This window comes from Mycetocola sp. Y791, from assembly GCF_059445325.1.
Genome location: NZ_JCAIUC010000002.1, coordinates 620810 through 678480, shown reverse-complemented (window position 1 = coordinate 678480; position 57671 = coordinate 620810). Strand labels below are relative to the sequence as shown.

The window sequence follows — 57671 nt, the reverse complement described above, 5'->3', positions numbered from 1 at the left end:
GACACCCGGCGCCGGACCGGCTCGCGCAGTTAAGCTGCGCGCCCATCCCCGTCTGCGCAGCCAAACCTCGCGATAGTCAAAGAAACGCTCACGGTCCCCCGGATACGCTCGATGCACACCGTTTGCAACGACGCCGGGAGGGTTGTTATGTCTGAATTTCACGCACACGTGATCGTTGGCGAGCCCGAGGTCGTTGAAGACCGCAACCTCGCCACCTCCCCGGCCTGGCTTCGCCTCAAGAACGCGGCCATCGGCATCCGCCCGCTTCAAATAAAAGACGGATCCATCCCCGAACCGGATGCCCACGCCCCTGCCCGCGAATTCGTCACGACGATCGTCGGTGCGGTTCGTGAGCTGGCGCCGCTGTTCCCCTGGGATGCCGAGTACCTCGACGCGGTCACCGTCGACCTCGAGCGCTGGGCCGCAGCGGACTTCGGTGTGCCGGACTTCTACGATTCCCTGATGGCGTTCCAGCCGCAGCAGCACCGCGCCGATGGGCGCAGGCACCTCGTGCTGTTCCCGATGTACACGCAGAACGGGTCGGCCGACCGGCTGATCGAGGCCGTGCTCGTCGAGGTGGTCTGGCCGGAGTTCGTCGCAGAACTCGAAGCGGGCGACTACTCCAACAGTCTGTTCGTGCCGATTCGGTTTCTCGATTTCACGCCGGGCTACGACACCAACTCGGCCGTCCTGTTTCCCGAGACCGTTGCGATGCGCGCGATCCCGACGTTCACCTGGGGCGCGATCTTCGCCGACCGGGAGGCCGCGCGCTTTCGCCGCGTGGTGAAGGCCGCCGCCGAAATCACCAGGCTCGAACTGCCCGCGGACGCACAGGCACTGCTCGAAAGCCAGGAGCTCACCGAAGAGACCTTCGTGATGTGGGATCTCATCCACGACCGCACCCACATGCGCGGTGACCTGCCGTTCGACCCGTTCATGATCAAGCAGCGGATGCCATTCTTCCTGTATTCGCTCGAGGAACTGCGCTGCGATCTCACGGCGTTCCGCGAATCGGTGAAACTCGAGCGCACCCTGTCGGCGCAGAGCCCGGCGGAGCTCACCGAGGCGGAGACCGAGATCCTCGCCCACGCGAAGCTCGTGCAGTACGCGGTGATCTTCGACCGGATCTTCCGGTTCGCGCTCTCCGGCAGCCGGGTGCGCAATTACGACGGGCTCGGCGGCCAGCTGCTCTTCGCGTGGCTGCACCAGCACCACGTGCTGCACTGGACCGACACCGCGCTCACCATCGACTGGCCCGAGGTGCCCGACGTCGTCGTCGCGCTCGGCACCGCGATCGACGAGCTCTACTGGCGCTCGATCGACCGGCCCAAGGTTGCCCACTGGCTCGCCGCATACGAGCTCGTCTCGAGCACGGTCGAACCACACCCGGCATCCGCGTGGGCTCGTGGGTTGCCCGACGACGTGCTCACAGGGCTACCGAAGGGCTACACCGACCTGGTGAGAGACGACGAGTTCCCGCTCAGCATGTTCTATGAGGCGCTCTCGAAGAAGATGGGCGACGTGATCGGGTCCACGGCGGGGATCACGGGTCGTGGCTGAGCGGGGAGCGACGGGCGCCGGGGCGGCGGGCGCCGGGGCGGCCGGGGCCGGGGCGGCCGGCGCCGGGGCGGCCGGACGTGGCGTCGCCGGTCGCACTGTCTCTGGCCGCCGGGTGCTCGTTGCCGGTGCGACCAGCGCGGCGGGCGTCGCCGTCTGCCGCGACCTCGCGGCCGCGGGCGCGCGGGTGATCGCCGTCGGCTCGAACCAGGGCCGGCTCGACAGCCTCATCGACCAGGTTCCGGATGCCGTCGGCCACGTCGCCGACCTCACCCGCTTCGATGAGGTGGCGCGGTTGGGCGAACGCATCCACAACGACTCTGCCCTGACCGGGCCGATTGATGGGCTCATCCACCTCGTCGGCGGCTGGCGGGGTGGCGGCGGACTCTCCGGACAGAGCGATGAGGACTGGGACTTCCTGCACTCCCGCATCGTCACGACCCTCCGCAACACCACCCGGGTGTTCGTCGACGACCTGCGCGCATCCGACGCGGGCCGACTTGCGATCGTCTCGAGTACGACGCTCGACCACCCGATGCCGGGGGGTGCCAACTACGCTGCCGCGAAGGCTGCGGCAGAAACGTGGGTGCGCGCGGTGGCAAACGGGTTCGAGAGATCCGCGCCGACGGCATCCGCCACGATCTTCGTCGTTCAGGCACTCAACGGACTCGAAGCCTCACTCGCGACGGCGATCACGGGCCTCTGGGACGCCGAGCGGCCGCCACTGTCGCGGGTTCTGCTCCAGGCGGCGGCATCCGTTGAATAAATCGTCCGCTGGGCACGGAGAGGGTCTGCTTTCTCCGTCGCAGGACGGATGCTCTCCGTCGCGGGACGGATGCCGGAAGCGCGCCGGATCGCTAGCGTGAGACTGTGATGCCCGCTCAAGTTGTTCTCGTCGACCCCAACGATCCGTCGTGGCGCCGCCCGGCGGTGACACGCAGCCAGTTGCGCACCGACGCAGTGCTCGCCGCCGTACTCTTCGTCGGCACTCTCTTCAGTCTCATGCTCTATCGCGTTGCCGGGCTCTACGACGAACCAGCTCCGATGTGGATGTGCCTGATCTGGGCCGTGCTCATCACGCTGCCGCTCGCGTTCCGCCGACGGTTCCCGAACACGGTCGCGATCGTCGTGTCTGGCGCGTTCATCGGCGGTGGAGAGCTGCAGGTCCCCGAGCTGCTCATGTGCAACATCACGTTGTTCATGGCGCTCTATGCCGTTGGGGCGTGGGTCGACAACCGCCGAACGGCGCTGGTCGTGCGCGCCGTCATCATCGCGGCGATGCTGGGCTGGCTGGTGATCGCCATGCTGAGAACGACAACGGATCCGGATGCCCTCGATGGATTTTCGCGGGCGGGGGCGTTCTCCCCGCTGGTCGCGTACCTGATGATCCAGATCCTCACGAACCTGCTCTACTTCGGTGGGGCCTATTACTTCGGCGACCGTTCGTACGCGTCGGCGAAACAGAAGGCGCTGCTCGAGTACCGCACGGCAGAACTGGAGCGTGAGCGGGAGCGCACCGAACAGCAGGCCGTCGCGCTCGAACGCGTGCGCATCGCGAGGGAGCTGCACGATGTTGTCGCCCATCACGTGTCGGTGATGGGAGTGCAGGCCGGTGCCGCCCGCACGGTGCTCGACTCGGATCCCGCCATGGCCCGGGACGCCCTGGCGAACGTGGAACTCGGTGCCCGTACGGCGATCGATGAACTGCACAAGCTGCTGCACACGCTGAGGGAATCGGAGCCCGGGGACAGCCGGGCGTCGACGAGTGCATCGACACTCGGTCTTGAGTCGCTGTCCGCGCTCGTCGCAGATTCAACGGCATCCGGGTTGCCCACGACCCTCGACGTCATCGGGAAGCACCGGAACGTGCCGGGCCTTGTTCAGTTCAGCCTCTACCGCATCGCTCAGGAGGCACTCACCAACGCGCGGAAACACGCGGGTCCGACAGCGACGGCCGACGTTCGAGTGCGCTATCTCCCTGGCACCGTCGAGCTCGAGGTCACGAACACCGGCAATGTGCCGTCGCGTCCGCAGCCGGGAGGCCTGGGGCTGATCGGCATGCGCGAGCGCATCGATGCGATCGGGGGCACGCTCGAGACCGGCGCGCGCTCTCGCGGCGGGTACCTCGTGCGCGCGCGAGTGCCGATTCCCGGTGGCGGGCCGGGTGAGCGACCCGGTGTTCCAGCCGGCGCAGCCTCCGGTGCCGCCGCGGACAGCAGGGACTGCACACCCGTGTCCGCCGGGCAGGACGCAGAGGTTACGCGAGAGAGCGCACGGGACAACGCGCAGCACAACGCACAGGAGACGGCACGATGACGACGGCAACCCGGGTACTACTCGCCGACGACCACGAAATGGTGCGGACCGGCTTCCGCATCATCCTCGGCTCCCAGCCCGACCTCGAGATCGTCGGAGAGGCGGCCACGGGCGCAGAGGCGCTCGCGCTGGCCCGCGAACTCAACCCAGACGTCGTGTGCATGGACGTGCAGATGCCCGGGACCGACGGGTTGGAGGCGACACGACAGATCATCGCTGACGGTTCGCTGGCGTCCGCTGTTCTCATCCTCACCACCTTCGACCGAGACGACTACCTGTTCGAGGCGCTGTCGGCCGGGGCAAGCGGGTTCCTCCTCAAGAACTCGACTCCCGAGCAGCTCATCGACGCCGTTCGCGTGGTCGCTGCGGGCGACGCCCTGCTCTCACCTGCCGTGACGCGGCGGGTCATCGAACGGTTCGGAACGCCAGGGGAAACGGATGCCGTCACCACGGGCGCTCCGCCCGCCGCGCTCGAGAGCCTCACGGATCGCGAAGCGGAGGTGCTCCAGCTCGTCGCGCAGGGACTGTCGAATGCCGAGATCGCCCGCGACCTCTTCGTCGGCGAGGCTACGGTGAAGTCGCACGTGTCAAAGGTGCTGCAGAAGCTCGGCTTGCGCGACAGGATCCAGGCCGTGGTCTGGGCGTACGAGAACCGGGTCGCCGTACCGGGTTCCTGAGCCGGGCTGGGCTTCGGGAGGACAAACGCCGGGCCCGACCACGTATCCGACCCGGGACCCAAGTTCCTCCTCCCGAAGCCACACTCAGGTCGGCCGCAGGTTGTCCACCCTCACGCCGTCCCGCGCTCCCCGGGAGGAAAAACACCGGGTCCGACCACGTATCCGGCCAGGCCCCCAAGTTCCTCCTCCCGAAGCCACACTCAGGTCGGCCGCAGGTTGTCCACCCTCACGCCGACCCGCGCTCTCCCCCGGGAGCCACTCTCACGCCGGGATCTGGCACCCGTCCGCCCGCGTAGGCGCGTTTCGGGAGGAAAAACACCGGGCCCGCCCGCATATCCGGCCCGGGCCCCAAGTTCCGCCTCCCGAAGCGGCGCTCAGGCCGCCGCGCGCGGCTCCCTCGGCATGCGCGCGGCGTAGGCCGACGTAGCCAGGAGGAACACCGCCGCGACGCCGAACGCCAGCGGGAACGACCCGGTATCGACGAGCCACCCGGCGACGAGCGGGCCGACGATCGCACCGAGATCGCTCGCCATCGAGAACACAGCGACCGGCCGGCCCCCCTTCGCTCCCGCCGTCGCCTCCCCAAGTGCAGCGGCGGGCGCCGTTCCCATGAACGCTGCGGCGACGCCGTAGACCGCGAGCAGAATGGTCAGCACCACGATGTTCGGCGCAAACGCAATGCCGAGCACAGTGACAGCGGCTACGGCATACGCACCGAGGATCGCCGGCTTGCGACCGACGGTGTCGACGAACTTCCCGGCGGGAGCGAGCGCGAGGGTCTGTGCAACGGCGGCAATTGCAAACGCGATTCCCGTCCACGCCGGTTCGCCGAGAAGGACATCGACGACCAAAACCGGCACGAGGGCGCTCCGAACACCGAGCGACGTCCAGCCGTTCGCAAAGTTCGCGACGACGGCCACCCGGAACCGCGTGTCGCTGAGCACAACCCGGAACGGCACGACGTCGACCGGCGTATTTCCACCGACGTCTCTCATCCGCGGTCGCAGCAGGATGACACCGACGAGACCGGCCACGGCGAGCGTGCCTGCGTAAAAGAAGAACGGGGCGGTGAGCGAGATTGCGGCTAACACGCCGCCGATCGCCGGGCCCGCCATTCCACCGATGAGAAATCCGCCCTGATAGAAGCCGACAGCCCGGCCCCGCAGCGTCGCCGGCGTTGAGCCGAGCAGCAGTGTCATCGCCGCGACGGTGAACATGGCGGAACCGATGCCGCCAGCACCGCGCAGAAGCAGCACTTCGACGTAGCTCGATGCAACGCCGACGAGTCCGCTGGACACCGCAACAATCCCGATACCCACCGCGAGCACGACACGTTCGCCCCACCAGTCGATGAACCGGGCGCAGAACGGGCTCGTCACGAACCGCATCAGCGCGAACGCCGAAACGACGGCGCCCACCTCGACGTAGCCGACGCCGAAACTCGCCACATAGACGGGCAACACGGGAACAACGACGCCGAAGCCGACCATGACAAAGAACGCAACGACGCCGAGCACGAGAACGTCGCGCGGCAACCGCGGACGGTCGGAATGTCGGCGACCGATCAGCGGAAGTTGTGGCACCTGACCAGCGTATGCCAGCGGCATCCCCCGTGAGACGGAGACGAAAGACTCGTCGTCAGGCGGATGCCGTGCGCCACCGCGCGCCCGTACCGTTGAACCACACTCAGAGGAAGGCTCGCGATGCTCGAGATTCGAGATGTCAACAAGACGTATGGAACGAGGCAGGTGCTCACCGACGTCAACTTCGACGTCGCCCCCGGCCGGATGACCGGCTTCGTCGGCGGCAACGGCGCAGGCAAGACGACGACGATGCGCATCATTCTCGGCGTGCTGAACACCAACACCGGCACAGTGACCCTCGACGGACACCGGCTCACGCCCGAGGACCGTCGGCGTTTCGGGTACATGCCGGAAGAACGCGGCCTCTACCCGAAAATGAAGGTCGAGGAGCAGCTCGTCTACCTCGCCAGGCTGCACGGCTTCACGACCGAAGCCGCGCGACGTAACGCGGGCGACCTTCTCGAGCGCCTCGGCCTCGGCGAACGCCGCAACGACGCCGTCGAGAGCCTCTCGCTCGGAAACCAGCAGCGCGCCCAGATCGCCGCTGCCCTCGTGCACGACCCCGAGGTGCTCATCCTCGACGAGCCGTTCTCCGGCCTCGACCCCCTCGCGGTGGACGTCGTTGTCGGTGTGCTCAAGGACCGGGCCCTGTCCGGCGCACCAGTGCTGTTCTCCTCGCACCAGCTCGACATCGTCGAACGACTCTGCGACGACCTCGTCATCATCGCTGGCGGCACGATCCGGGCCAACGGGTCTCGTGAGGCGCTTCGGGCCGAACACTCGAGGCTCAGGTACGAACTGATCACCAGTGGGGATGCCGGCTGGTTGCGTGAGGCTCCGGGGATCACCGTCGTCGACTTCGATGGCGGGTTCGCACTCTTCGACGCCGACAGCGAGGCCGCAGCGCAAGACGTACTCCGCACAGCGGTGAGCCGCGGCGACGTCGCAACGTTCGCTCCCCAACGCCCGACCCTCGCCGAGATCTTCAAGGAGGTCATCAAGTGACGACAACAGCAGGAAACCAGGCCTCGGACCGAACCGACGGTTCCCGTCCCACTGCCCCGAGCACCGCACAGGCCACCTGGCTCGTCGCTGAGCGGGAGATCACCATGCGCCTGCGCAGCAAGGCGTTCCTGATCTCGACGGGGCTACTCCTCGTCCTCGTCCTCGCCTCGATCGTGATCGGTGGGTTCGCGGCGAAGAACACGAGCGATACCCCCGTTGCCGTCGTCGGCACCGCATCACAGGCGGTGGCAGGGGCAGCCGGGCTCGACATCACCGAGGCGTCGAGCGTTGAAGCCGCGGAAGCGCTCGTCGAGGACGGCACCGTCGAAGCGGCGATCGTTCCCGATTCATCGACGTCTCTCGGGATCGCGGTCATCGCCGATACCGAGGCCCCAAGCGGTCTCCTCGCCCAGTTGAGCGTCTCTCCTCCCGTGAAGCTGCTCGACGAGAGCGCAACGAATCCGCTCATCATCTACCTCGTGGCGCTTGGCTTCGGGCTTGTCTTCTTCATGTCGGCGATGACCTTCGGCTCGACCATCGCCCAGAACGTTGTCGAAGAGAAGCAGACCCGAGTCGTCGAAATCCTGATGTCAGCGATTCCGGTGCAGGCACTCATGGCAGGCAAGGTGCTCGGCAACTCGATCCTCGCGTTCGGGCAAATAGCGGTGATTGCGGCCCTCTCGATCATCGGGCTGACGATCACCGGCCAGGCTGACCTCCTCACCGGACTCGGCGCCCCGATCGTCTGGTTCGTGGTGTTCTTCGCCATTGGCTTCGTGCTGCTGGCGTCGCTGTTCGCCGCGACGGGGTCGATGGTCTCCCGTCAGGAGGACATCGGTTCCACCACAACGCCCGTCACGATGCTCGTGATGATTCCGTACTTCCTCGTCATCTTCTTCTACGACAACCCAACGGTGCTCGCCATCATGTCGTACGTGCCATTCTCGGCCCCGGTCGGGATGCCACTGCGGTTGTTCCTCGGCACCGCCGAGTGGTGGGAACCGCTCCTGTCTCTGGCGATTCTTCTGGCGTCGACCCTCGCGGTGATCTGGCTTGCGTCCAGGATTTACCAGAACTCGCTGCTCAAGATGGGTGCGAGGGTGAAGTGGGGCGAAGCGCTGAAGAGCTGACCACGCTCTGAAACGCCCGAATCCCCCCTGAATCTGTCCGAGTGACACATCTTCAGGGGTGATTCGGGCGTTTTGGCATGATTTGAGGATTGCTCAGTAATATGAGCAGTCATCACTCGGTGCGTTACCCGACAGGACCGGATATGACCTCTACACTTGCGCCCAAAAACCCGACCGCCCGCCCACGACACGCCCAGGAGGCTCCCCTCAACCCCCTGCGGTACCACGCGATGATCAACCCGGCTCGGATCCCCGAACCGGTCTCCCTCCCACGACGACGCTTTCGGCCGGCTGCGCTCGTCGGCAGCATCGCCGCACTCGCTGTCGTCGGCGCCGCCGTACTGTTCGGCCCCCTCCTCTGGGCGCTGCTCAGAGGCTAGGAGGACTGGACGAATCGCTCCACCGCGACAAAACTGAAGTGACACCGCCGGCGTGCACCGCGCCGGCGGTGTCTTCGCCAGGAATGACACATCGGGCTGACGACGCCAGGCGAAACGGCCGAACCGGGCACCAGCCCCAGTACGCTGGAACGGTGACCGGAATTCTGCATGATCCGACCTCGCGCGGCTTCGCGAGCGACAACTACGCCGGCGTTCACCCCGAGGTGCTCGACGCGATTGCCTCCGCGAACGGCGGCCACCAGGTCTCCTACGGGGCGGATGTCTACACCGCGCACCTGCAGGACGTCTTCGCCTCGCACTTCGGTGCGGGCGTCGAGGTCTTTCCCGTCTTCAACGGCACCGGCGCCAACGTCACCGCGCTCCAGTCGATGCTTCCCCGCTGGGGAGCCGTGATCTCGGCATCCACCGCTCACATCAACGTCGACGAGGGCGGGGCGCCCGAACGCGTCGGCGGCATCAAACTGCTCACCGTGCCATCCCCGGACGGCAAGCTCACACCGGAGCTCATCGATCTCGAGGCGTGGGGCTGGGGCGACGAGCACAGGGCGCAACCGCTCGTCGTGTCGATCACCCAGTCGACGGAACTCGGAACGCTCTACTCGGTCGACGAGGTGCGGGCGATCGCCGATCACGCGCACGCGCGCGGCATGAAGCTGCACATGGACGGGGCGCGGCTCGCGAACGCCGCGGCATCCCTCGGCGTACCGATGAAGGACTTCACCACCGACGCCGGCGTCGACGTTCTCTCCTTCGGCGGCACGAAGAACGGCCTGCTGTTCGGTGAGGCCGTCGTTGTTCTCAATCCGGCGGCATCCGACGGCCTGGTCTTCCTCCGGAAGCTGAACATGCAGCTCGCGTCGAAGCTGCGGTTCGTGTCTGCGCAGCTCATCGCCCTGCTCGAGGGCGACCTGTGGTTGCGTTCGGCCCAGCACGCCAACCAGATGGCGGCACGGCTCCGCGGATCGCTTGAGCAACTCGTGGCGGCCGGCGCAATTACCGGCCTCAGCTTCACGCAGCCGACCCAGGCGAACGCGGTCTTCGCGATCCTCCCCGCGGATGCCGCCAACAGGCTTCGCGAGCGATTCCACTTCTACGACTGGGATGCCACGAAGCACGAAGTCCGGTGGATGTGTGCGTTCGACACGACGGAGGCTGATGTCGACGCGTTTGTCGACGGCATCCGCGCGGAGCTGGCGGCCAGGGTAGAAGAACGCGCCTGACGCTCCGGCGGAAGGGTTCTTGCGGGCGCCAGAACCGCTTGCGATACTGACGCTCTGTCCGGCGCTGGCACCACCTGCGGTGTATCCGTCGGATGGAGCCGGACCGAGGCAGGTGGAGAGACGGACAGGGGACTCCGATGACAACAGCAAATCCCAGCCAGTCGATTCTGCGGCGCAAGCCGATCGAAGACATCGAGGAAGAGAACAAACGCAGCGGCCTCTCGAAAAGCCTCGGGCTGTGGCAACTCACCGCGATCGGCGTCGGCGGCATTATCGGCGTCGGCATCTTCTCGCTCGCCGGCCTCGTTGCCGCTGGCAGCGAAGGCACGCCCGGCGTAGGCCCCGCCGTGCTGATCTCGTTCCTCATCGCCGGGCTCGCCTCGGCCGCGGCAGCACTGTCCTACGCGGAGTTCGCCGGGATGATTCCCCGTGCGGGGTCGGCATACACCTACGGTTACGTCGCCCTGGGTGAGATCATCGGCTGGTTCATCGGCTGGGACCTGCTCCTCGAGTACATCGCGATCGTCGCCGTCGTTGCCATCGGCATCTCGGGCTATTTCGAGGCGTTCCTCTCCGGCATCGGGATCGAAATGCCGACCGCGCTGACCTCGACATTCGACGAGGGCAGGGGCGGCATTATCAATCTGCCCGCTATCGTCGTCTGCCTCCTCGTGACCTGGATCCTCAGCCGCGGCACCAAAGCGTTTGGCCGGTTCGAACTCGTCGCCGTCGCGATCAAGGTGCTGTTGATCCTGTTCATCATCGGGCTCGGCGTGTTCTTCATCGACACGGCCAACTACAACCCGTTCATGCCGAGCGGCTTCGGCCCGGTTATCGCCGGTGCGGCAACGGTGTTCTTCGCTGTGTTCGGGTATGACGCCATGAGCACCGCCGCCGAAGAATCAACCGACGGCAAGAAACACATGCCGAAGGCGATCATCCTCTCGCTCATCATCGCCATGCTGCTCTACGTTGCCGCCACCCTCGTGCTCACCGGGATGCAGAACTATCAAGACATCTCGCCGACAGCGGGCTTCGCGTCCGCATTCACGAGCGTCGGCCTGCCGGTCATCGCCACGATCATCGCCGTGTTCGCCGTGCTCTCCATCCTCACGGTGATGCTCACCTTCCTCCTCGGTGTCACACGCGTGTGGTTCTCGATGAGCCGCGACGGGCTGCTTCCCGCGTGGTTCGCCGGTACCGACAAGAACGGCACTCCGCAGCGCGTGACCTGGATCGCCGGGATCTCGTCGGCGTTCCTCGCCGGGGTGTTCCCGATCAAGGAGGTCGCCGACCTCACCAACATCGGCATCCTCGCGGCATTTGTTGTGGTCTGCACGTCGGTGATCGTGTTCCGGTACAAGCGACCGGATGCCCCGCGCACGTTCCGCCTGCCGCTGATGCCGTTTGTTCCCGCTTTCGGCGTCCTGGCATCCGCCTTTCTGATGCTGCAGCTGCACTGGGAGACCTGGGTGCGGTTCGGTGTCTGGCTCGTGATCGGACTCGCCATCTACTTCTTCTACGGTCGCCGCCACTCCCTGATGAACCCGGACAGCCCGAGGCATCGGGTCGCAGACGCGCCGAGCTCGACCTGAGCGGGGTGTGAATTGCCGGGGTGCGGCCCCGGCAACCCGGCGACCCGGCGACCCCGCAGTATCCCGCGTTACAACGCGAAGCGGTCAGCGAGCCGATCGGACAGAGCGTCGAAGTCGGGATCGGTGGTGCGGCGGCCGGCATCCGCGTCGTACCACTCGATGATCTCGCGCGCGCCATCCTCGAAGAACGTCGACTGTCGGAAGTCGGGCACGAGTGCCTTCAGCTTGCTGTTGTCGAACACCATCGAGTGGGCCTTGTCGCCGAGGAGGCCAGGGCCGAGCTCCGGTGAGGCCGCGGCGATGGCCTCGCTTGTCACGTGGACGAGCACCGGTTCGACACCGGCAGCCCGGCCGAGCGCGGCGTAGATGGCGTCCCAGGTCGGCGCCTGGTCGCCGGTGATGTGGAACGTGTCACCGATCGCGGCTGCCCGTCCGAAGAGCCCGACAAAGCCGACAGCAAAGTCGCGGGTGTGCGTGATCGTCCACTGGGTGGTTCCGTCGCCGTGCACGATCACGGGCGCGCCGCGGCGCATCCGGTCGATGTCGGTCCAGCCACCGAGGGTCGGCAGCGCCGTGCGGTCGTAGGTGTGCGACGGTCGGACAATCGTCACGGGGTACCCGGATGCCCGGTACTCGGCAACGAGGACGTCTTCGCAAGCGATCTTGTTGCGCGAGTATTCCCAGAACGGATTACGCAGCGGCGTGGATTCCGTGACCGGCATGCGCGAGGGCGGCGTCTGGTAGGCAGACGCCGAACTGATGAACAGGTACTGCCCGGTGCGATCGCGGAACGTGTCGAGGTGCAGATGGTCAGGGGTGAAGCTGAGGAAGTCGGCGACGACATCGAAGCTGCGATCGCCGATCGCGCTCGCGAGGGACTCAGGATCGCGGATGTCCGCTTCGAGCGTTTCGATCTCCGCGCCGAGTGGTCGGTCGCTCGATCTGCCACGGTTGACGACGGTCACTTCCCAGCCGCGCTCTGCGGCGAGCGCCACCGACGCGCTGCTGATGATTCCGGTACCACCGAGGACGAGGACGCTCTGTGCAGACATGTCGCTCAGTCTGTCAGGGTCGGTGCCCGACTGGTCAGATTTTCGAAAGGGTTGCGCTGCACCGGAACCACCCCGTAAAAGTCCAGTGCGTGCGGAGTCCGTGGCCCGAGCGAAGCCGGACGATCACTCCGCGGTGAGTTGCCGTTCGATCGCCACGGTTCCCTCGACCACGACGCCACCGGTGTGTGCTGTTGTCACCGTCTCAATGAGCACGATGCCGACCTCCTCGGCCGCAACCGGGTTGTGCTGAACGCCCTTCGGCACGACGAAGAACTCGCCTGCCGCGAGCGCCACCTCACGGCCGCCCTCGAGTTCGATGCGCAGATTTCCGTAGACGACGAGAAACATTTCGTCTTCATCGTCGTGCGCGTGCCACACCAGCTCGCCGAGCAGCTTGGCAACCTTGATGTACTGGTCGTTGACGCGACCGACGACGCGCGGCGTCCAATACTGTGAGACCTGATCGAGCTGCTCGCGGATACGGGTCGGCTCGAGAAGATCCATAACCTCAGCCTATGGCGGAGCGGGCGGGAAGGTTACCTCCTGTTGCGCTCTGATTGAGAGCCGAACACCCGCCGCACGTAACGTCGAAGAATGACCGCGCCCGAGACATCCGCCCCCACGATCTCAAATCTGCTCGCGGAGACTCGACGGTACCCGGCGCCAGAGGCGTTCACGGAGCAGGCGAACTTCGGCGCCGCCGAGTGGGAGAGAGCGGATGCCGACCCTGTCGCGTTCTGGGCGGATGCCGCTTCCCGGCTCGAGTGGGCGGAGCCGTGGCACACGACGCACAGCTGGGAGCCGGTGGCCGAGGGCGCGGACGGCGAACTGACCGTGCCGAAAGCCGAGTGGTTCGCGGGTGGGAAGCTCAACGTTGCCGTGAACTGTGTCGACCGGCACGTCACGGCGGGCAATGGCGACAAGATCGCGCTGTTCTTCGAGGGTGAGCCGGGTGACCGGCGTGCGATCAGCTACGCCGAACTGCAGCGGGAGGTGTCGAAGGCGGCGAATGCACTCACCGCGCTCGGCATCACCAGGGGCGACCGCGTGGTCATCTACCTTCCGGTCATTCCCGAGACCATCATCGCGACCCTTGCGGTGGCCCGGATCGGCGCGATCCACTCGCTCGTGTTCGGCGGATTCAGCGCAGAGGCGCTGAGGTTCCGGGTTGAAGACACCGGGGCGAAACTGCTGATCACCACCGACGGACAATACCGCCGAGGGGCGGCCGTCGCCGTGAAGGACAACGCCGATGCCGCGGTGGACGGTGTCGAGAGCATCGAGCACGTGCTCGTCGTGCGCCGGACCGGCGATGCGACCCCGGGCATCGCCTGGACGGCCGGGCGGGACGTCTGGTGGCACGACACCGTCGACGTGGCATCCGACGTTCATGTTCCCGAAGCGTTTGACGCGGAGACCCCGTTGTTCATCATCTACACGTCGGGGACGACCGGGAAGCCCAAGGGTCTCGTGCACACCTCGGGCGGCTATCTCACCCAGGCGTCGTGGAGCCACTGGGCGATTTTCGACGCGAAGGCGGATGACGTGCACTGGTGCACCGCCGACCTCGCCTGGGTGACGGCGCACACCTACGAGATCTACGGGCCGCTGTCGAACGGGCTAACCCAGGTGATCTACGAGGGCACACCGAACACCCCGCACAACGCGCGGCACTTCGAGATCATCGAGCGCTACGGGGTGACCACCTACTACACGGCGCCGACGCTTATTCGCACGCTCATGACCTGGTTCCCCGACGGGGCGCCTGCCGAATACGACCTCACGTCGCTGCGCCTGCTCGGCACCGTCGGCGAGGCGATCAACCCGGAGGCGTGGGTCTGGTTCCACACCCATCTTGGCCGCGGCGAAACGCCAATCGTCGATACCTGGTGGCAGTCGGAGACGGGAGCGTCGGTGATGGCGCCGCTGCCGGGCGTCTCGACCCTCAAGCCCGGGTCAGCGAACCGCGCTCTGCCCGGGCTGTCCACGCTCGTGGTCGACGACGCAGGCAGTCCAGTGCCGTTCGGTGAGGGCGGATACCTCGTCGTCGACCGGCCAGGACCCGGCCTCGCCCGTACCGTGTGGGGCAACCCGGAGCGCTACCGCGACTCGTACTGGTCCAGGTTCTGGAAGCAGGGCTACTTCTTCAGCGGCGACGGAGCCAAGTGGGACGCCGACGGTGACATCTGGGTGCTCGGCCGCGTCGACGACGTCATCAACGTGTCCGGGCATCGCCTGTCGACGATCGAGATCGAGTCGTCACTCGTCGCGCATCCCGCCGTCGGCGAGGCCGGTGTTGTCGGGGTGACGGATGCCCTTACCGGGCAGGCCATTGCGGCGTTCGTTATTCCCGCCGCGCGGTCGTGGGGTGCGGAGTCCGAGGACCCCGCCTACTGGCTGGGTTTGCGGGACGAGCTCACGGGCATCCTGCGTGCGCACGTTGCGGCCCAGATCGGGCCGATCGCGAAGCCGCGCGACGTCATCCTCGTACCGGATCTGCCCAAGACCAGGTCGGGCAAGATCATGCGGCGCCTCCTCGGCGATATCTCGGACTCGCGACCCCTCGGTGATGTGACGAGCCTGCAGGACGAGACGGCACCGGCGCGCATCGAGCAGATCGTGCGGGCGGGGCGCGCCCTCGCCCTCTGACCCCTCCGTTTGCCGAGCGCTGCATTCCCATGCCCGCGCTGCAGAAGTATCTGCAGCCCGAGCATGGATGTGCAGCCGACGCCGAGCTGCCGGCTCAACTCGCGGACCATAGGATTGAGGCAACCTCCGAGAGACAGCCGACATGCCCACCCCTGCCCCAAGCCGCACGTCACGTACTCGACGAACGCGGAACTCGAATCCCACGCTGCTCGCGGCCGTCATCGTGGTCGCGCTGCTCACCCTCGTCGCCACGGGGAGCGCCGGAGGATCAGCCGCTTCGCTCCAGGACACAGCCAGCGGTGAGTTGCTGACAGTGCAGGCCGCGTCGATCAAGGCGGTTCACACAACGGATGCGTCGAAGAACAAGGACTTTTCGGCGGGCAACCTGACAAACCTGAATACCGTCACCGTGACGAATTCCGGCACCATAGATGCGACGTTCACCACCAGCACCACGCTGGCTGCTACCCCAACGACGCTCGCTGCCGCGATCACCGTGACGATCTGGCAGACCGCAGCGGCCGGTGGATGCGCGACCCCGGTCAATCCGGTGTCCGGACGATGGGGAGACCCAAACCTCAAGATTTCCGGGAACCTGCCGCCACTGGCATCCGTTGTCATCTGCGTCCGGACAACGATCTCCGATCTCCCCAACCAGAAAAGCGGCGAATCCCTCACCACAACGGTGTCGACGTTGCTGTCGCGCTCCAACTGGACGAGCAGCGCGAGCTCGACCATCGCGCAAAAGTACCTGGATGGCCCACCAAGCGCACCGACCGCACTCGTGTTCGGTGGCACCACCGGCAACAGCACCAGGCTCACCTGGGCCCCATCGACGGATGATGTTGGCGTCACGGGATACGACGTGTACCGCAACACTGCGTCCGGCCGCATCCTTCTCGGCCAGACACCCAGCCCGGAGTTCTCGGTAACCGGCCTCGCATCGGACTCCACCTACTCATTCACCGTGATCGCGCGCGACGGCGCTGCGCACAGCTCGACCCCGGCGCAGGTGACGGTTACGACTCTCGACGTCACGCCACCGAACGTTGCCCCTGTCCTCAGTGGCACCCTCTCCGGATCGACCGCGTCCCTGAAATGGACCGCGGCCGTCGACAAAAACGGGATCAAGGAATACCAGATCTACCTCGGCGCCGACAAGATCGGCACCGTGAGCGGTTCTACCCTTACGTACACTTCCCCTGCTCTCATCGCGGGCGAGTCACACGAATACACCGTCCGTGCGGTTGATCCCGCAGGAAACGCGATTGCGTCCAACGTCGTCACGTTGGCTGTGCCTCCGGCCAACCTTTCGTGCTCCAACTCTGGAATTACCGCGGCGGCCCTGACCTGGGCAAAACCCGTGGGTGGGCAATCGCGCACGTACGAGATCGTCGTCAACAACCGCGTGGTTGGCGTGGTCACGAGCTCGGCGGCTACCGTCGAGTATTCGCTCACCCGGGACCGGCTGGACGCGGCAGGCGTCAAAACGAACGGGACATACACCGCTCAGGTGCGTCTCCAGGGCGAGTCCGTGGTGCTTGCTCAACGCGACGTCGTCCTGGAATCGCTCTGGTATCTCTTCTTCACGCCGGCAGTGCGCTGTACCTGATTTCGAGCCCGGAAGTTCCATGAGTGGCGAACACACCAAAGTCAACCGTTGATGTGGACCGCGACCTCACCAATAGGCTGACCCCCATGAGATTTGGAATATTTGTGCCACAGGGATGGCGCCACGACCTGGTTGGAATCGACCCCGCAGCGCAGTGGGACACGATGAGCGGCCTCGCAGCCCACGCCGATGCCGGCGCCTGGGAGTCGATCTGGGTGTACGACCACTTCCACACGGTGCCGGTGCCGAGTGAAGAGGCAACCCACGAAGCATGGACGCTGATGTCCGCGTTCGCCGCCACGACGAAGCGCGTTCGCCTCGGCCAGATGTGCACGTGCATGAGCTACCGCAACCCCGCGTACCTCGCGAAGGTCGCCGCGACCATCGACAACATTTCGGGCGGCCGCGTCGAGATGGGCATCGGCGGTGGCTGGTACGAGCACGAGTGGCGCGCATACGGCTACGGGTTCCCGAGCGCGGGTGACCGCCTCGGTCGCCTCGACGAGGGCGTCCAGATCATGAAGCAGGCCTGGGAAACCGGCACAGCAACCCTCGACGGCAAGCACTATCAGGTCGACGGCGCCATCGTGCGTCCGCTCCCCATCCAGGAGAACGGCATCCCGTTCTGGATCGCCGGCGGCGGTGAGAAGGTCACCCTCCGCATCGCTGCGCAGTACGCCCAGTACACGAACTTCGACGGTTCGCCCGAGGGCTTCGCCCACAAGAGCGACATCCTCCGCGGGCACTGCGACCGCATCGGCCGCGACTTTAACGACATCGTGCGCAGCGCGAACTACAACGTCGTCATCGCCGATACCGAAGCTGAAGTGGCCGACCGGCTCAAGGCCATCGAGGCGAGGGTTACGCCATACCTCGGCGAAGCAAAGGCCGCCGACTTCATGGCCGAGTACCGCAGCGGCGCAGCGCTCGGTGTCGGTACTCCGGAGCAGATCGCCGAGCGCCTCTCGTCCATGCAGGACCAGGGACTCGCCTACGCGATCACCTATTTCCCCGAGGCGGCATATGACCGCTCGGGCATCGAGTTGTTCGAGCGCGAGGTTCTGCCAGAGCTGGCTCAGCCCTCGCTGGCCGATCCGGCCGCCGCCTGACGCCGGCATCTGAACATCCGTGAGCGAACGGATGCCGTCACCCACGTGAACAAAGCGGGTGCCGTGGAGATTTCCACGGCACCCGCTTTATCGTGTTCTTCTACTAGCGCACGATCGCGGTGCGCAGCAGCCGCCACGTGCCAATCGAACTCAACGCGATCACGATCACGGCCGCAACGGCGAGCCACCACAGTTCAAACGCGGCCAGAATGTCTGCGGCCGACGGGATGAGCACGATCAGCGCGAGGACAAGTACGAGACCGATGCCGACACCGATCAGCTGGGGGCCGCGAGCGGCGAACCGCAACCAGGCCGCACCGAAGACCCCGCCGATCGTGAGCATCGTCAGCGCACCGAGGAAGACGATCGGCAGGAGCCGACCGAGGTCACCCGCACCAAGCACGTAAATATCGAAGACGTAGAAGTCGGAGAACCAGTGGCCCGTCGCGATCTCGATCGTCGTCAGCACGGCGAACACCACCGCGAGGTAGGCAGAAACCAGGACAGCCCAGAGCACTGTCCCCCCGGAGAATCCGCGACGGGTGGCGCCGAGCGTCAGCGCGAAGGGAAACGTCGTCGCGACGGACTGCACGCCCAGGTAGACGAGGAAGCCCGCGAGCGCGTAGAGAATTCCTGGGTTGGACTGTGAGCCCGAGATCCAGTCCGGAGTGCCAGGGATGCTGCCGGAACGCCAGAAGAGGAACGAGATCAGGACGGAAATCACGGCGACCACCGCCGTGATGTAGAGCGGAACGACGAAGGTGACCTCCCGCTTGTTGAGGTGCAGCTTCGTGGTCGGTATCAGTGTGCTCATGCTCGTCGTACCTCGTCAATGGTGTCGGATGCTGCGTCGTCCGCTCCGTAAGCGGCGACGAGTTGCTGGAGGGATGCTCGGCTGATCTGGACCCGCAGGTCTTCGGCAAGCGCGCGGGTGCCGCTGTCGAGAACGCCGGAGCCGGTTGCTGACATCAGCCCGCCGACGACGCTCGTCGACAGGACATTCGCCGCGGTCGTGAGCTGGCTGACCGCGACGGTCGTTCCGCTCATCACCCACGCTGATTCGCTCGCTTCGTCGCTGTCGGCGTTGAGGACCACGCGCCCCGCGTCCATGATCACGACCCGATCGAAGAGCGACGCACTTTCGTCGATCAGGTGGGTGGAGAAGACGACAGTGCGTGGGTGCTCCGTGTAGTCCCGCAACAGGATGCGGTGGAAGAACGCCCGCGCGGTGACGTCGAGGCCGAGGTACGGCTCATCGAGGAGGGTGACGGGGGCACGCGATGCCAGGCCGAGCACAATCGCCACCGATGAGAGCTGCCCGCGGGAGAGCTTCTTGATCGGCGTCTTTGCCGGAATGCGGAACCCATCGACGAGTTCGGCGGCGACTTCCGCGCTCCAGTTCGGCGCGAAGTCCGGGGCGATGCGCAGCACGTGGTGCAGCCGGTAGTCGTCGGGATAGCGCTGGTTGTCCCGAACATAACTGATCTGAGCCAGCGTCTCGGCGTGCTCGAACGGGTCGTGACCGGCAACCTGGACGCGACCGGACGTTGGTCGATCCTGTCCGGCCATGATCGACATCACTGTCGTCTTGCCCGCCCCGTTGCGGCCGAGAAGCCCGACGATCGAGTGCTCCGGAACGGCGAAGCTGACGTTGTCGAGCGCGTGCACCCGACCAAAATGTCGGCTGACGGAGTCGATCTCGATGGCGTTCGTCATTTGCTGTCCTCCTGGTTGATCAAGTCGTTGAGTTCTGTTCTGTCGATGTGAAGCAGACGGGCTTCGCGCACGAGCGGAGCGATGTGCCGTTCCGCGAATTCTGCGCGCCGTTTGGCCCGCAGTTTCTCCTGCGCCCCCGTCGACACGAACATTCCGACGCCCCGCTTCTTGTAGAGCACTCCCTGTTCGACGAGCAGGTTCACTCCCTTGGCGGCCGTGATGGGACTGATCTGGTAGAAAACCGCGTATTCGTTGGTTGAAGGCACGCTGGATTCCTCCGGATACGTTCCGGCCAGGATGTCTTCGGCAACGCGATCAGCGAGCTGCTGGTAGATCGGGGCTTCCCCAGTGAACATTGTCACGACCTTAGGTTCTATAGTTCACTAGTTAACCTAGGGAGCTGGACCGGTGTTGTCAACCTTCTGACGGCATCCATGCCAATCCGCCATCGAACGGATGCCGTCAGTACAGTGAGAGAGGACGGTCGGGTGGAATTTCCCACGCTGCCCGTTCCTTTCATGTGAATAGGTCAATGGCGACTTCCGTTTCAACCAGAGAAGGGTCCCATGACCATCGCAGCATCCGACCGCGCCGCCATCACCAGCGCTCCCATCCACGAAGTCCTCGCCGGCCGCTGGAGCCCCCGCTCCTTCGACCCCACGATCGAGGTTCCCACCGAGAAGATCACGGCCGCCCTCGAGGCTGCCCGCTGGTCGGCATCCGCTTCAAACACGCAGCCCTGGCGTTTCATCGTTGCCCGCCGCGGCACGACCGAACACGCCACGATCGTCGAAAACCTGATGGGCTTCAACCGCGAGTGGGCCTCATCCGCCGCCGTACTCATCGTCAACATCGCGACGATGACGACCGACGACGGGACCCCGCTCCGCTGGGCGCAGTACGACCTCGGCCAGGCGGTTGCTCTCCTCTCGGTGCAGGCGCATCACGATGGTCTCCACGTACACCAGATGGGCGGCATCGAGGTCGATGGACTGCGTGCCGCGTTCGACATCGCGCCTGAGCTCGAACCGATCTCCGTCACCGCACTCGGAGTGCTCGGGACTCCCGAATCGCTGACGAGCGAGGTCCTGCGCGAGCGCGAGATCGCTCCCCGCAGCCGCCGCCCGCTCGACGAGCTCATCCTCGCCAGCGCGTAGGCGAGAGCCGCGCCGAACGGCGGCATCCCCTGGCGGAGGGGATGCCGCTGTTCAGTCGTCCTTGCGGGTGCGGTTATCGATCCCGGGGCGTTCGGGGATCACGGGGAATGAACCGGTGAATCCCTGGCGCTCCTGCGCTATCTCAAGAATCCCGCGACGCGCGGCGAACCAGCCGATGATGAGCAGAGGGATGACGATGACGAGCGATCCGATGGTGAACGTGCCCACCGGGTAGTCAAGCGCCATGAGCACGAGCACCGTGACGAGGAACGCCAGGGTGAGCCAGGCGGTGAACGGTGCGCCGAAGAGCCGGAATGACGGACGCTCCATCTTGCCCTGCTTCGCCCAGCGCTGGAGCTGCATCTGGCACAGGATGATCATTCCCCAGCCGGTGACGATGCCCAGCGCGGAAATATTGAGGACGATCTCGAAGGCGTCGTCAGGCACAACGGCGTTGAGACCGACGCCGAGGAGCGTAATCACACCGGTCAGAAGGATGCCTCCGTACGGCACCCCGCTCTTGTTCATCAATCCGGTGAACCGCGGAGCTGCGCCGTTGACCGACATCGAGCGGAGGATCCGGCCGGTGGAGTACAGCCCGGCGTTGAGGCTCGAGAGCGCGGCCGTCAGCACGACGAAGTTCATGATGTTGCCAGCGGTCGCCGCAACGACCGGGCTGCCGATGCTGGAGAAGAAGGTGACGAAGGGGCTCTCATCCTTGCTGTATTCGGTGTACGGAAGCAACAGCGAGAGCAGCAGGACACTGCCGACGTAGAAGACGGCAATCCGGATGATGACCGTGTTCACGGCCTTGGGCATGATCCGTTTGGGATCAGCGGTCTCCCCCGCCGCTGTGCCGACGAGCTCAATGGCGGCGTAGGCGAACACGACCCCCTGCACAACGAGCACGGCGGGCAGGAGCCCGTTCGGCAGGAACCCGCCATTGTCAGCGAGCAGTGACAAACCGGGTGTTCCGACATCCGTCGGCAAGCGGAAGGCCAGGAAGGCTGCGCCGATCAGCAGGAAGGCGACGAGCGCCACCACCTTGATGATGGCAAACCAGAACTCCATTTCGCCGAAGACCTTGACCGAAACCAGATTGAGCGACAGCACCACGGTGAGGGCAATCAACGCGAGGATCCACTGCGGCACGTCGGTGAACGCCGACCAGAACTTCACATAAATAGCCACTGCGGTGACGTCGACGATGGCTGTCATCGCCCAGTTCAGGAAGTACATCCACCCGGCGACGAACGCCGCCTTCTCACCGAGGAACTCCCGCGCGTACGACACGAACGAGCCGGACGACGGTCGGTGCAGAACGAGTTCACCGAGGGCACGCAGGATCAGGAACGCAAAGAAACCGCAGATCGCGTACACGAAGACGAGAGAGGGGCCAGCGGATGCCAGTCGGCCGCCTGCTCCGAGGAACAGACCGGTTCCGATGGCGCCACCGATGGCAATCATCTGCAACTGACGAGGCTTGAGTGTCTTGTGGTACCCCTCCTGTTCGCCGGAGAAGTCCTGCACCGCCATCATCTCGTCGCCGAGACGCTCCCGCGGGTTCTCGAGATCGGGCGCCGGGTCGTGGTCCGGCGGCTCGTAGTGGTGTTCGTGCTGCATGACCGTGCTCCCCTCGCCGTCCCAATAAAAGACTCTGAGCCTAGACCTGCCCAGTGGGTCGGGCACAAGGGACGAACGAGAGGAATTGTGCCGCCTCGAACCACCCAGCCCGACACGGGGATAAAAAGCACAAGAACTATTGCGCAATACTTGTTGTGCTTATACGCTGCTTCCATGACCCCGATCGAGGCTTCCCGCAGCACCCTGGTTTCAGCGACGTCGATGCGCGTACTCGCGCATCCAACCCGTCTCCGACTGCTCGGCCTGCTCCGCGAACGTGGCCCGCAAACCGCCGCCCAGCTCGGCGACATCGTCGACGAGGCACCCGGCACCGTGAGCTACCACCTCGGCAAGCTCGCCTCGATCGACCTCATCGAGCCTGCGGAAGCGGGGAGCACCGATCGCCGCGAGCGCTGGTGGCAGGCGACCTCCGCCCTCACCAGCTGGGAGCCATCCGAACTGCTCGATGACCCGGAGAAGCTCATGGCGTCGTCGGTGCTGCAGAAGACGATCGGGCAGGCATACGCGTCCCGATACGCCGAGTACGTAGACGCCATGCCGACGCTGCCCAGGGAATGGGTGGCGGCCGGCGCGAGCAGCGACCGAACGCTGCGCCTCACCGCCGACGAGCTCACGAGGATGCGGGCCGAGCTGGAGGAACTGACCGAGCGATGGCTCGAGGCGAGCGCCTCACACGACCCGGCTGCAGACGACGGCGCCGAGCCCGTCGTGCTCGTCTACCAGGCCTACCGGCGCCCCTAGGCAGAAACCCGTGACCTCCGCCGAGACCCCGGGACGCGATCGCCGCGCCATCGGCTCACTCACCGCGCTCCTCGCCGCCCACTCGATCTCACAAACGGGCAACGTTGTGACGGCATTCGCCGTCCCGTTCTACGTCCTCGCGATCGGCGGCTCCGGCCTCGAAGTGGGCATCGCCGCCTTCTTCGCGACAGTGCCGATCGTGATCGGCGGCCCGCTCGGCGGAGTCGTTATCGACCGGGTCGGTTATCGGCGGGCAGCGATCGTTGCGGATGTGGTGAGCGGCATCGCCGTCCTGGCCATCCCGGTCCTGGCCCTGACGGTCGGCCTCCCGTTCTGGGCGCTGCTCGCGCTCGTCTTCGTTGCGGGGCTGCTCGACACACCGGGACAGACCGCGCGCCGAGTGATGCTGCCGGCGCTGACGGTGCGAGCCGGGGTGCGCATTGAGCAGAGCGTCGGACTTCTCGACGGTTCCGAGCGTTTCGCCAGGCTCATCGGCGCGTCGATCGCCGGACTTCTCGTCGCTCTCGTCGGCCCGATCCCCGCCCTCTTCGTGAACGCAGCGACGTTCGCGGTGTCAGCGCTGCTGACCTGGCTCTTCGTGCCCGTCGTGCCGATCGCGCACCCGGCCTCTCGACAGGGCGACGGCAGCGCCGCAGGCAGGCAGGGCCCCTCCTATTGGAGTGACCTGGCTGAAGGTTTCCGATTCGTCGTCCACGACAAGCTGATGCGACTGATCGTCGGACTCGTCGTGGTCACCAACCTGTTCGACGCTGCGCGCAGCGCTTCTCTGATGCCGCTGTACGCCAACGATCACCTCGGCGGGGCCGCGGCGCTTGGCCTGCTCGTCGCCGTGATGGGCGGGTGCGCCCTCGTCGGCAACGTCGCGTTCGGACTCGTCGCCCACCGGGTTCCGCGACGGGTGACCTTTGCCGTGTGCTTCGCCCTGGCTGGCGGCCCGTCGAGCGCCGCTTTCGCGTTCGGAGCGCCACTGCCCGTGCTCGTCGCCGTGACCGCGCTCTCCGGACTGGCCGCGGGGTCAATCAACCCCATCCTCGGTGCCGTCGAGCTCGAACGGGTTCCCGAACACATGCGCGGTCGGGTGTTCGGCCTGATCAACGCCGGCGCCTGGGCCGGCGTTCCGTTTGGCGCATTGCTCGGCGGCATCGCCGCTGACACGATCGGGCTCGCGCTCGCCTTCGGGATCATCGCCGTCGCCTACGTTCTCGTCACACTGAGCCCGCTGACGGGCGGCGCATGGCGACAGATGGAACGGCGCGAGGACCCATCGTCCGTGTCGAGCGGCGACACCGAAACCGAACCCGCGGGCGGAGCATCCGTGAGTCGGTAACCCTTCTCGAATCCGTGCTCCAATGTGGCGGCGGCGTGCGCTCTCCTGCCACAGTGGATGCCGTGATCGCACTCCTGTCCGCGCCGACCAACCTCGGCCTGCGGCCCCCCGAACCCGGCGGCGCCCCCGGCACAGCAAAGGCGCCGGAGGCATTGCGTGAGGCTGGCCTCTACGGCGCATTCCAGTCGGCCGGTGCGCTGGACGCCGGCGTCGTGCTCCCCGGCCGATACGTCGACGACGACCAGACCCGCCCGAGAGGCCGGGTTCGTAACGAAGAGGCCATCGTGGATCACGCGCGCCGACTCAGCACGCGCATCAGCGCACTCATCGAGCGCGGTGACACACCTCTGGTTCTCGGGGGCGACTGCAGCGTGCTGCTCGGCGCCGGGCTCGCTCTCGCCGACAGACCGGCGCCTGGTCTCATTCACATCGATGGGCACACGGACTTTCGCCACCCCGGCAACAGCGACGAGTGCGCGAGCGTCGCCGGCGAAGACCTGGCGGCGGCGATGGGGCTGCACTGGCCCGCGATTGCCGATATCGATGGCCTCGGCCCGTACTTCGCCCCCGGGAACGCAGCCCACATCGGATGCCGTGACGACGACGCGGAACTGGCGGAGGCATCCGCTCGCCTCGGTCTCGTTGTGCCAGCGAGTGTCGCGATGGAGAGGGGCATGGGCGAGACAGCGGCGGCGGCGGTCGCTGTTGCCGGCGGCTCGGGCTATTGGCTTCAACTCGACATCGACGTTCTCGATCCACGGTGGATGCCCGCTGTCGACAGTCCGGACCCGGGCGGTCTCGACCCCGACGAACTGGTACGGCTGCTCCGCGCCCTGGCCCCCGGTGCCGTTGGTGCGTCGATCACCGTGTTCGACCCCGACCTCGACCCGGACGGCCGCTACGCGCTACTCCTCGCGGGAATCCTCAGGGACGGGCTCGGAGAGCTCGGCTCGAGGGTGCACGGCGGCTGAGACCCGCCCCCGCGCACCCGCCCGCGCTCTAGACAGGTACCGGGACAGAACCGACGGTCAGTGCGTCGGCGTGGGGATCGAGATCCACCCGCACCATGTCGCCGTCCCGGACCTCGCCACTGAGCAGCGCCATCGCGAGGCGGTCGTCGATTTCGGTCTGCATGAGCCTGCGCAGCGGACGTGCCCCGTAAATCGGGTCGTACCCTCTCTCGGCAAGCCAGCTGCGGGCATCCGGGGTCACCGCAAGCTCGAGGCGACGTTCGTTCAACCGGCGCTGCAGTCGATCGATGTAGAGCTCGACAATCTGGCTCAGGTCATCCTGGCTCAGGGCCGAGAACACGACGATGTCATCGAGCCGGTTGATGAACTCGGGCTTGAAGGCCTGGCGCACCATCTGCTGGACGGCCTCTTCCTTCTCGGTCCACGACAGTGTCGGGTCGACGAGGAAGTGCGAGCCGAGGTTCGACGTGAGGATGAGAATCACGTTGCGGAAGTCGACGGTTCGGCCCTGGCCGTCGGTCAGGCGACCGTCGTCGAGCACCTGCAGCAGCACGTCGAAGACCTCGGGGTGGGCCTTCTCGACCTCGTCCAGCAGCACGACGGAGTACGGGCGGCGGCGAACGGCCTCCGTGAGCTGTCCGCCCTGCTCGTAACCGACGTAGCCGGGAGGGGCACCGACGAGGCGGGAGACCGAGAACTTCTCGCCGTACTCCGACATGTCGATGCGGACCATCGCCTTCTCATCGTCGAAGAGGAACTCGGCGAGCGCTTTCGCGAGTTCCGTCTTACCGACGCCGGTGGGGCCGAGGAACATGAATGAGCCAGTGGGCCGGTCGGGGTCCGAAATGCCCGCTCGCGTACGCCGAACGGCATCCGACACCGCACGAACGGCGCGGTGCTGGCCGACGAGCCGCTTGCCGAGCTCGGTTTCGAGGTGCAACAGTTTCTCGGTCTCGCCCTGGAGCAGACGGCCGACGGGGATGCCGGTCCACGCGGCGATCACCGCGGCGATGTCATCGGCGGTGACCTGGTCGTTGACCATGAGCGGACCCTCACTCTCGGCCTGCTCGGCCTCGCGAAGTTCGCGCTCCATCACGGGGATTTCACCATAGAGCAGGCGCGACGCCTTTTCAAGGTCGCCCTCACGCTGCGCACGCTCGGCGGAAACGCGTGCGGCGTCGAGTCGTTCCTTGAGCTCGCCGACCCGGTTGAGGTTGGCGCGCTCACGATCCCAGCGGGCCTGCAGCTCTGCGAGTGTTGCCTGGCGCTCCGTGAGGTCTTCGCGCAGCTTCGCGAGTCGCTCCTTCGATGCGTCGTCCTTCTCCTTCTTGAGGGCGAGCTCCTCGAGCTTCAGCCGGTCGACCGCACGACGCAACTCGTCGATCTCGACGGGCGACGAGTCGATTTCCATCCGCAGCCGGGAGGCGGCCTCGTCGATGAGGTCGATCGCCTTGTCCGGGAGTTGGCGGGCAGGAATGTACCGATTCGAGAGGGATGCCGCTGCGACGAGGGCCGAATCGGCGATCGTCACCTTGTGGTGGGCTTCGTACCGCTCCTTGAGTCCGCGGAGAATCGCAATGGTGTCTTCGACACTCGGTTCGCCAACGTACACCTGCTGGAATCGCCGCTCCATGGCGGCATCCTTCTCGATGTACTCGCGGTATTCGTTGAGCGTGGTTGCGCCGATCATGCGCAGCTCACCACGGGCGAGCATCGGCTTGAGCATGTTCGATGCGGCGACACTCCCCTCGCCGGCGCCAGCGCCCATGAGCGTGTGAAGCTCGTCGATGAAGGTGATGATCCCACCCTCGGCGTCCTTGATCTCCTGCAGTACCGCCTTGAGGCGCTCCTCGAACTCACCGCGGTATTTCGCACCGGCGACGAGTGCGGCGAGGTCGAGCGAAACCAGCTGCTTGTCCTTCAGCGAATCGGCAACGTCACCCTGGACAATGCGCTGGGCGAGACCCTCGACCACCGCGGTCTTACCTACGCCGGGCTCACCGATGAGCACGGGGTTGTTCTTCGTCCGGCGGGTGAGCACCTGGCTGATCCGGCGGATCTCGGCGTCACGGCCGATCACAGGGTCGAGCTTGCCGGTACGCGCAACGTCGGTGAGGTTGACCCCGTACTGTTCAAGAGCGCTTTTCTGCTCTTCCTGCGGCTGCTGTCCAGGCTGCATTGTCGTTACCCCTCAGAGTTGAGTCGTGAAGACTCAAGTTTAGCAAGTGTGCACTCGTGTGACCACCTTCTATGCTGGGAGGCGCCGTGCGCCCGGAGCACAGATCATGGGCACGCTACATCCCCCCGAAGAAGGACACCAGTGAACAAAGTCGACGTCATCGTGATCGGACTCGGTTCAATGGGTGGTGCAGCGGCGAGTGCCCTTGCCCAGCGCGGACACAGCGTGCTCGGCATCGAGCGGTTCTGGCCGAGCCATGACCGTGGGTCCGCACATGGCGGCACCAGGATCATCCGCCAGTCATACATCGAGGGCATCGAATACGTACCGCTTCTCCGTCGCGCCTATGCGGGCTGGCGTGAGCTGGAGGAGCAATCGGGCCGGTCGCTCATGACACTCAGCGGCGGCATCTACATCGGTGACCCCGAGGAGCAGACCTTCACCGGCGCGCTCTCCGCTGCCCGCCACTGGGACCTGCCGCACGAAGTGCTCACGAGTGATGAGATCACCGCGCGGTTCCCGGCGATGCGACCCGCACCGCACGCGATGGGCCTCTTCGAGCAGAACGCGGGCTTCGTCGACCCCGAGGGCACGACGGCAGCCAACATCCAGGTCGCCACGATGCACGGTGCCGAACTGCACTTTGGCGAGACGGTTCTCTCCTGGACGGCAACGCCCGGCGGTGGAGTCGAGGTGGTGACGACGCGGGCCAGGTACGGCGCCGATCGACTCGTTGTCGCGCCGGGCGCGTGGTCGCAGCAATTGCTCGGCGAGGTGGGCGCGCCCGTCACGGCGGAGCGCCAGGTCGTCTACTGGTTCACCCCCGATGTCTCGCCGGGCAATCCCGGACACAGCGACTACGCCGTGGGCACGCAGCCCGTCTTCATCGAGCGCACCGACGGCAATCGACTGGTTTACGGGTTCCCGATCGTCGACGGCCCCCTCGGCGGCATCAAGATCGGCTTCTTCAACGACCTCACCCCCACCGATCCGGATGCCGTCAATCGCGAGGTCCTGCCGTTCGAGGTCGCCGAGATGCAGGCGCGAGCGCTCGAGCTGTTCCCGCACCTCACGGGCAGGGTGCTTGCGTCGAGCACGTGCCTCTACCCGAGCTCGCCCGATGACCATTTCATGATCGGACTGCACCCCGAGCACTCCCAGGTCACCGTCGCCACGGGATTCGGTGGGCACGGCTTCAAGTTCGTTCCCGTCGTCGGCGATATCGTGGCCGACCTGTCGACGCGTGGACGCACCGACCTCCCGATCGACCTGTTCTCACTCGACCGGGAGGCGCTGCAGCGGTAGCCCGCGCGGCGGCATCCGTACCCAGCGCTACAGTTCCATGCCCGAGCTACAGAAGTATCTGCAGCGCGGGCATGGATGTGCAGCGGTCGGCAACTCACTCAGCGGGGGGTGCCGCTTCCCGAGTCCCGGTCGACGAAGTCGTCGCTGGGAATCGGTGTTGCGTGGCGGCCGGGTGCGTCGTCGCTGTCGCCAGCGACAGCATCCGTTGCCCGCTCCGTGCGTGCGTCCGGTCCACCGGGTGTTGTGACGGCGTCGGCACGCTGCGCGGTGTGCTCGTCGAATTGATCGACGATGCCGTTGGTCTGGTCGAAGGGGTGGGCGACGTCGCCCAGGACGCCGACGTTGGCTTCCCGGTCGGCGGCGGAATCAGAACCGGTGTTTGCGCCGGCTTCCGTGCGATCTGCGGGGCTGACTTCTCCGTCGGCATCCGTGATCTTCAGCTGGTCTTCGATTTTGCGTTCGTCACTCATGACCCGAACCTACGCTCGGGCGACCGCCCAGCCAAGCCCTTGACAGTAGCTGGGGAAATTCAGGCGACTCTCGCGCCGAGCGCTGCAGTTCCATGCCCGCGCTGCAGATGCTTCTGTAGCGCGGGCATGGATGTGTAGCTCTCGCCGATTCCCGGCTCAGCGCGCACCCTGAGCAGCCGGGCGGGCTCAGGCCGACCGCGCAAGCATCAGTTCCGGTCGAGAACATCACGCGCAACTGATGCTCTCGACCGAAACGGATGCCCTCGGCGGGCGAGGGCAGGCAGCGTCAGGCCGTCGCGACCCGCTCACGGTAGCTGAACGACGCTCCGCGGTGCTCGGCGGGCAGCCGGTCCCCTCGCCCGTGCAGCTTGTTCCGGAGCGTGCCCGGTGTGTAGTCGCTCGGGTAGGCGTCCCGCTTCTGCAGCTCGGGGATGACGAACTCGACGATGTCCTCGAACGAGCCTGGAGTGATCGCGTACGCGAGGTTGAAGCCGTCGACGTCCGTCTCCTCGACCCAGGACTGCAGCTGATCGGCAACCTCGCTGCCCGACCCCACGATGCGGGTACCGAGTCCGCCGATGCCTGCCCACGCGGCGATGTCGCGCACGGTCCACTCACTGCCGTCCTCAGACGCCGCCTGGAAGTTCGCGACCGCCGACTGGATGGCGTTGCTCTTCACCTCGCCGATCGGAGCGTCGAGGTCGTACTGTGACAGGTCGACACCCATCCACCCCGACATGAAGACGAGGGCGCCCTCGACACTCGCGTACTGCTGGTAGTCCTCGTGCTTGGCCCGCGCCTTTTCGGGCGTCTCATCCGTGATCACCGTGACCAACTGGTAGATCTTCGCGCTGTACCTGTCGCGACCTGCCGCTTCGAGGGCATCCCGGATCTTGGACACCGTCGCCTTCAGTACCGCCTTCGTCGGCGAACCCACGAAGATCGCCTCGGCGTTCTCGGCGGCAAACTGCACACCACGACCGGACGCACCGGCCTGGAAGATCACCGGCGTGCGCTGCGGCGATGGCTCGGCGAGGTGGATGCCCGGCACCGTGAAGTTCTTGCCGGAGTGGCCGATCTCGTGCACCTTGGTCGGGTCGGTGAAGACGCCGGTCTCCCTGTCGCGCACGACGGCGTCGTCTTCCCACGAGCCCTCCCACAGCTTGTAGAGCACCTCGAGGTATTCGTCGGCAATGTTGTAGCGCTCGTCGTGTTCGACCTGGTCGTCGTGGCCCATGTTGCGCGCGGCGCTCGGCAGGTAGCCGGTGACCACGTTCCAGCCGACCCGACCCTTCGTGAGGTGATCGAGCGTCGACAACCGTCGGGCGAACGGATACGGGTGTTCGTACGCGGTGCCGGCGGTGATGCCGAAGCCGAGGTTCTCGGTCACGGCGGCCATCGCGGACACGAGCAGCAGCGGGTCACTCACCGGGACCTGCGCCCCGTTGCGGAGCGCGGCCTCGTTGCTGCCGGCGTACACGTCGTATGTACCGAGCACGTCGGCGATGAACAGACCATCGAACTTGCCCCGCTCGAGCAGTTTCGCGAGCTCGGTCCAGTAGCTGAGGTCGGTGTACCGCTGTGACTGGTCATCGGGATGACACCAGAGCCCGGGTGACTGGTGGGCGACGCAATTCATGTCGAACGCATTGAAACGGATGTGACGGGCCATGTTTCTATGGTCGGTCACGTCGAGCGTGAGGTCACGAAGCACCGCAACACGGCGTCACACAGTGCCGTCGGTCGAGATCACCCACTCCGGTCGAAATCACCCGGCATAACGGGTGATCTCGACCGGAGCGAGTGTTTTCGGCCCCGGGTTACCCGCCCATTAGGCTTGCCCGCAGTGCCCGCCGCTCAGAACGGAACCGAAATGCTCGATGACGACACCGCGGAACAGACCCGCTGGAACGCCGCGGCGTACCGCGCCGCCGGGGTTCCGGGGGACGACATCTCGCCGCGCACCGTTCAGGCGTTGGCGCGGCTCGGCGTTCTGGTCGCCCTGTTCGTCAGCCTCGGCGTCGTCCTGGCGCTGGCGCCCCCCGCCACAGAATCGGGATTCGACGGCCAGCGACTTCTCGTCCAGTTCCTCTTCCTCGCGCTCTCGGTCGTGGTTGGCCTTGCCGGATATGTCTGGGCGCGCCGTTCCGGCTTCTACCTGACCCGGGATCAGTCCCTCTCGAGCCTGTTAACCCGAGACGATCGGCGGCAAGCCTGCCGATGGATCCGTGGTTCCGAACAGCCCGATCCGCGCTGGTTGCCGACTCTCGTCGCCCTTGCCCGGCAGAAGCAGCGAGCTCTCGTCGGCGCGGCGCCGATTTACGCCGCCGTCGCGCTGATCGAAGTGTCTGTCGCCATCTCCACGGACGTGCCCGCGATTCGGGTTATTGCCCTGTTCGTGGTGGCGCTGTTCGCCGCAGTCGGTATCCGGTCAGTGCGGGACTACCGCCAGACCGACAGGTTCATCGCGACTCATCGGCTGCCGCCGCGCTCGTGAAAACACGCCGTCACACTGCGCCGGCGAGATCACCCACTGCGGTCGAAATCACCCGGCATAACGAGTGATATCGACCGGAGCGAGTGTTTTCGGCCCTAGGCGGAGGCGCGAGCGGCGAGCACCCGCTCGTACACGGCGATCATGCGCGCGGTCTGGTGGCTCTGCCGGAACTCGACGCTCTCCTGCGGCGCCACGACGAGCCGCGCCCTCGACGCGACATCCGCTGCCACGTGCCGAATGGCATCCGCGAGCGCACGCACACTGCCGTCGGTGGGCTGCCAGTAGATCCCATCGGGCAGCTCACCCGCGATATTCGGGTCGCTCACGATCGACGGGGTACCGAGCGCCGCGGCCTCGAACACCGTCATGCCCTGGGTCTCGAAGCCGATCGAGGTCTGGACGAGCGCATCGGCGGAGGCAATCGCGGCGAGCGCATCGCGGTACGGCACCTTGCCGGCAAAGACCACCCGGTTCTCGAGCCCGTGCTCACGCACGAACGCCTGCGCTTTCTTGAGCAGCAGCCCGGCGCCGTAGAGCCGGAACTCCGCGTCGACATCCGCGAGCCGAATCGCGTCGAGGTACTCCATGATGCGTTTCTCGGCGCTCATCCGACCCATCCAGACGAAGAGCGGCCGACCGCGGTCGGCGGCGGTGGGCGCGGCGAGCACCTCGTCGACGAGGGCATCGTCCGCCCCGGTCCAGATCACGTCGATATCGCTGCCGACCCCGTTCGATTCGAGCAACCGGGCGAAATGACCGCTTGGCGCCACCGACGCAGCGACCCGCTCGGCGAACTCATCGAGGTAGCTCCACGCACTCGGACGGAGCGCCGACAGCCGCGGCTTCAGCACACGGTGCTCCCACCAGAGCAGCGCGCGGATCACGAGCTTCGGAAACGGCACCACCTGCTCGAGTCCGAACTCCATGTGGTTGTGGAAGGTATGCACCGAACGGATGCCGTGGCGCGCGGCGAACCGATACCCGAGCATCGCACCCCAGTAGTCGGCCTGCACGTGCACGATATCCACCGGCGGGCGGGTGGCCAGCGCCGCATCGAGCAACCGGTCCGCGCGGCGACTCGGCACCGTCAGCGAGTACTCGCGGTCGAGGGTGATCGGAACGGACGGCGTGTCGATGTAGTCGGCGCTGCCCGCGTGCTCCCGATGCATCTTCGGGGCAACCACGGTCACCCGGTGCCCGGCGAGCTCGAGGAACCGTTTCTGCAGTCGGATGGAGACCTGCACTCCGCCGAGGGAATCGGCGTGCTGGTCGCTGAACATCAGTATGTGCATGGTGCTCTCAGGCTACCGGTGACGTGCCGGACGTTCCCGCAGGCCGGCGCACCGGCATCCGCTCGACCGCGCCGGAACATCGGCCGGCAACACAGCGGTCAGCCGCTGATGCCCTCGACCTCTTCGAGGGCCTCGATCAACGAGCCCTGGGTGAAGCCGAACCACTCGTAGAGGCTCTGCACGTACTCGGTGTCTGCGCCGTCGACCGCTGGAGCTTCGGTGCCGATGCCGAGGTTGGTGGCAAGCACGAGACGCAGGTCGGTGAGGGTGCCGAGCCAGTACATCGAGTACTCACGGTCCAGCCGGACAAGCGTGACGTCGCCATCGACGGTGGTGCGCACACCGGCCTTGTCGAACGACTCGAGCACGCCCTGCGCGTTCTCGATCTTCCGGTCGATGAGGTCGTCGATGGTGAACCGCCGGAATTCGTCGGATGCCTCGGGGTCGTCGGTGTAGGCATCCGGAAACAACCGGGACAGTACGGCGCCATCGATGTCGGCTTCACCCTCCTTCACGCGAACGAGAAGCGAGATGATCTGCTGCACCAGGTCGGTGAACATCATCACCTCCTGGGACTCGAACTCCGCGAGGATTTCGCCCCCGGAGGCAACACCGAATGCCCTCATCGCTCGCTCCGGGTGAGGCTCGCGAGGAGGCCATACCCGTGCATCGCGACGACGTGCCTCTCCATCTCTTCGCGGGTGCCCGTTGCGACAGTGGCGCGTCCGTGGTGATGCACCTGCAGCATGAGTTCGTCTGCGCGTGCCTGGCTGAAGCCGAAGTAGCTGCGGAAGACCCAGGAGACATACGTCATGAGGTTGATCGGGTCGTCCCACACGACCGCGTTCCAGGGCTCGCCGAGCGTCAATTGCTCGTCGAGGTCGCGCAGCTCATCTAACTTGGGCACACGACCAGCTTTGCACTGACGGGCGACAAAGCACAGCCCGGCCTTCAGGCTGTAGCGTCCTGCCGCAAAGTGCAGTACCAAACCGATCCGAGTGGACACCGCGTGCGGATTGCCGGATAGTCTCGAACGAGACGGCGCGTGCCGTCGAGGCCACGGGAGGCACTGTTGTTGAAACTGGGTTTGAAGGCATCGGCTGAGCAGTTCGGTCCTCGTGACCTCGTCGAGCTCGGCGTCGCAGCGGAGCGGCACGGCTTCGACAGCGTCACGGTGAGTGACCATTTCCAGCCGTGGCGGCACAACGGAGGACACGCCCCGTTCTCCCTCGCCTGGATGACCGCTGTCGGCGAGCGGACCGAGCGGATCACCATCGGCACGAGCGTGATGACACCGACTTTCCGGTACAACCCCGCCGTCGTCGCTCAGGCGTTCGCCACGATGGGCTGCCTGTACCCCAACCGCATCTTCCTCGGCGTCGGCACCGGTGAGGCACTCAACGAGATCGCCACAGGCTTCCAGGGCGAATGGCCCGAGTTCAAGGAGCGTTTCGCCCGCCTGCGCGAGTCGGTCGACCTGATGCGGCAACTCTGGGTCGGCGACCGCGTCGACTTCGACGGTGAGTACTACAGGACCCAGGGCGCATCGATCTACGACGTACCCGAGGGCGGCATCCCCGTGTACGTGGCGGCCGGTGGTCCGGTGGTTGCGCGCTACGCGGGCCGTGCCGGCGATGGTTTCATCTGCACGTCGGGCAAGGGCATGGAGCTCTACACCGACAAGCTGCTTCCCGCCGTGGCCGAGGGCGCAGCAAAAGCGGGTCGGGATGCCGCGGCGATCGACAGGATGATCGAGATCAAGATCTCCTACGACACCGATAAGGACGCGGCCCTCGAGAACACGCGCTTCTGGGCGCCGCTGTCACTGACCCCCGAGCAGAAGCACTCCATCGACGACCCGATCGAGATGGAAGCGGCCGCCGACGCGTTGCCGATCGAACAGGTCGCAAAGCGCTGGATCGTGTCGAACGACCCGGACGAGGCGGTGTCGCTCATCAAGCCGTACATCGACGCAGGCCTCAACCACCTCGTGTTCCACGCTCCCGGTCACGACCAGGAGCGGTTCCTCGAGCTGTTCGAGCGCGACCTCGCACCCAGACTCCGCGCGCTCGGCTAGGGACCTACACGCTGTCGGTGACGCGGTCCCTCACTGATTCCTCCGGTTCACCGCCGTCGTCCGGCGACCGCGGCGGGTACACCCAGGTGACAAGCACCACCGAGATGATCATCAGCAGGAACCACGACACGAGTTTCGACATCGACACGATCTGCCAGCCATCGACCTGGTCGGGGTAGGCCCACGCCCCTGCCCAGGTCGCGATGTTCTCGGCCAGCCAGATAAAGAACGCGACGAGCGAGAATGCCAGGAGTAACGGCATCCGGAATGTGCGTCGGAAGACGCGGAAGTGCATCACCGTTCGGGCATAGATCGCGATCACAGCGGCGAGCAGCACCCAGCGGAAGTCCAGGACAAAGTGGTGCGCAAAGAAGTTGACGTAGATCGCGCCGGCCACGATCGCCGTGATCCAGCGCTTCGGATACCGGGTGAAGCGCAGGTCGAAGAGCCGATAGACCCGAACCAGGTACGAGCCCACCGCGGCATACATGAACCCGCTGAACAGCGGCACACTTCCGATCCGCAGGATGCCCTCGGCCTCGTAGCTCCACGAACCGACGTCGGTCTTGAACAGCTCCATCGCCGTTCCGACGATGTGGAACAGGATGATCACCCGCAACTCGCGCAGGGTTTCGAGTTTCGCGACGACCATGACGATCTGAATCGCGATGGCCGCGAGGGTCAGGGCGTCGTTCCTGGCGAGCGCCGCGTCGTCCGGGTACCAGAGCCGTGCGACGAGAAGCACCGCGAGCAGCGCGGCACCGAACACGCAGGCCCAGGCCTGCTTTGCACCAAAGACGAGGAACTCGATCAGCTTCGAACGGATGCCGTCGGTCGGCGCGCCATCCAGTAGAGCGTGTGCGCGAGCGTCGATGAGCTCTTCGACGGGCGTGAAGCGGCGAGGCATTCGCCCACGCTACAGCCCCCGGACGCGGGACTGATCGGACCGCGCCGTTCACCCTAGGCTGGGCAGGTGAGAAAAGCTCACCTTGGAAGTCCGCGAAAGGCGCTCGAGTTCATGACCGAACGAATCGGAGTCGTCGGCGGCGGCATCGTCGGCATCGCGGTGGCCCGCGCCCTCACCAGCCGCGGACAGGGCGAGGTAACCGTACTGGAAAAGGAGCGCAGGCTCGCCGTCCATCAGACCGGACGCAACTCCGGCGTCGTCCACGCGGGTATCTACTATGCCCCCGGTTCCCTCAAGGCGCGGCTGTGCGCGCTGGGCCGCGAACGCACGCGAGAGTTTTGTGCCGAGAAGAACCTCCCGTATCGCGAGGTCGGAAAGCTGGTTGTGGCGGTGACGGATGCCGAACGCGCGGCCCTGTCGAGCATCGAGGCCCGCGCTCGCACCAACGGCGTTCCCGGGTTACGCCGCGTCGACGGCAACGAGCTCCGCGAGATCGAGCCGCACGCCGCCGGTGTCGCCGCATTGCACTCTCCACACACCGCCGCCGTTGACTATGCGGCGATCACCGAGGCGATGGCGGATGACGTGCGGCAGGGCGGCGGCCGCATCCTCCTCGGCACGGAGGTGATCGACATCCGCAGGGAACCAGGCGGCGTTCGCGTGATCACCGCGACCGCCGACCTGCACTTCGACCGGCTGATTGTCTGCGCCGGCTTGCAATCCGACGTCGTCGCCGCGTTCGTGGGCGCACCTCCCTCGCCCCGGATCCTGCCGTTCCGCGGAGAGTACTGGGCCATGGCCCCGGCGAGGCAGCACCTCGTGCGGGGCATGATCTACCCGGTCCCCGATCCGCGGTTCCCGTTTCTCGGCGTCCACTTCACCCGTGGCGTCTACGACGACGTCCATGTCGGGCCTAACGCGGTACCGGCGCTCGCCCGCGAGGGGTACAGCTGGGGACGGGTATCGATGCGCGACACCTGGGGATCGCTGACCTGGCCCGGCGCCGGCGCCCTGGCCCGCCAACACTGGCGGATGGGGGCGAAAGAGGTGGCGGCGTCCCTGATCAAACAGGTTTATTTCGCCGAGGCAAGGCGGTTCGTACCCGACCTCGAGATGAAGGACCTGACCACGAAAACGGCGGCAGGAGTGCGTGCGCAGGCGTGGGATTCCAGCGGGGCCCTCCTCGACGACTTCGCCGTGGATCAGGTGGGCGCTGTCACGATTCTCCGCAACGCGCCGTCGCCCGCCGCAACGTCATCGATGGCGATAGCCGACTACCTTCTCGACACCCATGTCTTCGCGGGCCGCTGAGCGCCAGCGCACGTCCCGGAGTCAGCTCCTGGTCGACGCCGTCACCGTGAACTTGGCGTTGCGTCCGATCTGACGGGTCGGGCCGATCTCGCGCTCAAGCGCTGACCGGTAACCAAGGTGGGAATTCCACACAGCCCACAGTTCGCCGCCTGGCCTCAACACGCGTGCGGCCTCCGCGAAGAGCTTGTGCGCGATGCCGGCGTGCACGGTGGCGCCGACGTGGAACGGCGGGTTGAGCAGGATCAGCGACGACGATGCGTCCGGCTGCATCGACAACCCGTCGTCGCGCACAACCGAGACCCGATCGGCGACGCCGTTCGCGAGCGCGGTCTCACGGGCGGATGCCACGGCGGCAGCCGACTGGTCAGTCGCGGTCACGCGCATGGTGGGCCGGGCGCGAGCGAGGGCCGTGGCGAGCACCCCGGTGCCGCAGCCGAGGTCGATGGCATCAGACGCATCGGGCACCGCGTCGAGGACCTCGAGCAGGAACCGCGTACCGATGTCGATCTTCGTACCGGCGAATGCAGCACCGTGCGCGACGACCCACAAGCCGAGGTCGGGGTGGAACTCGCGCGCCGGCCACGCCGGTTCACCGCTGACACTCACTGGGTCACGGGCAATGAGCACTCGGGATTTCTGCTGCGCGAGCGACGCGGTCACGGTGCCGAAGGACCGCGCGAGCACGTCGTTCATCGCTCGGGTCATGTGTTTGACCCGCCCGCCGGCATACACCGTCACGTCCGGCTCGGCATGCCTCGCGATCAGTTCGGCGATCTCGGCGAGCGCGTCGAGCGAGCGCGGCAGCTGCAGCAGCACCACCCGTGCACCTCGAAAAAGGGTGGCGTCCAGCGGAAAGTGGCTCACGGCATCCGTCATGGACAGCGCCCTGGCATTGGCGTCGAGTGCACGTTCGCCGGACAACTCATCCTGATGTGTACGGATGCCTGTGGCCCCGTCGTGCGCCGCAGCGAGGGTGAGTGCGCCGTACCGGTCGCCGACGACAACGGTCTCTCCGCTGCCCGCTGCGCGGAGTACGTCAGCCGCTGTTTCGAGGATGAGCCTGTCGCTGGCGTCAAACGCGAAGAGGTTGTCGGCTTCGATGTCTGGCCAGCGGCGGAGCCGGTCGAAGGCGAAGTCAGTCACCTGTTCAGGGTATCTCCCCGGCTCACCCCGATTCGCCTGGTTCGCCCCGGTCCGGCATCCCCGGACCGGGCGAGCTCGGTCTGCGGTCAGCCCTGGCGGTTCTTCGGTTCCCCGTCGGACGGATCTGTGCGCCCTCGAGCCGGTTCAGCCGGGGTCGGCGTCCCCGGGTTCGATGCTCCCGGTGTCTGTGCCCCCGGTGTCTGTGCTCCCGGTGCCTGTGCCCCCGGTGCCTGTCCGGCGTGCGTCGTTCCGGCGTTCGGGGTACCTCCGTGTGTGGTGCCAACTGGAGTGTTCGCGCCGGCACCGTGCTCACCACCGGCGGACACCCGGTGGTCTGCTGGCGCCTGTTCCCTGAAGACGTGAGCCATCCACCACCAGCTGAGCAGACCGATAGCCGCATTCACGACGAGACTGATGAGCAGGAAGAGCAGGGCAAGACCGAGCGCTGTCGGTGCAAAGTTGACGCTGTCCATCCACTGCATCTGGCCCGGGTCTCCGAAGTTGCGGAAGTCGTCGGGATCGTTGAAGTCCGGGTCCCACACATTGAAGAGACCGGTGATCGGCGAGCTGAGCGCGCTGAGGAAAAAGTTCCCGACGACGGCGATTCCGAGTCCGCTCCAGGTCACGGCAACCGGCCTGTTGACCGAGTGGCTGCGCAGGATCCACAGGCTGGAGAAGTAGCCGAGGAGCCAGATGATGATGCCGAGTATCAGGGCACCGATGAGCCACGGAAGCAGGGTCGACCACGCCTCTCCGATGAAGCTCTCGATCTCCTGGGGCTGTGGTCCTCCGTTGGGAGAGAAGTCATCGGGATCGTTTCGGGCGGCCCAGCCGATAATCGTGCCGAGGAAGGCGCCGAGCAGAGCGATGACGAGCGGGATGGCGATCATGGTGAAGCCGAGAGTCATCAGCGTAAACCCGACGGCACCGGCGATCATGGCCCCGCGGCGCTGGCGAGGAGCAAGCGGCGGCCGCGGCGGGGTGACCGGACCGGCAGCGCGGGGAACATAGTTTCTCGGCGGCTGGGGACCGCCGGGACGAGGCGGGTACCCCGGCTGCGGCGGGTAACCCGGCGGGTAGGGTTGACCACCCTGCTGGGGCGGATAACCGCCCTGTTGCTGCGGATAACCACCCGGTTGTGGCGGGTATCCACCCTGCTGCGGGGAGCCGGCCTGCTGCGGGTAGCCGACCTGCTGGGGGTAACCGGCATGCTGCTGCGGCGGGTAACCCGCATGCTGCTGCGGGTAACCGGCCTGGGGCTGACCCTGGTTGATCGTGGGCGAGGTTCCGGCCTGCTGGCCCGGCACCTGCTGGCCGCTTATCTGCTGGCCCGGAACCTGGTGAGCCGCCGCCTGCTGGACCGAACCCGGCGCCTGATTGGCATCGGGAGGAGGAGGGGGCGGGCTTCCGGGAGGTGGCGCCTGGGGCGATCCTGGTGGTGGGCCATCGGCGGCGTTCGAGCCCGTCGGTGGCGGTGTCTTGGCTTCAGCGCGTGGTTTGCTTTTCCTGCCCGCCGGCGGCTTCTGCTCGCTCATGCGGTCAGCATAGACCGGGACTTCCCGGGCCGAAAGGGACTAACGCTGGAACGGTCTCCAGACGACGAGCTCGGTCCGGCGCTGTGCCCTCGTGCCGCTCTTGAGCGGCACGACGTCGCCCTGCGAACCGGCGGCGAAGACCCGTCGGCCTGGCGACTTGAGCATCTCATCCGCGAGCGCGTGCTCAAGCTCGCGAACGCGCGACGACAGCGAAGCGACCTCGTTCTCGAGGGCGAGAATGCGGCCGATGCCCTCGAGGCTGACGCCCTCGGCACTCAGTTTGGCGACCTCGCGCAACTGCACGACATCCCTCATCGAGTACCGGCGGGACTTGCCGGCCGTTCGGGTTGGCGAGACGAGGCCGAGCCGGTCGTACTGCCGCAGCGTCTGCGGGTGCAGTCCAGCCAGCTCGGCCGCTATCGCGATCGCGAAGATCGGCGAATTCTCGTCCACGCTCTATCCCCTCGCGCGTGCGATCAGGTCTTCGCGAGGGTTTTCTCGGGGTTCCACCTCGTGGAATCGCTCGAGGGCCTCGCGTGCCTCAGCACTCAGGTGCGAGGGCACGGCCACCTGAACAACGGCGAGCAGGTCGCCGGTGCCCTTCGAGGTAGCGACACCCCTGCCCTTGACCCGGAGCACACGACCGGACGGCGTTCCCGGTGCGACTCGCAGCCGCACGGGTTCCCCGCCGAGTGTCGGCACCTCGATCGTCGCGCCGAGCGTCGCCTCGACGAACGTCACGGGGACGTTGACGCGCAGGTTGAGTCCGTCGCGCTCGAACACCGGGTGCTTGCGCACGGATACCGACAGCACGAGGTCACCCGCTGGCCCTCCGTCCGGAGACTGGTGGCCCTTTCCGCGCAGCTTGATCTTCTGCCCGTCGGCGACACCCGCCGGGATCTTGACCTTGATCGTCCGCCCCTCCGCGGTCTGCAGGGTGATGGTGTCACCCTTGACCGCGGTGAGGAAGTCGATAGTGGTGGATGCCGTGACGTCACGTCCCGGCGTCGGGCCACCGAACCCACGGTAGCCACCGGAGGGCTGGCCGAAGCCACCGCCCCGGCCGAAGACGCCACCGAGGATGTCCTCGAAGTCCGCCTGCTGGTAGCTGGTGCTCGTGCCACGAGCACCCCCACCGAACATGCCGCCGAAGACATCGTCAAAACCGCCCGCCTGTCCGCCGCCACCGGGAGCGGTGAACCGTGCACCGGATCCCATGGCGCGAACCGCGTCGTACTCCTTGCGCTGTTCCGGGTCGTTGAGGACCGAGTAGGCCTCGCTGAGCTCCTTGAACTTTGCTTCGGCCTTCGGGTCGCCCGCGTTCGAGTCCGGATGGTATTTCCGCGCAAGCTTGCGGTAGGTCTTCTTCAGTTCAGCCGGCGTGACATCCTTCTTCACGCCAAGAACCTTGTAGAAGTCCTTGTCGAACCAATCCTGACTTGCCATCGTTCCTACTCGGCGGGAACAGCGACGACGACCTTCGCCGCGCGGAGGAGGGTCGAGCCGACCATGTAGCCCGTCTCAACGACATCGAGAATTGTTGCGATCTCAACGTCGGGACTCGGCTGCTGGAAAATCGCCTCGTGGATGTTGTGGTCGAACGGTTCACCCTTCGCGCCGAACGGGACAAGGCCCAGTTTGGTGACGCTCGTGCGGAGCTTCGCGGCGATCGCCGTGAACGGGGTATCGCCCTCGAGGTCGCCGTGCTTCTCGGCACGGTCGAGGTCGTCGAGCACGGGAAGGAGGGATTTGACGACGTCACCGGTCATCCGCTCACGGTCAACCTCGCGGTTCGCCTCCGTGCGCTTGCGGTAGTTGGCGTACTCGGCGCTCAGCCGCTTGAGGTCGACCAGGTGCTCGTGCTCGGGGTCTGCGTCTGCAGCACGCGCCGCCTCGTTCTCGGCGTCCTCGGTCTGGACCGCGTCGAGGATGTCCTGAACGGTCAGCTCGTGGTCGCCATCTTCGGGCAGTTCGGCCTCGGGGACGTCGGTCTCCGATACTTCGGGGTCCACCTGCGACCGAGGGCCGGAAGCCGTAGCTTCCGACCCTTCGTTCACTGGCTGAACCTCGTCACCGTTTTCTGGAGTCGGGTTCGTGTCAGTCATTGTTATTTCTTGTCGCTTTCCTCGTCGTCGATTACTTCAGCGTCAACAACATCCTCATCGGATGCCGTCTCAGCCGGCTGCTCGGTTCCCGCTGCTCCCGCTGCTGCGTCGGCCTGCTGGGACTGGGCGTAGATGGCCTCGCCGAGCTTCGTCTGGCTTTCGTTGAGCTTATCGAAGGCGGTCTTCACGGCTGCGTCGTCGTCGCCAGCGAGCGCTGACTTCAGTGCGTCAACGTCGCCCTGCACCTCGCTCTTGACGTCTTCGGGAAGCTTGTCGTCGTTTTCCTTGATGAGCTTTTCGATCGAGTAGGCGAGCTGCTCTGCGGTGTTGCGGGTCTCGGCCGACTCACGGCGGGCCTTGTCCTCAGCAGCGTGCTCTTCCGCCTCGCGGACCATGCGCTCGATGTCTTCCTTGGCGAGGGACGATCCACCGGTGATGGTCATCGACTGCTCCTTGCCCGTGCCCTTGTCCTTGGCGGACACGTGCACGATGCCGTTGGCGTCGATGTCGAAGGTGACCTCAACCTGCGGGACTCCGCGCGGCGCCGGAGCGATACCGGTCAGCTCGAAGGTTCCGAGGTTCTTGTTGTCGCGGGTGAACTCGCGCTCACCCTGGAACACCTGGATCGCAACGGACGGCTGGTTGTCGTCTGCCGTCGTGAAGGTTTCGCTTCGCTTCGTCGGGATGGCCGTGTTGCGCTCGATGAGCTTGGTCATGATGCCGCCCTTGGTCTCGATACCGAGAGACAGCGGGGTGACGTCGATGAGCAGAACGTCCTTGCGCTCACCCTTCAGCACACCGGCCTGGAGTGCGGCGCCGACAGCGACGACCTCATCCGGGTTGACGCCCTTGTTGGGCTCCTTGCCGCCGGTCTCCTGCTTGACGAGTGCCGAAACGGCGGGCATGCGGGTCGATCCACCGACGAGTACGACGTGGGCGATGTCGCCCACCTTGATGCCGGCCTCACGGATGACGTCCTGGAAGGGCTTCTTGGTGCGGTCGAGGAGGTCAGAGGTCATCTGCTCGAACTGCGCGCGGGTCAGGGTCTCGTCGAGGTTGACCGGGCCGTTCTCCGTGAGGGAGAGGTACGGCAGCTGGATCGACGTCGACATGCTCGACGACAGTTCCTTCTTGGCCTGCTCGGCGGCTTCCTTGAGACGCTGCTTGGCGATCTTGTCGTTCGAGACGTCGACGCCTGTGGTCTCCTTGAAGCGCTTGATGAGGTACTCAACGATGCGCTGGTCCCAGTCGTCTCCACCGAGGCGGTTGTCACCGGCGGTCGCGCGAACCTGGATGGTCGAGAAGTCGTCGTCCTTGCCCACTTCGAGCAGGGAGACGTCGAACGTTCCTCCACCGAGGTCGAAGACGAGGATGAGCTCGTCTTCCTTGCCCTTGTCGAGGCCGTACGCGAGCGCTGCGGCGGTGGGCTCGTTGATGATGCGGAGGACGTTGAGTCCGGCGATCTCACCGGCTTCCTTCGTGGCCTGACGCTCAGCGTCGTTGAAGTATGCGGGGACCGTGATGACGGCATCCGTCACCGTGTCACCGAGGTACTGCTCAGCGTCGCGCTTGAGCTTGGCGAGGATGCGCGCCGAGATCTCCTGGGGCGTGTACTTCTTCTGGTCTACTGCGAAGGTCCAGTCGGTTCCCATGTGGCGCTTGACCGACGCGATGGTGCGGTCGACGTTGGTGACTGCCTGGCGCTTCGCGGTTTCACCGACGAGGACCTCGCCGTCCTTCGTGTATGCAACCACAGACGGGGTGGTGCGGAGCCCCTCAGCGTTTGCGATGACGGTGGGCTCGCCACCTTCAAGTACGGCCACACAAGAGTTGGTGGTTCCGAGGTCGATTCCTACTGCACGTGCCATGTGTCTATTTCTCCTTTGAGACCGCGAACGGTCTGATTCGATGTTGGCCGGGTATGTTGGCCCGCAATTCGAAGTGTGTGATGGTCGCTCATAGTTGAGCGCCGATGACTCAAGTTTACCGAACCGCCGACGGCTGTCAACTTTTGTCGGCAAATCTTGAGCCGGGTCGACTCAAGTTTCCGGGCGCGGTTGACAACCGGAACCGCCCAACCTCGGGTGTACACGACGACCGGATGACACGCCAGAGGCGGCCATCGAAATGGCCGCCTTTGGCGTGTCTCTGGTGCGCCCCTGGACCGCCCGAAGCCGGCATCCGGGAGTCCTCAGTCGGTGCGCCGAAGCGCCGCAGCGATCCCCGCGATGACGAGGACAACTCCCCCGGCGACGAGAGCCACGATCAGCCAGGTGCCCGCATCGAGGCTGAAGGGCACGAGCGCATTGGTCACCATGAAAGCGGCGAAGACGAGCAGGATCACGCCCCACAGGATGGTGCCGAATCGAGCGTGCCGCCGTTCAGAACCACGGGATGCCGCCCGGTCACCCGTGCGATCCTCGAGTCCGGAAAACAGGGCACCGGTCGCGTCGGTTGACGGGTCGGTTGCTTGGTCTGGGGCCGGACCGGCTGCCCCGGCGGTGGCCGGTTCGGAGGAGGCCACTGTACGGGGTTCGATCGGGGTGGAGTCGCCGACGCCCCCGGCGGTGAGATCGCCGTTGCCGTTGCCGTTGCCGTTGCCGTTGCCGTTGCCGTTCATCGTGCACTCCTCGCGTTGTTCTCAAGGTCGACGCTTCCCGCACCGATCCAGATCCGGACCGTCGTGGTGTCACCCTCCGAGGTGTTACCGAAGCGAAGCACCTGCCGGTACAGCGCCGCTCCCCTCTCCCGCCGCTCGCCGTTATCGACGTCGCTGATACCGGCGACACCGCCGGCGACCTCGAGGATGACGGGGACGTCCTGCGGGAGAATCAGGTCGACGGTTCCCGCTGCAAGCCACAGGTCAACGGTCCCGCCGGTCTGAGCACCGCGATCATCCAGCGCCGAGAGATCAAGCGTCGGCGATCCAGCCGCCATGGCGAATCCCGACGTGGATTCTGCCGGAGCATCGGTCACCTGCCAGGTCGTGTTGCCGAAGACGGAGAGCGCTGTTCCGCGCGGGAACACTCCCACGAAGAGCAGTGCGAGAACCGCGACGACGGCAAAGAAGCCGAGCCAGCCACTCTCACGACCGCGGATGCCGGCAATGACGGTGGCGAGCGCCAGCACTCCGAGTGCGGATCCTGTGCCGATCACCACCGCGGTGTCTGACATCGTGGTGTACCCGAGGGCAATGGCGACGAAGACGCCGGTGAGCACCGCCAGCCCGAGCGAGATCGAGACGAAGGCGGCTCCGGGCTGGCGGGAACGGTAGCGCTCCTCGTGCTCACGCCGTTGCTCAGCGTGAATGGCCGCGCGACGCCTGCGCTCGGCATCCCGCTCGGCCGCGCCTGGCCGCTGCGGCGGGTTCCAGACCGCGCCGTACACCCGGGTTCCCTGGTCTGGGGCGGAGTGAGCTGCTTCAGCCGTTGCGAACCAGGGCTCAGCGCCGGCCGGGGTGGCTGCGGGAGCAGGACCGAACCCGTATTGCGCGCCCGCCCCGGCATCCGGTGTCGAATCAGTGCCGACGCCGGTCGACGGACGCTCGTGAGGTGCCTGCGCCTGGTTCGGTGCTGCCTGCACCGGGCTGGTCCAGAAATCGGCGTGCGAGCGGGGCTCGGGCTGGCCGGGGGCCTGTGCTCGAGCGGACGGCACCCGCCGTGCGATGACGACGGTGAGCCAGATGAGCCCGGCGATGAGGGCGAGTGTCCAGCCCGTGCTGAGCGTCGACTCGAGCCACCCGGGCATATTCCACGCGTCGGGGGCACCCCGCCACCAGATGCCCTGCATGAAGGGGAGAAAGGCAAGTGTGACAAGAATGATGATGGCAATCATGGCCGGGTCGAAAATCCCCTTGAGGGCCCGTTCGGCGTATATGCGGCCAGAGCTGTCGGGCAGCAACGCCCACGCGATCGCGTAAAGGAACAGTGCGGGGCCACCGAGCAGGGCGACGACGAGGACGACGCCGCGCACGATCAGCGGGTCAAGGCCGGTGTGCCGGGCGATGCCACCGGCGACTCCGCCGAGCCAGGCGTCGTCTGAACGACCGATACCCGTTCCCCGGATCCAGTCGAAGAAGGTGACCTGTGGCACAGGCTGCGTGTGGCTGTCCGGTGCCGGTGGGGCGTCTGGTGTTGACGGTGCTTCGTTCATACTCCGAGTGTGGCGCTCACCGGCACGCCGCTGCCATGAGGGATCCCCCGGATCGGACCCTGAGATTTCGGATTTCGGTCCCTCGGTGAGTATCAGGGGTGCTTGGATTGCAGCATGGACGCAGCGCTGATGACCCGCCCCCGCGTCCGACTCGTTGGCGGGGTGTGCGCTGGTTTTGCCGAGCACACCGGTCTGCCCCTCCCCCTCGTGCGGACGTCTGCGGTGATACTCGCCCTGTGCGGCGGAGCGGGGATGCTCCTCTACGCCTGGTTGTGGGCGACGACACCGGTCGCGATCGAGACCGCCGACCCGGTGAAGCGCGCGCTCACCAAACCCCACGACGAAGACACCCCGTCGTCACCGCCGGAACGACGGGCACCGGTCACCGAGGTGCTGCTCGGCCTCGCGCTGCTCGCCGCCGCCGCGGCTCTCGTCGCCTCCCGACTCGGCGTCGATGTTCCGCTCTCCTTTGTCATCCCGGCCATCGTCGTGCTTGGCGGAGCCGGACTGGCCTGGCGCCAGTTCGACGATCTCAGGCGCCAGCGGTCCTCCTCGTCATCGGCGCTGCTCGTCCGGGCGCTCGGGGCGCTCATTCTCGTCGCGGTCGGAATCCTCCTGTTCTTCGTCACCGGCGACGAGCCCAACGTCTGGACCGTGTTCGTCGCCGCGATCGCTGTGCTGTTCGGAGTCGCGATCGTGGTCGCGCCCTGGCTGGTCCGACTCACCCGTGACCTCGCCGACGAGCGGGCAGCGCGCGTGCGCGAGGCCGACCGGGCGGAGATCGCGGCGCACCTCCACGACTCCGTGCTGCAAACCCTTGCGCTCATCCAGCAGAAGGCCGGGCCGGCGAGTGAAGCATCCCGGCTCGCGCGCGCACAGGAGCGTGAGCTGAGGGACTGGCTGTTCGCGGGCTCCCCCGGATCCTCGGTCGAGTTCGCCGATGAACTCCGCCGAATCGCCGGGGTGATCGAGCAGGACTATGCCGCCCTCATCGAGGTCGTCGCCGTCGGCCAAAGCCAGACCTCTGTCCCTGACGCGCTCCTCGGCGCCGCTCGCGAGGCGATGCTCAACGCGGCACGGCACGCGGGTGGCACCGTGTCCGTCTACCTGGAGTCGTCGCCGACCGCCATCGAGGTCACCATCACCGACCGCGGGCCGGGGCTGAACCTCGACGAGATCCCCTTCGACAGGATGGGGATCCGCGAATCGATCCTCGGTCGCATGCAACGCATCGGCGGCACAGCCGAGCTGACAACCGGACCGGGCGGCACGGGCACCGAGGTCCGCCTTCTTCTGCCCCTGACCACTGGAGCCGACCATGCCGACAGATGAATCGAACCACCCCGAGGCCTCGAGCGGCCCGGACCTCACCGTGGTCATCGTCGATGACCATTCGATCTTCCGCTCCGGTCTTCGTGCCGACCTCGCCGACAGCATCCGGGTCCTGGGCGAAGCGGCGACGGTCGATGACGCCATCGACCTCGTTCTCGCGACCCAGCCGCAGGTCGTTCTGCTCGATGTTCATCTCCCCGGCGGCACAGGGGGTGGGGGCGCCGAGGTCATCCGGCGGGCAGCGCCGCAGGCCCCGAACACACGGTTCCTCGCACTCAGCGTCTCCGATGCCGCCGATGATGTCGTGACGGTTATCAGGGCGGGGGCCCGCGGTTACATCACAAAGAGCGCATCGGGTGCTGACGTGTCGGATGCCGCGCGGCGCGTTCGCGACGGAGATGCCGTGTTCTCGCCCCGGCTCGCCGGGTTCGTCCTCGACGCGTTCGGCGCGGTCGCGGGAGAAATCGCGGAGGCCTCGGATGAGCTCGATCGCCTCTCTGCGCGAGAGCAGGAGGTGATGCGCCTGATCGCGAGGGGCTACTCGTATAAGGAGGTAGCGGCATCCCTCTTCATCTCGGTGAAGACCGTGGAAACCCACGTCTCCAGTGTGCTGCGGAAGTTGCAGCTGTCGTCGCGGCACGAGCTCACCGCATGGGCGCTTGCCCGCAAGCTGCTCTGAGCCCCGCACGTACGAACGTCTCTACGTGCACCCCGTCCCCCGGCGGCGGATGCGATCGTGCTGCATCCACTGCCTGGCGGTTTACCCGGAGTGGGCAGATCTAGCCGAGCCGCGCGGCATCGACGACCGCTCGCGCGAGGGTCGCCGCGACAGGCGATATGGGCTGCGCGTGCCGCAAGCGCAGCGTCGTGAGTGTCACGCTGCCCTCACTCCAGCGCACGGTGGCTGTCGTCGTCGCAGCTCCGCGCAACCAGCCGGAGAAGATCCCCGAGTAGACCCTGGCGGAACGGATGGCGTTCGGAATGCCGGTGAGCACGTGCTCGCCGAGCAGATCCTCGAATGCGATGCCGAGGAGAGCACTTCCAGGCACGTTTGCGAACGGACCCGAGCGGTCAAGCCATTCGCTGCGCGGCACCCAGTCGCCGTCACCAGAGCGCGGGCCGACCCGACCGGCGGTGAGCAGGTCGAATGCCCCGTCGAGGGCACCCGGCTCTTCGACCAGCACGAGCACGCGTCCGCCGTCACTGGCGTGTGCGCGGGCAGCGGCGTCGAAAACGGTCGTGACCAGGAGTGAATCCGGTTTCAGCTCGGCATCGCAGCCAAGCCCGATGGACCGTGCCCAGTCGGCGATGCCGCTGTCTGCGGCAACAATCGCGCCCCCGGCATCCGCACCGACGGGTGCGACGACCACGAGGTCGGCGGCGTCGCGAGCAGCCACCTCACCGTTCACGACAAGTTCTGCGGCGAGCTCGTACTGGCCGGGCTCGCCCGGCACGGGCACTGACACGCGCGCGGTCGACCAGCGCTCGGCGTCGTCCGGGATCGTGGAGATCTCGACGCCATCGAGCAACACCCGGACGGTACCCGCAACAGGAGAAGATGCCGATCCGGTGCGAGCGGGCACCGTCGTGACGCTCAGCGCGAGGCTGTCACCGGTGACGGCGCTGTATGCGTCCGGCCGGAGGGCGATTGCCCGGTCGCCATTGGCGAGGGCAAAAGCCGCGGTACCCGCCTTCGGCGTGCGGTTCATGTCGAACAGCCCGTTGGCCTCCCACTGCACATCGCTCAGCTGCGTCAGCACGTATCCGCTGATGCTCGGCTGCATCCGGATGGATGTGGTCTGGTAGCGGTTCGCCACGAGTTGCGCGTGGTGCAGCTGGGCGACGAGGCCCTCCCACGTGCCGAAGACGCGGTCGAGACCGAGTTCACCGAATCGTTCCATCAGGCGGGTGCCTTCTGCAGCGCCGTAGGCCCAGTTGGCGCCGAGGCCGAACCACCACGGTTCCACCCCGTCGGTGTACTGGTCGCGCACGACCGGCAGCGCCCAGTTTCCGAACTCGGAGAGCATGAGGGGCTCGGTTCCGGAGCGTTCCGCGTCGCCGTACGCGGAGTACGTCCAGTCGGGACGGGCGGCGAATTCCTCGATCTTCTCGTCCCATTCCCGACGCGACTCGGGGATGCCACGGTAGACGTGGTAATCATCGACATCCGAAACCATGTGGAAGTTGGGGAAGCACGCGGAGTTGTCGACGACGAGCGAGCCGCGAGCAACAGCCTTGATCCGGTGGAACGCGTCGGCGAGCCAGCGCCGCTGGCGTCCGCTCGTCATGTCGAGCCCCCAGGACTCGTTGATGATCGTCCACATGACGATGCTCGGGTGATGCTGGTCTGCGGCGATGAACCGCTCGAGCATCGCGAGTCCCTCGTCTGCGCCGCTTTGGGTCCAGACCATCCAGCTCGGGAGTTCGGTCCAGACCAGCATTCCCATCCGGTCGGCGATCTCGTAGTAACGCGGATCGGGACGCTTGATGTGCACGCGGAGCATGTTGAAGCCAAGCGCACGAGTCTCGTGCAGCAGCTCTTCCCACTCCTCGGTGCTCTCGGGGATCGGTGCCGAAGAGGGGTGGTAGTCCTGGTCGAGAACCGCACGTACCTCGAGCTCGTGGCCGTTGAGGAAGAACGCACCGTCGCGTGCCTCGATCGTGCGGAAACCCGTGTTCCGCGAGACGACATCGGCTGTGCCGTCTGTCGCCTCCAGCCTGAGCGTCACCGTGTAGAGCGTGGGCTGGTCGATGCCCCACAGCTGCACATCCGGCACTGTGACAGTCCCGTTGTACTGGCCGTCCTGTTCTTCCAGGTCGGCTCGAGCGACGACCTCGTCGCCACGGCTGACCGTCACCTCGGCCCGCGCCCCGGGGACCGAGGCAATGGCGCGAACATCGATGGTGCCCGTCGGGGCATCCGCCCGTACCTCGATCTCGGCGATGTGGTGCAGCGGCCTCGACTCGATGAAGACCGACTGCCAGATGCCCGCCGAGGTGCCGTACCAGGACTGCTTGCCGTGTGGGATCTCGAGGTAGCCGGGCTCAGTGTCGGTGTCAGCGCGCGGCGGATAGGCAACAATCACATCGAGTGAGTTCGTCCCGGCGGTCACAACGTCGCTCACGTCGAAGGAGAAGGCTTCCCAGGCGCCGACGTGGGTTCCGACCACGGTTCCGTTGAGCCTGACCTCGGCGGAGTGGTTCACTCCGTTGAACACGAGGTGCGCAGCCCCGGTGCCTGGCGTCCAGTCGAACGTGCGCCGGTACCGGACGCTCTCGTGCGAGTCCCCGTGTCCGGCCAGCTGAGCGGTCCACGCGCCGGGCACGGTCACGGCCTCGAGCCGCCCGCCAGCGTCGTCGCCGTCGAGGAGTTCGAGCTCCCATCGGCCGTCGAGGGAGAGTCGTTCGCGAGGGTGCAGGCTCATGTGCCCATCCTTCTTGATAATGAGTGGATCAGAGCCGTGGCCCGCCCCGAAAACGGGAGCGGGCCACGATTGTGTTGCGAATCAGTCCTGCTACTTCAGTTCCTGGCCGACGCGCTGCTGCGCCTCGGTCAATGCTGAGTCGAGGTCTTTTCCGTTGAACCAGACCTCTTCGAGCTGCTTGTGGATCAGCGACTTGATCGCCGTCCAGTTCTCGACCTGCGGCACGAAGCTGATGTTCTCGAGCGCCGTGTCGGTGTAGTTCGCCCGCTCGGGAGCGTTCTGGTAGTCGGCGGATTCAACGACCGAGACGCGAGGCGCGATGTGCCCGGTCGCTGTGGCCCAGACACTCGTGTTCTCGTAGAGGAAGGAGGCGAACTCGAGCGACGCACGGTACTTCACCGGGTCGTTGTCCTTCTGCACGGGCAGCACCCACATGTGCGAGGACGCCCAGACGGCGGCTTCGTCCATGATTGTCGGGAAGTCGGTGACCGTGTAGCCAAATGTAGCCGTCGATGCGTACTCGTTGACGCCCCACGTACCGTTGACGAGGATTGCGGACTCGCCGTTCTTCCACTCCTCGATCGAGCCCGAGTAGTCGGCCGTGGTGTGGATGTAGCCGTTGTCGATGAGTTCCTGGAGCAGCTCCATCGCGGCCTTCGCCTCGGCGGAATCGACGTTCGCCTCACCGTCGACGATGAGGTCAGAGCCCTGCTGGCGCACGAACGAGTAGAACATCCGCCATGCCATGTCGTCGTTGGCGAACCCAACGGACATCAGAGCCTTGCCGGTCTTGTCTTTGACAGCCTGACCCATGGCCATGAGCTCGTCGGCGTTGGTCGGCATGACGGGCCGGCCGTCCGCGTCCATGTAGCCGGCAGCGCCGAGGACATCGGTGTTCACGTGGGCGAGGATCGCGTGCGAGTCGAACGGGACCGCGAAGGTCTTGTCGTCGTAGGTGACCGAGTTCTGAGCCTGCTCGGTCGCGTCATCCATGTCGATGTCGAGTGCTGCGGGGTCGAACGACACCAGCTGGGCACGTCGCGCGTAGTCCGACAGCGCGTAATCGTGCAGGTTCGCGATGTTCGCGGGTTCTCCACCGGCGATCGATGCGTTGAACGCGTCGTAGTACGAGTTCCAGTCAGCACCGCCGAGGCGTTCAACGGAGATGCCGTGCTCGTTCTCGGCGTTGAACTTGTTGGTCAGGATCTGGATCGCTTCACACTCGGATGCCGCCATGGCGGGGTCGGTGACGCCCTTGGTGGTCTCCTCGCAGTCGCCGAACATGCGCGACATCGTGATGCTGGTTCCCTTGAGCTGCTCGTCTGTAACGGCTTCGATCTTCGCCGTCATGTCATCGTCTCCGGCGGCTGTGCCGGTTCCGGTTCCAGTGCCACAGCCGGCGAGCAGCATCGATGCTGCCGCGACTGTCGCGAGAACCGCTGGGATGCGTTTTCCGTTCATGTCTGTTCCTGTCTTGTTAGTGGAGTGCTTGTTACGGGTGTTCTTGTTACGGGTGTTACGAGTGGACCTGCAGCACAAATGCAGGGGGATGCGGTTGCGGGGCTGGTGCCCTACTTGCCGCCTGAGGTCATGGAGATTCCGCGGATGAGATGACGCTGGAAGAGCAGGAAGATGATCAGCAGCGGCAGCGAACCAACGAGCCCGCGCGCCATCAGGCTGCCGAGTTCGGTGGCCTGGGCGAAGTTGCCCTGCAGCGACGCAAGTCCAGTGGTGATCGTGAACATCTCGCTCTTTGTCGCCGACACGAGCGGCCACAGGTAGTCGTTCCAGGTCTGGACGAAGGTGAAGATTCCGAGCGCGAACATGCCGGGGGTAGCCAGCGGGAGCATGATCGAGAAGAACGTGCGCCAGGGTCCTGCGCCGTCGACGCGCGCCGCTTCCTCCATCTCCAGCGGAATCTTCGAGAAGAACTGCGTCATCAGGAAGACACCGAGGGGAGCGGCGATCCGCGGCAGGACGAGCGCAGCGTAGGTGTTGTGCATTTCCACGTCTGCGACCATCGTGAAGAGCGGGATGAACATCGCCTCCTTGGGGATCATCAGACCCGCGAGCACAGTGGCGTAGACGAACGTGCGGCCGGGGAACTCGATCCGCGCGAAGGCATAGCCCGCCATTGCGCAGAGGAGCACCGTCAGGACCGTGGTGAGGATGGCCACGATGGCGCTGTTGAGGAACCAGCGGCTGGTGAGTCCGACGGAAAAGACGCCGAAGACATTGTCGAGCGTGAAGTCCCGCGGGATGAGCCCGGTGACTCCCTGGCTCAGCGTCGCGTTGTCGCTGAGCGCGAGCGACAGCATCCACAGCATGGGAAGAAGCCAGACCAGCGCGGCGACGATCATGGCGAGGTGCCACCAGGTCGCACGCGTCGCGGTGTGCCGTGATGCGGTAAGACCGGGCTGAGCGGCGCTCGTCTTCCGGGTCGAGGGAGGGCTCATGACGTTCACTTGGTGTCGTCCTTTCCGAGGAAGCGCATCTGGACGACGGAGACGATCAGCATCAGTGCGAAGAGGAAGAGCGACATCGCCGACGCGTAGCCGAGCTCGAAGTCGCGGAAACCGGTCTGGTAGATGTGCCGGATGAGCACCTCGGTCGAGGTACCTGGGCCACCACCGGTCATGATGTTTACCTGGCCGAAGACCTGGAACGATGCAATCGCCTGCATGACCATGACGAGCAGGATGACGTGGCGGATGCCGGGAAGCGTCACGCTCACAAACTTGCGCCACGGGCCGGCACCGTCAAGTGATGCTGCCTCGTAAAGCGACTTGTCGACATCCTGGAGTCCGGCAGCGAACATGACGAGGTTGAACCCGACGGTCCACCAGATCGTGGTGATGATGACGGCGGTGAGCGCTGTGTTCGAATCGCTCAGCCAGGGAATCGGGTCGATGCCGAGCGGGGTGAGGATCTGCGCGAGCAGCCCCTGCCCCGGTGAGAGGAAGTACGTCCAGATGAGGGTGACGACGGAGACCGGGAGGATGTACGGGAGGAAGAACGCCATCTGGTACCAGCGGGATCCGCGTCGCTGTCCCTGCAGGGCAAGCGCCATGACGAGTCCGAGCAGGGCGATGATCGGAGTGGAGATGGCCGTGAACAGCAGGGTGTTCTGCAGGGCGATCCAGAATGTCGGGTCGTACCAGTAACCGTCTTTTCCCGGCGCAAAGCCGAGGGCGACGAACACCCCGAGCAGGCCGAGCACGCCGGAGACACTCCAGACACTGATGTGCCTGCGCTTGATCGGACCGACCAGCAGCGCAGCAACGAGGGCGAGCACGCCGATGCGCCACCAGAGCAGGTTGGTGATCGACCACTGAATATTGACGCCCCAGAGCATCCGCTCATAGTTTTCGAGGCCGATGAACTCGCGGACCGAACCGAGCAGGTCCCAATCGAAGAAGCTCATCTGGGCAGCCTGGACAACGGGGTACAGCACAAAGATGAGGTACAGGACCGCGAAGGGAGCGACGAAAGCGAAGCCGTACTTCAGGCCGGCCTGAGAACGCCGTTTGCGGGGTAGTCGCGGTGGGCGCTTCCTGGTCGCTTGGGCCGCTTGATCGAGCGTCAGCGTCATCGATTCCTTGCCTTCCGGTTTGCCACGTTGCAAAAACTGCACGGGAGCTATTGTGTTCACTCCCGCGATGCTTTGTCAAAACGCCGTCGTGCGTACCTTTGCCACGTTGCACAAACCGGTTCACCGCTGCTCCACTTTGTAGGCCAAGATGGTCGAGGAGGGAACATGGCAACCAACATTCACGACGTCGCGAAGCTTGCAGGCGTGTCCCCCCGGACGGTCTCCAACGTCGTCAATAACTACGTGCACGTCAGGCCCGACACGAGGCAGCGCGTCCAGGACGCCATCACCAAGCTCAACTACCAGCCGAACATCTCCGCCAGGCGGCTCCGCCAGGGCAACACGAAGATGCTCGGCTTTGCCGTGCCCGAGCTCTCCCAGCCGTATTTCGCCGAACTGTCCGAACTCGTCGAACGATCTGCCCAGCGGCGCGGATACACGGTCATCGCAACCCACACGCAGGGAACGAAAGAGCGGGAACTGCGCACCCTGAAGAGTTTCAGCTCGCACCTCGTCGACGGGCTGATCTTCAGCCCGATGTCCCTGACCAGGGAAGACCTCTACTCGGCTCCCCCGAGCGTGCCCACCGTACTCATCGGCGAACAGATCTCGACGTCGTCCTATACGACCATCGCGATCGACAACGTCGGTGCTGCACGGGAGATCACCGCGCATCTCATCGCCTCGGGACGACGCCGTATTGCGACGGTGGGAGCGTACCGATCCGACGACTACCGGAGTTCGCGGTTGCGACTGCAGGGCTTTCAGGAAGCCGTGTCGGCCGCGGGGCTCAGCCTCGACCCCGAGCTGCTGCTCTACACGGATCGGTTCGGCACTGCAGCCGGCCACGACGCTGTCGGCCGCGCGCTCGCCGCAGGCATCCGTTTCGATGCCCTCGTGTGCTTTGCAGACGTCATCGCGTTCGGCGCGATGCGCGCGCTCGCAGACGCGGGCCTGCGGATGCCGGAGGACGTCGCCATCGTCTCGATCGACGACGTGCAGGAGTCGACCTACTCGATTCCGTCACTGACGTCCGTTGCACCCGACAAACAGGCGATCGCCGACCGAGCGGTTGACACCCTCGTCGACGCCATCTCCTCGGAGCGGGTGAACCCGCGCAGCATCGAAATCGGGCATCGTCTTGTCGTGCGCGAGAGCTCAGGTGCACGAGCCGAAGACGCGGCAGGACAGGATTCGGGTGCGAGCCTCCCCGTGCCAGTAGCCTGAACAGCATGACGACGAACGCGGGCAATGGTGCAGCGATAACAGCAACCCCCCTCTCCGAAACTCCGACGAAAACCTCGACCAAACAGGTACTGGCGTGGGGCTTGTGGGACTGGGGATCCGCGTCGTTCAACGCCGTGATCACCACGTTTGTCTTCACCGTCTACCTCACGAGCGACGCCTTCGGCGAGGAAGCCGCCGTCTCGGCACAGCTCGGCTGGGCGCTCGGCGCCGCCGGTCTGTTGATCGCCATCCTCGCCCCGGTCACCGGACAGCGCTCAGACAGTTCGGGCCGCCGCAAGTTCTGGCTCGCCGTCAACACGTACATCGTCGTCGGGATCACCGCGGCCATGTTCTTCGTCGAGCCCGACCCAAGCTTCCTGTGGCTGGGACTTTTGCTCGTCGCCGCAGGCAATATTTTCTTCGAATTCGCTGGCGTGAACTACAACGCGATGCTCGCCCAGGTCTCGACGCCGACGACTATCGGACGGGTGTCAGGCATTGGCTGGGGCCTCGGCTATATCGGTGGAATCGTGTTGCTGCTCATCGTGTACTTCGGCCTGATCCAGCCCGAGGTCGGCATCTTCGGAATCACGGGCGATGACGGCATGGACATCCGGGTGACCGTTCTGATTTCCGCGATCTGGTTCGGTCTGTTCGCCCTGCCGGTGCTCTTCTTTGTTCCCGAGTACAAGGGCGTCGGCGCGCGGCGCGACAAGGTCGGATTCTTCGCCTCGTATCCCCGGCTCTTCGGCGACATCAAGAAGCTCTGGAACGAGAGCAGGCAGACCGTGTACTTCCTGATCGCGAGCGCGGTCTTCCGTGACGGGCTCGCTGGAGTGTTCACATTCGGTGGTGTGCTCGCCGGTGGCTGGTTCGGTTTCTCGCCGGGTGAGGTCATCATCTTCGCCATCGCCGCGAACGTCGTCGCGGGTATCTCGACGATTACCGTCGGTCTGCTCGACGACAAGCTCGGCGCAAAACCGGTGATCATGGCATCCCTCATCGGGCTCGTGCTCGCCGGTCTTGCCGTCTTCTTCCTCCACGACGGTGGTGCGCTCATGTTCTGGATCTTCGGACTCGCGCTCTGCCTGTTCGTCGGCCCGGCGCAGTCGGCCTCACGGTCGTTCCTGGCCCGCCTCATCCCGGCCGGCCGCGAGGGAGAGATATTCGGCCTGTACGCAACGACGGGTCGTGCCGTGTCGTTCCTCGCTCCGACAGCGTTCGCCATCTTCATCACCATTGGCGGAGAGCAGTACTGGGGAATCCTCGGCATCATCCTCGTCATCCTCGTCGGACTTCTCCTGCTGATCCCGGTGCAGGCGAAGCAGAAGCAGCTGGCGTAGCACGAAGCCTCTGGATGAGCGATACATCCCAGCAGAAGGACACCATGAGTTCCCGAACCTCAGCATCGGCATCCGGTGGCGTGCTCATCGTCGGAAGCATCAACGTCGATCTCACGACCTTCTCGTCGAGGCTCCCGGCTCGAGGCGAGACGATCATCGGCGACGAGTTCACCCTCGTGCTCGGCGGCAAGGGTGCGAACCAGGCCGTCGCCGCCGGACTCGCCGGCGGCAACGCGCACATGGTCGGTTGCGTGGGCACCGACCTCTTCTCCGACGTAGCGAGCAGCGGGCTGGCG

At 65.9% G+C, this 57671-nt stretch carries 51 protein-coding genes (1 of these 51 cut by a window edge); 25 read left to right on the top strand and 26 right to left on the bottom strand.

The features are described 5' to 3' along the window. Nucleotides 1-147 precede the first annotated feature (147 nt). The 4 genes from AC1C2N_RS08100 to AC1C2N_RS08085 all read left to right on the top strand — a co-directional run bounded on the left by AC1C2N_RS08100 (nt 148) and on the right by AC1C2N_RS08085 (nt 4550). Nucleotides 148-1560: a DUF6421 family protein gene (locus AC1C2N_RS08100; RefSeq protein WP_495433584.1), complete on the top strand. Its 1413-nt coding sequence runs from the start codon at nt 148-150 to the stop codon at nt 1558-1560. Then, the gene (locus AC1C2N_RS08095) at nt 1553-2323 is read left to right on the top strand and encodes an SDR family NAD(P)-dependent oxidoreductase (protein ID WP_483406092.1); all 771 of its coding nucleotides are present in this window, start codon (nt 1553-1555) and stop codon (nt 2321-2323) included. The genes AC1C2N_RS08100 and AC1C2N_RS08095 overlap by 8 nt, the downstream gene beginning before the upstream one ends. A 107-nt stretch (nt 2324-2430) precedes the next feature. After that, the gene (locus AC1C2N_RS08090; protein ID WP_483406707.1) at nt 2431-3873 is read left to right on the top strand and encodes a sensor histidine kinase; all 1443 of its coding nucleotides are present in this window, start codon (nt 2431-2433) and stop codon (nt 3871-3873) included. Continuing rightward, nucleotides 3870-4550: a response regulator gene (locus tag AC1C2N_RS08085; protein ID WP_483406093.1), complete on the top strand. Its 681-nt coding sequence runs from the start codon at nt 3870-3872 to the stop codon at nt 4548-4550. Before AC1C2N_RS08090 ends, AC1C2N_RS08085 begins: the two co-directional genes overlap by 4 nt. Before the next feature lie 374 nt (nt 4551-4924). Here AC1C2N_RS08085 and AC1C2N_RS08080 read toward each other — a convergent pair whose 3' ends face one another. After that, nucleotides 4925-6133: an MFS transporter gene (locus tag AC1C2N_RS08080; protein ID WP_495433583.1), complete on the bottom strand. Its 1209-nt coding sequence runs from the start codon at nt 6131-6133 to the stop codon at nt 4925-4927. A gap of 120 nt (nt 6134-6253) precedes the next feature. On the opposite strand from AC1C2N_RS08080, the gene AC1C2N_RS08075 reads away from it, so the two are divergent. The 5 genes from AC1C2N_RS08075 to AC1C2N_RS08055 all read left to right on the top strand — a co-directional run bounded on the left by AC1C2N_RS08075 (nt 6254) and on the right by AC1C2N_RS08055 (nt 11484). Next, entirely contained in the window at nt 6254-7138 is an 885-nt protein-coding gene (locus AC1C2N_RS08075; protein ID WP_483406095.1) for an ABC transporter ATP-binding protein, read from the top strand. Continuing rightward, entirely contained in the window at nt 7135-8268 is a 1134-nt protein-coding gene (locus AC1C2N_RS08070; RefSeq protein ID WP_495433582.1) for an ABC transporter permease, read from the top strand. The genes AC1C2N_RS08075 and AC1C2N_RS08070 overlap by 4 nt, the downstream gene beginning before the upstream one ends. 143 nt (nt 8269-8411) lie before the next feature. Beyond that, nucleotides 8412-8648 (top strand): hypothetical protein, encoded by a 237-nt coding sequence (locus AC1C2N_RS08065; RefSeq protein WP_483406097.1) that lies wholly within the window; start codon nt 8412-8414, stop codon nt 8646-8648. A gap of 152 nt (nt 8649-8800) precedes the next feature. After that, nucleotides 8801-9889 (top strand): threonine aldolase family protein, encoded by a 1089-nt coding sequence (locus AC1C2N_RS08060; RefSeq protein WP_495433581.1) that lies wholly within the window; start codon nt 8801-8803, stop codon nt 9887-9889. A 137-nt stretch (nt 9890-10026) separates the two neighbouring features. After that, nucleotides 10027-11484 carry an amino acid permease gene (locus AC1C2N_RS08055; protein WP_483406099.1) on the top strand — a complete coding sequence of 486 codons (1458 nt, stop codon included), beginning with the start codon at nt 10027-10029 and terminating at the stop codon, nt 11482-11484. 68 nt (nt 11485-11552) lie between these two features. Here the strand turns inward: AC1C2N_RS08055 and AC1C2N_RS08050 are convergent, their stop codons facing one another. Both AC1C2N_RS08050 and AC1C2N_RS08045 read right to left on the bottom strand, forming a co-directional pair. Then, entirely contained in the window at nt 11553-12536 is a 984-nt protein-coding gene (locus AC1C2N_RS08050; RefSeq protein ID WP_495433580.1) for an NAD-dependent epimerase/dehydratase family protein, read from the bottom strand. 123 nt (nt 12537-12659) lie between these two features. Further along, nucleotides 12660-13040: a cupin domain-containing protein gene (locus tag AC1C2N_RS08045; protein WP_495433579.1), complete on the bottom strand. Its 381-nt coding sequence runs from the start codon at nt 13038-13040 to the stop codon at nt 12660-12662. 90 nt (nt 13041-13130) lie between these two features. Here AC1C2N_RS08045 and acs point away from each other — a divergent pair, with 90 nt between their 5' ends. The 3 genes from acs to AC1C2N_RS08030 all read left to right on the top strand — a co-directional run bounded on the left by acs (nt 13131) and on the right by AC1C2N_RS08030 (nt 17906). Beyond that, a complete protein-coding gene (acs, locus tag AC1C2N_RS08040) occupies nt 13131-15185 on the top strand; it encodes an acetate--CoA ligase (protein ID WP_495433578.1) in 2055 nt (684 codons plus the stop codon). Nucleotides 15186-15327: 142 nt separating this feature from the next. Next, a complete protein-coding gene (locus tag AC1C2N_RS08035) occupies nt 15328-16797 on the top strand; it encodes a fibronectin type III domain-containing protein (RefSeq protein WP_495433577.1) in 1470 nt (489 codons plus the stop codon). 86 nt (nt 16798-16883) lie between these two features. After that, nucleotides 16884-17906, top strand: a complete 1023-nt coding sequence (locus AC1C2N_RS08030; protein WP_483406104.1) for an LLM class F420-dependent oxidoreductase — start codon at nt 16884-16886, stop codon at nt 17904-17906. 103 nt (nt 17907-18009) lie between these two features. Here the strand turns inward: AC1C2N_RS08030 and AC1C2N_RS08025 are convergent, their stop codons facing one another. From AC1C2N_RS08025 to AC1C2N_RS08015, 3 genes are read right to left on the bottom strand one after another with little or no spacing between them, the layout of a single operon-like run. Next, on the bottom strand, nt 18010-18720 hold the full coding sequence (locus tag AC1C2N_RS08025; RefSeq protein WP_495433576.1) for a hypothetical protein: 711 nt from the start codon (nt 18718-18720) through the stop codon (nt 18010-18012). Beyond that, nucleotides 18717-19622 carry an ABC transporter ATP-binding protein gene (locus AC1C2N_RS08020; RefSeq protein WP_495433575.1) on the bottom strand — a complete coding sequence of 302 codons (906 nt, stop codon included), beginning with the start codon at nt 19620-19622 and terminating at the stop codon, nt 18717-18719. Before AC1C2N_RS08020 ends, AC1C2N_RS08025 begins: the two co-directional genes overlap by 4 nt. Further along, a complete protein-coding gene (locus tag AC1C2N_RS08015) occupies nt 19619-19978 on the bottom strand; it encodes a GntR family transcriptional regulator (protein WP_495433741.1) in 360 nt (119 codons plus the stop codon). Before AC1C2N_RS08015 ends, AC1C2N_RS08020 begins: the two co-directional genes overlap by 4 nt. Before the next feature lie 210 nt (nt 19979-20188). On the opposite strand from AC1C2N_RS08015, the gene AC1C2N_RS08010 reads away from it, so the two are divergent. Further along, nucleotides 20189-20779 carry a nitroreductase family protein gene (locus AC1C2N_RS08010; protein ID WP_495433574.1) on the top strand — a complete coding sequence of 197 codons (591 nt, stop codon included), beginning with the start codon at nt 20189-20191 and terminating at the stop codon, nt 20777-20779. A 51-nt stretch (nt 20780-20830) separates the two neighbouring features. Here AC1C2N_RS08010 and AC1C2N_RS08005 read toward each other — a convergent pair whose 3' ends face one another. After that, nucleotides 20831-22318 carry an amino acid permease gene (locus AC1C2N_RS08005; RefSeq protein WP_495433740.1) on the bottom strand — a complete coding sequence of 496 codons (1488 nt, stop codon included), beginning with the start codon at nt 22316-22318 and terminating at the stop codon, nt 20831-20833. A 258-nt stretch (nt 22319-22576) separates the two neighbouring features. Here AC1C2N_RS08005 and AC1C2N_RS08000 point away from each other — a divergent pair, with 258 nt between their 5' ends. From AC1C2N_RS08000 to AC1C2N_RS07990, 3 genes are read left to right on the top strand one after another with little or no spacing between them, the layout of a single operon-like run. Then, the gene (locus AC1C2N_RS08000; RefSeq protein WP_483406108.1) at nt 22577-23164 is read left to right on the top strand and encodes a winged helix-turn-helix domain-containing protein; all 588 of its coding nucleotides are present in this window, start codon (nt 22577-22579) and stop codon (nt 23162-23164) included. Nucleotides 23165-23174: 10 nt separating this feature from the next. Beyond that, complete coding sequence (locus tag AC1C2N_RS07995; protein WP_495433573.1) at nt 23175-24512, top strand: MFS transporter; 1338 nt, start codon at nt 23175-23177, stop codon at nt 24510-24512. A 35-nt stretch (nt 24513-24547) separates the two neighbouring features. Next, on the top strand, nt 24548-25483 hold the full coding sequence (locus AC1C2N_RS07990) for an arginase family protein (protein ID WP_495433572.1): 936 nt from the start codon (nt 24548-24550) through the stop codon (nt 25481-25483). A gap of 28 nt (nt 25484-25511) precedes the next feature. Here AC1C2N_RS07990 and AC1C2N_RS07985 read toward each other — a convergent pair whose 3' ends face one another. Further along, nucleotides 25512-27662: an ATP-dependent Clp protease ATP-binding subunit gene (locus tag AC1C2N_RS07985; protein WP_495433571.1), complete on the bottom strand. Its 2151-nt coding sequence runs from the start codon at nt 27660-27662 to the stop codon at nt 25512-25514. Nucleotides 27663-27803: 141 nt separating this feature from the next. Between AC1C2N_RS07985 and solA the strand changes: the two genes are divergently transcribed. Next, nucleotides 27804-28967 (top strand): N-methyl-L-tryptophan oxidase, encoded by a 1164-nt coding sequence (solA, locus tag AC1C2N_RS07980; RefSeq protein WP_495433570.1) that lies wholly within the window; start codon nt 27804-27806, stop codon nt 28965-28967. A gap of 98 nt (nt 28968-29065) precedes the next feature. Here solA and AC1C2N_RS07975 read toward each other — a convergent pair whose 3' ends face one another. Both AC1C2N_RS07975 and AC1C2N_RS07970 read right to left on the bottom strand, forming a co-directional pair. Beyond that, nucleotides 29066-29437: a hypothetical protein gene (locus AC1C2N_RS07975; protein ID WP_483406113.1), complete on the bottom strand. Its 372-nt coding sequence runs from the start codon at nt 29435-29437 to the stop codon at nt 29066-29068. A gap of 286 nt (nt 29438-29723) precedes the next feature. Then, nucleotides 29724-31109 (bottom strand): LLM class flavin-dependent oxidoreductase, encoded by a 1386-nt coding sequence (locus AC1C2N_RS07970; protein WP_483406114.1) that lies wholly within the window; start codon nt 31107-31109, stop codon nt 29724-29726. A 174-nt stretch (nt 31110-31283) separates the two neighbouring features. Here AC1C2N_RS07970 and AC1C2N_RS07965 point away from each other — a divergent pair, with 174 nt between their 5' ends. Beyond that, entirely contained in the window at nt 31284-31934 is a 651-nt protein-coding gene (locus AC1C2N_RS07965) for a hypothetical protein (RefSeq protein WP_495433569.1), read from the top strand. 95 nt (nt 31935-32029) lie between these two features. Here the strand turns inward: AC1C2N_RS07965 and AC1C2N_RS07960 are convergent, their stop codons facing one another. The 3 genes from AC1C2N_RS07960 to clpS all read right to left on the bottom strand — a co-directional run bounded on the left by AC1C2N_RS07960 (nt 32030) and on the right by clpS (nt 34133). Continuing rightward, nucleotides 32030-33226, bottom strand: a complete 1197-nt coding sequence (locus tag AC1C2N_RS07960; RefSeq protein WP_483406116.1) for a glycosyltransferase — start codon at nt 33224-33226, stop codon at nt 32030-32032. A gap of 98 nt (nt 33227-33324) precedes the next feature. Next, nucleotides 33325-33852 carry a DUF2017 family protein gene (locus tag AC1C2N_RS07955; protein ID WP_483406117.1) on the bottom strand — a complete coding sequence of 176 codons (528 nt, stop codon included), beginning with the start codon at nt 33850-33852 and terminating at the stop codon, nt 33325-33327. Then, on the bottom strand, nt 33849-34133 hold the full coding sequence (gene clpS / locus AC1C2N_RS07950) for an ATP-dependent Clp protease adapter ClpS (RefSeq protein ID WP_483406118.1): 285 nt from the start codon (nt 34131-34133) through the stop codon (nt 33849-33851). The genes AC1C2N_RS07955 and clpS overlap by 4 nt, the downstream gene beginning before the upstream one ends. Before the next feature lie 165 nt (nt 34134-34298). On the opposite strand from clpS, the gene fgd reads away from it, so the two are divergent. Further along, nucleotides 34299-35303 (top strand): glucose-6-phosphate dehydrogenase (coenzyme-F420), encoded by a 1005-nt coding sequence (gene fgd / locus AC1C2N_RS07945; protein ID WP_483406119.1) that lies wholly within the window; start codon nt 34299-34301, stop codon nt 35301-35303. 4 nt (nt 35304-35307) lie between these two features. Here the strand turns inward: fgd and AC1C2N_RS07940 are convergent, their stop codons facing one another. Then, entirely contained in the window at nt 35308-36210 is a 903-nt protein-coding gene (locus AC1C2N_RS07940) for a DUF817 domain-containing protein (protein ID WP_483406120.1), read from the bottom strand. Nucleotides 36211-36321: 111 nt separating this feature from the next. Here AC1C2N_RS07940 and lhgO point away from each other — a divergent pair, with 111 nt between their 5' ends. Beyond that, nucleotides 36322-37521: an L-2-hydroxyglutarate oxidase gene (lhgO, locus tag AC1C2N_RS07935; RefSeq protein WP_495433568.1), complete on the top strand. Its 1200-nt coding sequence runs from the start codon at nt 36322-36324 to the stop codon at nt 37519-37521. 21 nt (nt 37522-37542) lie between these two features. Here lhgO and AC1C2N_RS07930 read toward each other — a convergent pair whose 3' ends face one another. From AC1C2N_RS07930 to AC1C2N_RS07895, 8 genes are all read right to left on the bottom strand, one after another. After that, nucleotides 37543-38664, bottom strand: a complete 1122-nt coding sequence (locus tag AC1C2N_RS07930) for a class I SAM-dependent methyltransferase (protein WP_495433567.1) — start codon at nt 38662-38664, stop codon at nt 37543-37545. Nucleotides 38665-38750: 86 nt separating this feature from the next. Next, nucleotides 38751-40199, bottom strand: coding sequence for a DUF2062 domain-containing protein (locus AC1C2N_RS07925; RefSeq protein ID WP_495433566.1), 1449 nt, complete (start codon nt 40197-40199; stop codon nt 38751-38753). Nucleotides 40200-40238: 39 nt separating this feature from the next. After that, nucleotides 40239-40652, bottom strand: a complete 414-nt coding sequence (locus tag AC1C2N_RS07920; RefSeq protein ID WP_483406124.1) for a heat shock protein transcriptional repressor HspR — start codon at nt 40650-40652, stop codon at nt 40239-40241. A gap of 3 nt (nt 40653-40655) precedes the next feature. Further along, nucleotides 40656-41645, bottom strand: coding sequence for a DnaJ C-terminal domain-containing protein (locus AC1C2N_RS07915; protein WP_483406125.1), 990 nt, complete (start codon nt 41643-41645; stop codon nt 40656-40658). Between the two features lie 5 nt (nt 41646-41650). Continuing rightward, nucleotides 41651-42304, bottom strand: coding sequence for a nucleotide exchange factor GrpE (locus tag AC1C2N_RS07910; protein WP_483406126.1), 654 nt, complete (start codon nt 42302-42304; stop codon nt 41651-41653). A 2-nt stretch (nt 42305-42306) separates the two neighbouring features. After that, on the bottom strand, nt 42307-44172 hold the full coding sequence (gene dnaK, locus AC1C2N_RS07905) for a molecular chaperone DnaK (protein WP_495433565.1): 1866 nt from the start codon (nt 44170-44172) through the stop codon (nt 42307-42309). Nucleotides 44173-44495: 323 nt separating this feature from the next. Continuing rightward, the gene (locus tag AC1C2N_RS07900) at nt 44496-44924 is read right to left on the bottom strand and encodes a hypothetical protein (RefSeq protein WP_495433564.1); all 429 of its coding nucleotides are present in this window, start codon (nt 44922-44924) and stop codon (nt 44496-44498) included. Further along, a complete protein-coding gene (locus tag AC1C2N_RS07895) occupies nt 44921-46456 on the bottom strand; it encodes a PspC domain-containing protein (RefSeq protein ID WP_495433563.1) in 1536 nt (511 codons plus the stop codon). Before AC1C2N_RS07895 ends, AC1C2N_RS07900 begins: the two co-directional genes overlap by 4 nt. A 114-nt stretch (nt 46457-46570) precedes the next feature. Here AC1C2N_RS07895 and AC1C2N_RS07890 point away from each other — a divergent pair, with 114 nt between their 5' ends. Continuing rightward, the gene (locus tag AC1C2N_RS07890) at nt 46571-47788 is read left to right on the top strand and encodes an ATP-binding protein (RefSeq protein ID WP_495433562.1); all 1218 of its coding nucleotides are present in this window, start codon (nt 46571-46573) and stop codon (nt 47786-47788) included. After that, nucleotides 47775-48467, top strand: a complete 693-nt coding sequence (locus AC1C2N_RS07885) for a LuxR C-terminal-related transcriptional regulator (RefSeq protein WP_495433561.1) — start codon at nt 47775-47777, stop codon at nt 48465-48467. Before AC1C2N_RS07890 ends, AC1C2N_RS07885 begins: the two co-directional genes overlap by 14 nt. 100 nt (nt 48468-48567) lie before the next feature. On the opposite strand, the gene AC1C2N_RS07880 is transcribed toward AC1C2N_RS07885, so the two are convergent. From AC1C2N_RS07880 to AC1C2N_RS07865, 4 genes are all read right to left on the bottom strand, one after another. Continuing rightward, on the bottom strand, nt 48568-51213 hold the full coding sequence (locus AC1C2N_RS07880) for a glycoside hydrolase family 2 protein (protein WP_495433560.1): 2646 nt from the start codon (nt 51211-51213) through the stop codon (nt 48568-48570). Between the two features lie 90 nt (nt 51214-51303). Then, nucleotides 51304-52674 carry a type 2 periplasmic-binding domain-containing protein gene (locus AC1C2N_RS07875; protein ID WP_495433559.1) on the bottom strand — a complete coding sequence of 457 codons (1371 nt, stop codon included), beginning with the start codon at nt 52672-52674 and terminating at the stop codon, nt 51304-51306. A 110-nt stretch (nt 52675-52784) separates the two neighbouring features. Further along, complete coding sequence (locus tag AC1C2N_RS07870) at nt 52785-53669, bottom strand: carbohydrate ABC transporter permease (RefSeq protein ID WP_483406135.1); 885 nt, start codon at nt 53667-53669, stop codon at nt 52785-52787. A gap of 5 nt (nt 53670-53674) precedes the next feature. Further along, nucleotides 53675-54847: a carbohydrate ABC transporter permease gene (locus tag AC1C2N_RS07865; protein WP_483406136.1), complete on the bottom strand. Its 1173-nt coding sequence runs from the start codon at nt 54845-54847 to the stop codon at nt 53675-53677. 123 nt (nt 54848-54970) lie between these two features. Here AC1C2N_RS07865 and AC1C2N_RS07860 point away from each other — a divergent pair, with 123 nt between their 5' ends. The 3 genes in view from AC1C2N_RS07860 to AC1C2N_RS07850 are tightly spaced (at most 14 nt apart) and all read left to right on the top strand, a layout consistent with a single transcriptional unit that may run on beyond the window. After that, on the top strand, nt 54971-56032 hold the full coding sequence (locus AC1C2N_RS07860) for a LacI family DNA-binding transcriptional regulator (protein ID WP_495433558.1): 1062 nt from the start codon (nt 54971-54973) through the stop codon (nt 56030-56032). Between the two features lie 5 nt (nt 56033-56037). Beyond that, the gene (locus AC1C2N_RS07855) at nt 56038-57375 is read left to right on the top strand and encodes an MFS transporter (RefSeq protein WP_495433557.1); all 1338 of its coding nucleotides are present in this window, start codon (nt 56038-56040) and stop codon (nt 57373-57375) included. 14 nt (nt 57376-57389) lie between these two features. Further along, on the top strand, nt 57390-57671 hold the 5' portion of the coding sequence (locus AC1C2N_RS07850; RefSeq protein ID WP_495433555.1) for a ribokinase. Its footprint extends 696 nt past the window's final position; the window shows 282 of its 978 coding nt (coding positions 1-282); its start codon is at nt 57390-57392; its stop codon lies beyond the right edge, outside the window.

Excerpts from the sequence above, each read along its gene's own strand:
- AC1C2N_RS08100 (WP_495433584.1), top strand. The coding sequence starts at position 148 with ATGTCTGAATTTCACGCACACGTGATCGTTGGCGAGCCCGAGGTCGTT.
- AC1C2N_RS08090 (WP_483406707.1), top strand. The coding sequence starts at position 2,431 with ATGCCCGCTCAAGTTGTTCTCGTCGACCCCAACGATCCGTCGTGGCGC.
- AC1C2N_RS08085 (WP_483406093.1), top strand. The coding sequence starts at position 3,870 with ATGACGACGGCAACCCGGGTACTACTCGCCGACGACCACGAAATGGTG.
- AC1C2N_RS08075 (WP_483406095.1), top strand. The coding sequence starts at position 6,254 with ATGCTCGAGATTCGAGATGTCAACAAGACGTATGGAACGAGGCAGGTG.
- AC1C2N_RS08065 (WP_483406097.1), top strand. The coding sequence starts at position 8,412 with ATGACCTCTACACTTGCGCCCAAAAACCCGACCGCCCGCCCACGACAC.
- AC1C2N_RS08055 (WP_483406099.1), top strand. The coding sequence starts at position 10,027 with ATGACAACAGCAAATCCCAGCCAGTCGATTCTGCGGCGCAAGCCGATC.
- AC1C2N_RS08050 (WP_495433580.1), bottom strand. The coding sequence starts at position 12,536 with ATGTCTGCACAGAGCGTCCTCGTCCTCGGTGGTACCGGAATCATCAGC.
- AC1C2N_RS08045 (WP_495433579.1), bottom strand. The coding sequence starts at position 13,040 with ATGGATCTTCTCGAGCCGACCCGTATCCGCGAGCAGCTCGATCAGGTC.
- acs (WP_495433578.1), top strand. The coding sequence starts at position 13,131 with ATGACCGCGCCCGAGACATCCGCCCCCACGATCTCAAATCTGCTCGCG.
- AC1C2N_RS08035 (WP_495433577.1), top strand. The coding sequence starts at position 15,328 with ATGCCCACCCCTGCCCCAAGCCGCACGTCACGTACTCGACGAACGCGG.
- AC1C2N_RS08030 (WP_483406104.1), top strand. The coding sequence starts at position 16,884 with ATGAGATTTGGAATATTTGTGCCACAGGGATGGCGCCACGACCTGGTT.
- AC1C2N_RS08025 (WP_495433576.1), bottom strand. The coding sequence starts at position 18,720 with ATGAGCACACTGATACCGACCACGAAGCTGCACCTCAACAAGCGGGAG.
- AC1C2N_RS08020 (WP_495433575.1), bottom strand. The coding sequence starts at position 19,622 with ATGACGAACGCCATCGAGATCGACTCCGTCAGCCGACATTTTGGTCGG.
- AC1C2N_RS08015 (WP_495433741.1), bottom strand. The coding sequence starts at position 19,978 with ATGTTCACTGGGGAAGCCCCGATCTACCAGCAGCTCGCTGATCGCGTT.
- AC1C2N_RS08010 (WP_495433574.1), top strand. The coding sequence starts at position 20,189 with ATGACCATCGCAGCATCCGACCGCGCCGCCATCACCAGCGCTCCCATC.
- AC1C2N_RS08005 (WP_495433740.1), bottom strand. The coding sequence starts at position 22,318 with ATGATGGCGGTGCAGGACTTCTCCGGCGAACAGGAGGGGTACCACAAG.
- AC1C2N_RS08000 (WP_483406108.1), top strand. The coding sequence starts at position 22,577 with ATGACCCCGATCGAGGCTTCCCGCAGCACCCTGGTTTCAGCGACGTCG.
- AC1C2N_RS07985 (WP_495433571.1), bottom strand. The coding sequence starts at position 27,662 with ATGCAGCCTGGACAGCAGCCGCAGGAAGAGCAGAAAAGCGCTCTTGAA.
- AC1C2N_RS07975 (WP_483406113.1), bottom strand. The coding sequence starts at position 29,437 with ATGAGTGACGAACGCAAAATCGAAGACCAGCTGAAGATCACGGATGCC.
- AC1C2N_RS07970 (WP_483406114.1), bottom strand. The coding sequence starts at position 31,109 with ATGGCCCGTCACATCCGTTTCAATGCGTTCGACATGAATTGCGTCGCC.
- AC1C2N_RS07960 (WP_483406116.1), bottom strand. The coding sequence starts at position 33,226 with ATGCACATACTGATGTTCAGCGACCAGCACGCCGATTCCCTCGGCGGA.
- AC1C2N_RS07955 (WP_483406117.1), bottom strand. The coding sequence starts at position 33,852 with ATGAGGGCATTCGGTGTTGCCTCCGGGGGCGAAATCCTCGCGGAGTTC.
- AC1C2N_RS07940 (WP_483406120.1), bottom strand. The coding sequence starts at position 36,210 with ATGCCTCGCCGCTTCACGCCCGTCGAAGAGCTCATCGACGCTCGCGCA.
- lhgO (WP_495433568.1), top strand. The coding sequence starts at position 36,322 with ATGACCGAACGAATCGGAGTCGTCGGCGGCGGCATCGTCGGCATCGCG.
- AC1C2N_RS07925 (WP_495433566.1), bottom strand. The coding sequence starts at position 40,199 with ATGAGCGAGCAGAAGCCGCCGGCGGGCAGGAAAAGCAAACCACGCGCT.
- AC1C2N_RS07915 (WP_483406125.1), bottom strand. The coding sequence starts at position 41,645 with ATGGCAAGTCAGGATTGGTTCGACAAGGACTTCTACAAGGTTCTTGGC.
- AC1C2N_RS07910 (WP_483406126.1), bottom strand. The coding sequence starts at position 42,304 with ATGACTGACACGAACCCGACTCCAGAAAACGGTGACGAGGTTCAGCCA.
- dnaK (WP_495433565.1), bottom strand. The coding sequence starts at position 44,172 with ATGGCACGTGCAGTAGGAATCGACCTCGGAACCACCAACTCTTGTGTG.
- AC1C2N_RS07900 (WP_495433564.1), bottom strand. The coding sequence starts at position 44,924 with ATGAACGGCAACGGCAACGGCAACGGCAACGGCAACGGCAACGGCGAT.
- AC1C2N_RS07895 (WP_495433563.1), bottom strand. The coding sequence starts at position 46,456 with ATGAACGAAGCACCGTCAACACCAGACGCCCCACCGGCACCGGACAGC.
- AC1C2N_RS07890 (WP_495433562.1), top strand. The coding sequence starts at position 46,571 with ATGGACGCAGCGCTGATGACCCGCCCCCGCGTCCGACTCGTTGGCGGG.
- AC1C2N_RS07885 (WP_495433561.1), top strand. The coding sequence starts at position 47,775 with ATGCCGACAGATGAATCGAACCACCCCGAGGCCTCGAGCGGCCCGGAC.
- AC1C2N_RS07880 (WP_495433560.1), bottom strand. The coding sequence starts at position 51,213 with ATGAGCCTGCACCCTCGCGAACGACTCTCCCTCGACGGCCGATGGGAG.
- AC1C2N_RS07875 (WP_495433559.1), bottom strand. The coding sequence starts at position 52,674 with ATGAACGGAAAACGCATCCCAGCGGTTCTCGCGACAGTCGCGGCAGCA.
- AC1C2N_RS07870 (WP_483406135.1), bottom strand. The coding sequence starts at position 53,669 with ATGAGCCCTCCCTCGACCCGGAAGACGAGCGCCGCTCAGCCCGGTCTT.
- AC1C2N_RS07860 (WP_495433558.1), top strand. The coding sequence starts at position 54,971 with ATGGCAACCAACATTCACGACGTCGCGAAGCTTGCAGGCGTGTCCCCC.
- AC1C2N_RS07855 (WP_495433557.1), top strand. The coding sequence starts at position 56,038 with ATGACGACGAACGCGGGCAATGGTGCAGCGATAACAGCAACCCCCCTC.